43 protein-coding genes and 2 tRNA genes (1 of these 45 only partly in view) are annotated in these 51,092 nt (G+C 61.6%); 23 read left to right on the top strand and 22 right to left on the bottom strand.

Annotated elements, in window-relative coordinates; genetic code table 11:
• The 4 genes from PQU94_RS14905 to PQU94_RS14890 form a co-directional block, all read right to left on the bottom strand.
• On the bottom strand, positions 1-116 hold a 116-nt coding region (locus PQU94_RS14905; protein WP_303651482.1), incomplete at its 3' end, for a CoA-transferase.
• 85 nt (positions 117-201) lie between these two features.
• Positions 202-1,431: an NAD(P)/FAD-dependent oxidoreductase gene (locus PQU94_RS14900; protein ID WP_272742226.1), complete on the bottom strand. Its 1,230-nt coding sequence runs from the start codon at positions 1,429-1,431 to the stop codon at positions 202-204.
• Between the two features lie 3 nt (positions 1,432-1,434).
• The gene (gene folD, locus PQU94_RS14895; protein WP_272742225.1) at positions 1,435-2,340 is read right to left on the bottom strand and encodes a bifunctional methylenetetrahydrofolate dehydrogenase/methenyltetrahydrofolate cyclohydrolase FolD; all 906 of its coding nucleotides are present in this window, start codon (positions 2,338-2,340) and stop codon (positions 1,435-1,437) included.
• Positions 2,341-2,373: 33 nt separating this feature from the next.
• Positions 2,374-3,189, bottom strand: a complete 816-nt coding sequence (locus PQU94_RS14890) for an N-formylglutamate amidohydrolase (RefSeq protein ID WP_272742224.1) — start codon at positions 3,187-3,189, stop codon at positions 2,374-2,376.
• A 129-nt stretch (positions 3,190-3,318) separates the two neighbouring features.
• Between PQU94_RS14890 and PQU94_RS14885 the strand changes: the two genes are divergently transcribed.
• Positions 3,319-5,163 carry a monovalent cation:proton antiporter-2 (CPA2) family protein gene (locus tag PQU94_RS14885; protein WP_272742223.1) on the top strand — a complete coding sequence of 615 codons (1,845 nt, stop codon included), beginning with the start codon at positions 3,319-3,321 and terminating at the stop codon, positions 5,161-5,163.
• A 172-nt stretch (positions 5,164-5,335) separates the two neighbouring features.
• Here the strand turns inward: PQU94_RS14885 and PQU94_RS14880 are convergent.
• Positions 5,336-5,410, bottom strand: a tRNA-Val gene (locus PQU94_RS14880).
• Between the two features lie 55 nt (positions 5,411-5,465).
• A complete protein-coding gene (locus tag PQU94_RS14875; protein WP_272742222.1) occupies positions 5,466-6,152 on the bottom strand; it encodes an HAD-IA family hydrolase in 687 nt (228 codons plus the stop codon).
• Between the two features lie 91 nt (positions 6,153-6,243).
• Here PQU94_RS14875 and glmU point away from each other — a divergent pair, with 91 nt between their 5' ends.
• The 6 genes from glmU (at position 6,244) to PQU94_RS14845 (ending at position 14,088) form a co-directional block, all read left to right on the top strand.
• Positions 6,244-7,608 (top strand): bifunctional UDP-N-acetylglucosamine diphosphorylase/glucosamine-1-phosphate N-acetyltransferase GlmU, encoded by a 1,365-nt coding sequence (gene glmU / locus PQU94_RS14870; protein ID WP_272742221.1) that lies wholly within the window; start codon positions 6,244-6,246, stop codon positions 7,606-7,608.
• 3 nt (positions 7,609-7,611) lie between these two features.
• Positions 7,612-8,304, top strand: a complete 693-nt coding sequence (gene rpiA, locus PQU94_RS14865) for a ribose-5-phosphate isomerase RpiA (protein WP_272742220.1) — start codon at positions 7,612-7,614, stop codon at positions 8,302-8,304.
• 11 nt (positions 8,305-8,315) lie between these two features.
• Positions 8,316-9,692 (top strand): glutathione-disulfide reductase, encoded by a 1,377-nt coding sequence (gor, locus tag PQU94_RS14860; protein WP_272742219.1) that lies wholly within the window; start codon positions 8,316-8,318, stop codon positions 9,690-9,692.
• 119 nt (positions 9,693-9,811) lie between these two features.
• Entirely contained in the window at positions 9,812-11,092 is a 1,281-nt protein-coding gene (locus PQU94_RS14855; RefSeq protein WP_272742218.1) for an O-antigen ligase family protein, read from the top strand.
• Positions 11,093-11,206: 114 nt separating this feature from the next.
• Positions 11,207-12,580 (top strand): class II 3-deoxy-7-phosphoheptulonate synthase, encoded by a 1,374-nt coding sequence (locus PQU94_RS14850; RefSeq protein ID WP_272742217.1) that lies wholly within the window; start codon positions 11,207-11,209, stop codon positions 12,578-12,580.
• A gap of 134 nt (positions 12,581-12,714) precedes the next feature.
• A complete protein-coding gene (locus PQU94_RS14845; protein WP_272742216.1) occupies positions 12,715-14,088 on the top strand; it encodes an MATE family efflux transporter in 1,374 nt (457 codons plus the stop codon).
• Here PQU94_RS14845 and PQU94_RS14840 read toward each other — a convergent pair.
• Together PQU94_RS14840 and PQU94_RS14835 are read right to left on the bottom strand one after the other, a co-directional pair.
• Positions 14,063-14,386 carry a YnfA family protein gene (locus PQU94_RS14840; RefSeq protein ID WP_272742215.1) on the bottom strand — a complete coding sequence of 108 codons (324 nt, stop codon included), beginning with the start codon at positions 14,384-14,386 and terminating at the stop codon, positions 14,063-14,065. The two genes, PQU94_RS14845 and PQU94_RS14840, sit on opposite strands and share 26 nt — an antisense overlap.
• A gap of 17 nt (positions 14,387-14,403) precedes the next feature.
• On the bottom strand, positions 14,404-15,303 hold the full coding sequence (locus PQU94_RS14835) for a cobalamin biosynthesis protein CbiG (RefSeq protein ID WP_272742214.1): 900 nt from the start codon (positions 15,301-15,303) through the stop codon (positions 14,404-14,406).
• A 171-nt stretch (positions 15,304-15,474) separates the two neighbouring features.
• Between PQU94_RS14835 and PQU94_RS14830 the strand changes: the two genes are divergently transcribed.
• Positions 15,475-16,431 carry a Gfo/Idh/MocA family protein gene (locus PQU94_RS14830; protein WP_272742213.1) on the top strand — a complete coding sequence of 319 codons (957 nt, stop codon included), beginning with the start codon at positions 15,475-15,477 and terminating at the stop codon, positions 16,429-16,431.
• An 8-nt stretch (positions 16,432-16,439) separates the two neighbouring features.
• On the opposite strand, the gene PQU94_RS14825 is transcribed toward PQU94_RS14830, so the two are convergent.
• From PQU94_RS14825 to PQU94_RS14800, 6 genes are all read right to left on the bottom strand, one after another.
• Positions 16,440-16,625: a hypothetical protein gene (locus PQU94_RS14825; protein WP_272742212.1), complete on the bottom strand. Its 186-nt coding sequence runs from the start codon at positions 16,623-16,625 to the stop codon at positions 16,440-16,442.
• A gap of 169 nt (positions 16,626-16,794) precedes the next feature.
• Positions 16,795-17,481 carry an NnrU family protein gene (locus tag PQU94_RS14820; protein WP_272742211.1) on the bottom strand — a complete coding sequence of 229 codons (687 nt, stop codon included), beginning with the start codon at positions 17,479-17,481 and terminating at the stop codon, positions 16,795-16,797.
• 13 nt (positions 17,482-17,494) lie between these two features.
• The gene (locus PQU94_RS14815) at positions 17,495-18,211 is read right to left on the bottom strand and encodes a hypothetical protein (RefSeq protein ID WP_272742210.1); all 717 of its coding nucleotides are present in this window, start codon (positions 18,209-18,211) and stop codon (positions 17,495-17,497) included.
• A 94-nt stretch (positions 18,212-18,305) separates the two neighbouring features.
• The gene (locus PQU94_RS14810; RefSeq protein WP_272742209.1) at positions 18,306-18,896 is read right to left on the bottom strand and encodes a hypothetical protein; all 591 of its coding nucleotides are present in this window, start codon (positions 18,894-18,896) and stop codon (positions 18,306-18,308) included.
• Between the two features lie 74 nt (positions 18,897-18,970).
• A complete protein-coding gene (xth, locus tag PQU94_RS14805; RefSeq protein WP_272742208.1) occupies positions 18,971-19,762 on the bottom strand; it encodes an exodeoxyribonuclease III in 792 nt (263 codons plus the stop codon).
• Between the two features lie 179 nt (positions 19,763-19,941).
• Positions 19,942-21,879: a patatin-like phospholipase family protein gene (locus PQU94_RS14800; RefSeq protein ID WP_272742207.1), complete on the bottom strand. Its 1,938-nt coding sequence runs from the start codon at positions 21,877-21,879 to the stop codon at positions 19,942-19,944.
• A 145-nt stretch (positions 21,880-22,024) separates the two neighbouring features.
• Here PQU94_RS14800 and PQU94_RS14795 point away from each other — a divergent pair, with 145 nt between their 5' ends.
• Entirely contained in the window at positions 22,025-22,423 is a 399-nt protein-coding gene (locus tag PQU94_RS14795; RefSeq protein WP_272742206.1) for a DUF1489 domain-containing protein, read from the top strand.
• 12 nt (positions 22,424-22,435) lie between these two features.
• Here the strand turns inward: PQU94_RS14795 and panC are convergent, their stop codons facing one another.
• Complete coding sequence (panC, locus tag PQU94_RS14790) at positions 22,436-23,296, bottom strand: pantoate--beta-alanine ligase (protein WP_272742205.1); 861 nt, start codon at positions 23,294-23,296, stop codon at positions 22,436-22,438.
• Positions 23,297-23,353: 57 nt separating this feature from the next.
• Here panC and PQU94_RS14785 point away from each other — a divergent pair, with 57 nt between their 5' ends.
• Entirely contained in the window at positions 23,354-24,094 is a 741-nt protein-coding gene (locus PQU94_RS14785; protein WP_272742204.1) for an SPOR domain-containing protein, read from the top strand.
• Between the two features lie 62 nt (positions 24,095-24,156).
• Positions 24,157-25,791 (top strand): phosphatidylglycerol lysyltransferase domain-containing protein, encoded by a 1,635-nt coding sequence (locus PQU94_RS14780; RefSeq protein WP_272742203.1) that lies wholly within the window; start codon positions 24,157-24,159, stop codon positions 25,789-25,791.
• On the opposite strand, the gene sfsA is transcribed toward PQU94_RS14780, so the two are convergent.
• Entirely contained in the window at positions 25,788-26,492 is a 705-nt protein-coding gene (sfsA, locus tag PQU94_RS14775; protein ID WP_272742202.1) for a DNA/RNA nuclease SfsA, read from the bottom strand. The two genes, PQU94_RS14780 and sfsA, sit on opposite strands and share 4 nt — an antisense overlap.
• A gap of 151 nt (positions 26,493-26,643) precedes the next feature.
• Here sfsA and PQU94_RS14770 point away from each other — a divergent pair, with 151 nt between their 5' ends.
• The 3 genes from PQU94_RS14770 (at position 26,644) to PQU94_RS14760 (ending at position 29,060) form a co-directional block, all read left to right on the top strand.
• Entirely contained in the window at positions 26,644-27,447 is an 804-nt protein-coding gene (locus PQU94_RS14770; protein ID WP_272742201.1) for a competence/damage-inducible protein A, read from the top strand.
• Positions 27,448-27,449: 2 nt separating this feature from the next.
• Positions 27,450-28,895, top strand: coding sequence for a M20/M25/M40 family metallo-hydrolase (locus PQU94_RS14765; RefSeq protein WP_272742200.1), 1,446 nt, complete (start codon positions 27,450-27,452; stop codon positions 28,893-28,895).
• 80 nt (positions 28,896-28,975) lie between these two features.
• Positions 28,976-29,060 (top strand) — tRNA-Leu (locus tag PQU94_RS14760).
• A gap of 54 nt (positions 29,061-29,114) precedes the next feature.
• Here the strand turns inward: PQU94_RS14760 and PQU94_RS14755 are convergent.
• Entirely contained in the window at positions 29,115-29,654 is a 540-nt protein-coding gene (locus tag PQU94_RS14755) for a phasin family protein (RefSeq protein WP_272742199.1), read from the bottom strand.
• Between the two features lie 154 nt (positions 29,655-29,808).
• Complete coding sequence (locus PQU94_RS14750; RefSeq protein ID WP_272742198.1) at positions 29,809-30,432, bottom strand: TetR/AcrR family transcriptional regulator; 624 nt, start codon at positions 30,430-30,432, stop codon at positions 29,809-29,811.
• Between the two features lie 209 nt (positions 30,433-30,641).
• Between PQU94_RS14750 and PQU94_RS14745 the strand changes: the two genes are divergently transcribed.
• From PQU94_RS14745 to PQU94_RS14735, 3 genes are all read left to right on the top strand, one after another.
• Positions 30,642-31,997 (top strand): efflux transporter outer membrane subunit, encoded by a 1,356-nt coding sequence (locus PQU94_RS14745; RefSeq protein ID WP_272742197.1) that lies wholly within the window; start codon positions 30,642-30,644, stop codon positions 31,995-31,997.
• Positions 31,998-32,026: 29 nt separating this feature from the next.
• Positions 32,027-33,172, top strand: coding sequence for an HlyD family secretion protein (locus tag PQU94_RS14740; protein WP_272742196.1), 1,146 nt, complete (start codon positions 32,027-32,029; stop codon positions 33,170-33,172).
• Between the two features lie 235 nt (positions 33,173-33,407).
• Positions 33,408-34,982, top strand: a complete 1,575-nt coding sequence (locus tag PQU94_RS14735; protein ID WP_272742195.1) for a DHA2 family efflux MFS transporter permease subunit — start codon at positions 33,408-33,410, stop codon at positions 34,980-34,982.
• Positions 34,983-35,671: 689 nt separating this feature from the next.
• On the opposite strand, the gene PQU94_RS14730 is transcribed toward PQU94_RS14735, so the two are convergent.
• Positions 35,672-39,454 carry a TonB-dependent receptor domain-containing protein gene (locus PQU94_RS14730; RefSeq protein WP_272742194.1) on the bottom strand — a complete coding sequence of 1,261 codons (3,783 nt, stop codon included), beginning with the start codon at positions 39,452-39,454 and terminating at the stop codon, positions 35,672-35,674.
• A gap of 441 nt (positions 39,455-39,895) precedes the next feature.
• Between PQU94_RS14730 and PQU94_RS14725 the strand changes: the two genes are divergently transcribed.
• Positions 39,896-43,222 (top strand): hybrid sensor histidine kinase/response regulator, encoded by a 3,327-nt coding sequence (locus PQU94_RS14725; protein WP_272742193.1) that lies wholly within the window; start codon positions 39,896-39,898, stop codon positions 43,220-43,222.
• Here PQU94_RS14725 and PQU94_RS14720 read toward each other — a convergent pair.
• Positions 43,219-43,866 (bottom strand): response regulator transcription factor, encoded by a 648-nt coding sequence (locus tag PQU94_RS14720; RefSeq protein WP_272742192.1) that lies wholly within the window; start codon positions 43,864-43,866, stop codon positions 43,219-43,221. The two genes, PQU94_RS14725 and PQU94_RS14720, sit on opposite strands and share 4 nt — an antisense overlap.
• Positions 43,867-44,126: 260 nt before the next feature.
• On the opposite strand from PQU94_RS14720, the gene PQU94_RS14715 reads away from it, so the two are divergent.
• Positions 44,127-45,455, top strand: coding sequence for a DcaP family trimeric outer membrane transporter (locus PQU94_RS14715; RefSeq protein ID WP_272742191.1), 1,329 nt, complete (start codon positions 44,127-44,129; stop codon positions 45,453-45,455).
• Between the two features lie 71 nt (positions 45,456-45,526).
• Entirely contained in the window at positions 45,527-46,819 is a 1,293-nt protein-coding gene (locus tag PQU94_RS14710) for a NupC/NupG family nucleoside CNT transporter (protein WP_272742190.1), read from the top strand.
• On the opposite strand, the gene PQU94_RS14705 is transcribed toward PQU94_RS14710, so the two are convergent.
• Positions 46,816-48,099, bottom strand: coding sequence for an FAD-dependent oxidoreductase (locus PQU94_RS14705; protein WP_272742189.1), 1,284 nt, complete (start codon positions 48,097-48,099; stop codon positions 46,816-46,818). The genes PQU94_RS14710 and PQU94_RS14705 overlap by 4 nt on opposite strands.
• 80 nt (positions 48,100-48,179) lie before the next feature.
• Between PQU94_RS14705 and PQU94_RS14700 the strand changes: the two genes are divergently transcribed.
• From PQU94_RS14700 to PQU94_RS14690, 3 genes are all read left to right on the top strand, one after another.
• Complete coding sequence (locus PQU94_RS14700) at positions 48,180-48,599, top strand: hypothetical protein (protein ID WP_272742188.1); 420 nt, start codon at positions 48,180-48,182, stop codon at positions 48,597-48,599.
• A gap of 73 nt (positions 48,600-48,672) precedes the next feature.
• Positions 48,673-48,903, top strand: a complete 231-nt coding sequence (locus PQU94_RS14695; RefSeq protein WP_013478955.1) for an alkylphosphonate utilization protein — start codon at positions 48,673-48,675, stop codon at positions 48,901-48,903.
• Positions 48,904-48,986: 83 nt separating this feature from the next.
• Positions 48,987-49,763: a TspO-related membrane protein gene (locus PQU94_RS14690; RefSeq protein ID WP_272742187.1), complete on the top strand. Its 777-nt coding sequence runs from the start codon at positions 48,987-48,989 to the stop codon at positions 49,761-49,763.
• Between the two features lie 43 nt (positions 49,764-49,806).
• Here the strand turns inward: PQU94_RS14690 and PQU94_RS14685 are convergent, their stop codons facing one another.
• A protein-coding gene (locus tag PQU94_RS14685; RefSeq protein ID WP_272742186.1) for a catalase crosses the window boundary here: on the bottom strand, positions 49,807-51,092 show its 3' portion. It continues 181 nt past the right edge of the window; only the last 1,286 of its 1,467 coding nucleotides appear in the window; its start codon lies off the right edge, out of view; the stop codon is at positions 49,807-49,809.

The following is a 51,092-nucleotide window of genomic DNA, read 5'->3' as shown; positions in this document are numbered from 1 at the left end:
GCGATCAGGTTCTCCGGGATACCGCACAGGCCAAAGCCCCCGGCCATCACCGTCATCCCGTCAAACGTCAGCCCCTCCAGCGCACTCTTCGCGTCCGCATATATCTTCGACGGCATCGGCCTCTCCCGTTCGCGTATCTGATGAAGGCTAGACCGAAACGCTACCCCCTGTCATGCGTAAATTGCCGCAATGCAGCAGGTTTTAGCGGGTGGTCTGCAAATAGGGTTTCAGCGAGGCGTCGGCATCAGCAATGACGCTGTCTTCCACCGCCACGGCCTTATGAATCAATTGCTTGCCTGCCATAAAATCTGCCGGGCGATTGACGCTTTCGACGCAGATGACCTGCTGGCTATCGTTCAGGTGAAAGACGCTGAACGCCCCTGTCGCCGGATCACCGCGCGTGATCAGTTTGGCACCGGCGCGCGTTAGGCCCGCGATCTGGAGCTTGTAGTCGTACTGATCGGACCAGAACCACGGCACTTCGGGCGGCGGGGCCTTGAAGCCGGTGATGGCGGCGGCGGCCTGCTTGGCCTGCTCCAGCGCGCTCGGCACGCTTTCCAGCCGATAGCGGCCCTCGTACCACGGTTTGACCTCGCGCGAGGTGACGTCGCCGATGGCAAACACATCTGCGGCCGAGGTGCGGGCTTGGTGATCGACGACGATGCCGTTTGCACACGTGATACCGGCGGCTTGCGCCAGATCATCGGCGGGCAGGGCCCCGATCCCGACCAGCAGCACATCATATTCATGCACCGCGCCATCGGCCATATGCACGCGGCGCAGATCACCGTCGGCACTGACGCGCACCACTTCGGCTCCGGTGATCAGATTGACGCCGTTATCGCGGTGGATGCGCGTAAAGGCCTCCGACAGGACAGGTGAGGCGACGCGCGCCAGAATGCGGCTTTCGCGCTCAAACACCGTCACCGCGCTGCCCAGCTTGCGCGCGGAGGCGGCGACTTCCAGCCCCACATAGCCCGCACCGATCAGGCCGATGCGTTGCCCGGCCCTCAAGTGCGGCTTGAGCCATTCGGCATCGGCAATGGTGCGCAGCAGGTGATAGGGCGTCGCCTCGGCACCGGGGCAACCAAAAGGCCGCGCCTTTGAGCCGCTAGCGATAATCAGGTGCTCATAGCCGACGGGTTCGCCATCAATGGTGACGGTCTTGTCCTTCGTGTCGATGGCCTCGACGCGGCGCTCAAGCCAGACGGCAATATTCGCTTCGTCGTAGAAGTCCTGCGGCCGCAGATAGAGGTCGTCGCCCGACGCCTCGCCTTTCAGCCAGGCCTTCGATAGGGGCGGGCGCTGATAGGGCAGGTGCGGTTCATCTCCGATCAGGGTGATCGGACCTTCGTAGCCGTACTGGCGCAGGAAGGCCGCCGCCGATCCGCCGGCATGGCCCGCCCCGATGATGACGACGCCCGCGCTCATGTTTTACAGGTCGCCGGGGACGGGCAGGCCGTGCTGCACGCAGGCCGCTTGCAGGGTATTGTTGAGCAGGCAGGCAATGGTCATCGGACCCACGCCCTTCGGCACCGGCGTGATGGCCGTGGCCCGCGGCAGGGCGGCGTCGAAATCGACATCGCCCACGATCTTGCTTTTGCCCTCGACCTCGATGCGGTTGATGCCGACGTCGATCACATAGGCCCCGTCCTTCACCCAGTCGCCCTGAATAAATTTCGGGCGCCCGACGGCGGCGACCAGCACATCGGCGGTGCGGCACAACTCCGGCAGGTTGGTGGTGCGTGAATGGGCGATGGTCACGGTGCAGTTTTCATTGAGCAGAAGCTGGGCCATGGGCTTGCCCACGATGTTGGAGCGCCCGACGATCACGGCATTAAGGCCCAACAGATTGCCGTCACCGTGCGTTTTCAGCGCGTCCTTCAGCAGCATCAGCGAGCCCAGCGGCGTGCAGGGGACAATGGCATCGAGGCCCACCGCCAGACGCCCGGCATTCTGCACATGGAAGCCGTCCACGTCCTTCAGCGGGTCGATGGCGTCGATGACCTTTAGTGACGACATATGCGCCGGCAGGGGCAGTTGCACCAGTATGCCGTTGACGCTGCTGTCGGCATTCAGTTCGCCGATCAGTTTAAGCAGATCGGGCTCGGTGGTGTCCGCCGGCAGGACGATGGTGCGGCTTTCCATGCCGACGGCCTTCGTCGTCTCGCCCTTGTTCTTCACATAGATCTGGCTGGCCGGGTCTTCGCCGACAATCACCACCACCAGACAGGGCGTCAGGCCGTGTTCGGACTTCAAGGTCGCCACGCGCCCGGCGATGCGTTCGCGCAAACCTTTGGCGTAGCCGAAGCCGTCGATAGTATTGCCGCGCGTGCTCATGGGAACCCTCTGGAGCCGTTGGAATTTCGCGGCTCAATTGGCCTGTTTTGCTGCCGAAATCAAGGTCTCCAGCAACGGTTTCAGCGTTTGCGACAAAGGCCGGGCGCGTTGCGGGTCGAAACGGGTGGGATCGTTCATGTCGAGATAGCAGCTTTGCACGATCTCGATTTGCAGCGCGTAGATGTGGTCTTCGGGTCGCCCGTGGCCGCGCGTGGTGAAGCCGCCCTTGAAACGCCCGTCGAGCACGCTGGTCCAGTCGGTCGTGCGCTGCATCCAGCCTTGCAAGGCCTCGATCACCATGGGTGGCAGGGTACGCCCGCTGTCGGCCCCGAAGCTGAGGTCGGGAAGCGCGCCGTCAAACAGCAGCGGGATGGACGGGCGGATCGAATGGGCGTCGATCAGCAGCGCAAAGCCGTGGCGCTGGCGCGTCGCCTCCAGAACCTCTTCCAGTCGGGCGTGATAGGGAAACCAATACTGAAAACGCCGTTGTTCGGTCTCGGCGAGGCTCGGTTCCTGCCCTTCGAGGTAGATGGGGTTGCGGTCGAAATCGCTCAACGGGCACAGGCCAGTTTCAAACATCCCCGGATAGAGGGGCGAAGAGTGCGGATCGCGGTTGAGATCGACCACATAGCGCGAATGGGTGGCAAACAGGGTTGTCGCCTCAAGCTCTGCCGCAAAATCGTACAGGCGATGGACGTGGAAGTCCGTCTCCATGACCGATAAACCAACGGGATTGAGTCGGGCCGCAATATCCGGCGGCAAATAGGTTCCGACGTGCGGCGCGGCGATGACCAGCGATCCGTGGCGTTCGGTCAGGGTGAAGAGGTCCGGAGACGGGGGCGCACTCATGATCACAGTTGAAACGAGGTGTGCCCGCCTGTCAACCGCAGCGACGGTCGGCAGGCTTTTTACGACCCTGCCTATTGTGAAAGGGTACCGAACGCCCCTATCTTTTGACGACGATTGCGGAGACGGCGCGTGGATACGGGATTACTGCTGAATGTGTTTGTGTTTCTGGCGGCGGCCTGTCTGGTCGTGCCGCTGGCGGCGCGATTCAAGCTGGGGGCGGTGCTGGGCTATCTGATCGCCGGTATCCTGATCGGGCCGTCGGGTCTGGGCTTTATCGACCGCGTCACCTCGACCATGCACTTTGCCGAATTCGGCGTGGTGATGATGATGTTCCTTATCGGCCTTGAGCTTGAGCCCGCGCTTTTGTGGCGGCTGCGGCGCACCATTGTCGGCATGGGCGGGCTTCAGGTGGTGTTGTGCTCGCTGGCGCTGATGGGGGCCATTCTGGCGCTCGGCCGGTTCGGCTTTAATCTGAGCTGGGAGACGGCACTGGCCATCGGCATGGCGCTGTCCATGTCGTCCACGGCGCTGGTGCTTCAGATGCTGGAAGAAAAGCATCTGATGCAGACCCAGGTTGGCGAAACCACCTTCTCCGTCCTGCTGTTTCAGGACATTGCCGTCATCCCCATCCTGATCATCATTCCGCTTCTGGCAGCCGGCGGCGGGCAAGCCCCGGCCGCGCATGGGGCCAGTCTGGTGGAAAACCTGCCGGTGTGGGCGCAGGCGCTGGCAGGTCTCTCCACCATCGCTATGGTCATTGCGGGCGGGCAGCTTCTGTCGCGCTACTTTCTGCCGCGTATCGCGCGTACCAATCTGCGCGAAGTGTTCACGGCCACCTCTCTGGCGCTGGTGGTCGGGGTGACGCTTCTGATGCAACTGGTCGGCGTATCCCCGGCGCTGGGGGCGTTCCTGGGGGGCGTGGTTCTGGCCAACTCTCCTTATAAGACGACGATTGAAACCGACATCCAGCCGTTCAAGGGGCTGTTGCTTGGCCTGTTTTTCATCTCCGTCGGCATGGGCATGGACGTCGATCGCCTGATGACCCAGCCGGTGCAGCTTATGCTGGCGGTCTTGGGGCTGATGGCTATCAAGGGTCTGATTCTGTACGGTCTGGCGCGGCGGTTCGGCATGGACAATATCGCCGGGTCGGGGCTGGCCCTGTCTCTGGCGCAGGGTGGCGAGTTCGCCTTTGTCCTCTTTCAGTTGTCGGGGCAGTTAGGGCTTCTGATGCCCGATCTTCGCCGCTTCCTGACGCTGGTGGTAGCTATTTCCATCGGCATCACCCCCATCTGTCTTGAGCTGTTTACGCGCTATGTCGTGCCGCGTTTCCTCACGCTCCTGCCCGAACGCGCGCCGGACGCCATCGAAGAACGCAACAGCGTCATCATCGCCGGGTTTGGCCGCTTCGGTCAGATCATCGGGCGCTTCCTGCGCTCGCAGGGGGTGACCGTGACCATTCTGGAGAACAATCCGGACCAGATCGAGCTTCTGCAACGCTTCGGTATCAACCGCGCCTATTTCGGTGACGCCACGCGGCTGGACGTGCTGCGCAGCGCCGGGGCCGATCAGGCGCGGATGCTGATCGTCGCTATCGACGATGCCGAAGGCGCGGTGAAGATTGTGCAACTGGCCAAGGAAAACTTCCCGCACCTCAAGGTGTTCGCGCGGGCGCGCAACCGTCGCCACGCCTATGAGCTGGACCGGGCGGGGGTGGACTACTACCACCGTGAGACGCTGGATTCGTCGATGGCGGTGGCGCGCGAGGCCCTGATCAGCATGGGCGCGCCCAAGGCCCAGGTCGAACGCCGCGCACAGGCCTTCCTGCAGCACGATATCGTGACGCTGCGAAAATCCTTCGCGTTCTTCGATTCCGAGCCTGACCTGGTCAACTTCACGCGCCTGAGCCAGAAGGAACTGGAGCGCATCCTGACCGACGACGAGTCCGACAGCGCCGAAGCGTCCAAGACGGCTTAAGTGGAGCAAATCCAATAAGAAAAATCACAGCACCCTGCCATAAGCGGGGTGAGAGGATTGGAGCGAAGCGACTAGCGACCAAGCGGGAGCGCAGCCTGCGCGGCGCCAAGAGGCGAAGCCTCTGAGCGCAAACTCAAAGATCATTTTCGAGTTTTAAGAGAAAACGAGGAAATGGTGGACGCGACAGGGATTGAACCTGTGACCCTTCGCGTGTGAAGCGAATGCTCTCCCGCTGAGCTACGCGTCCATCCAAAGCAGGGAGCGCGCTTATTAGTCGCTGCGCGCCGCCCTGACAAGAGCTTTTATCGCAGGATAGAGGCGATGGCTGTGGGCAGTTCGTCGAAATGGTCGATCAGGGCGGCCGGTGACATCGCCTCCATCGGCGTATCGCAATAGCCAAAGCTGACCAGCACACAGGGGACGCCTGCGTTTTGCGCCGTCAGATAGTCGGTTTCGGAATCGCCGATCAGCAGCATCTTTTCCAGCGGCAGATTGAGATCGTCGGCGCAGGCCCTCAGGTGACCGGCATCAGGCTTTTTGAGCGGCACACTATCTGCCCCGCGTACCGAGCCGAAGCGCCCGATCAGGCCGAGCCTGGTCAGCAGCAGTTCCGACAGGGCCGTCGGCTTGTTGGTGCAGACGGCCAGCGTCGCCCCGGCTGCGCTCAGTTGATCCAGAGCGGCCTCAAGCCCCGGAAAGGCGTGGCTTTCCTGATCAATGCGCTCGCGATAGAGGTCGAGAAAGCGGCCGACCATGGGCAGTTCGGCCTCTTCGCTTAAGGGGACATTGGCCGCCGCAAAGCCGCGCTGGATTAATGAGCGCGCCCCGCGCCCGACCAGACTGCGCGCCGCTTCGTAAGGGAAGGGTGGCACGTCGTATTCGGCCAGAATGGCGTTCAGCGTGCCGATAATGTCCGGCGCGGTTTCCACCAGCGTGCCATCGAGATCGAAGGCGATACCGAATCCGCTGAGGTCGGGAAGGGTCGTCATGGGCAAAATCGCTCCGGCGGGTGTTTTTCGCGTTCAATTCGCCCGTGCTTTGGTCTAAATCGGGCCAAACGGCAACAGGTGAATCACGACAATGAGCCAAAACCGCAAACGCGCCGCCATTATTCTGGCGGCTGGGCAGGGCACGCGCATGAAATCGACGCTGCCCAAGGTGCTGCACCGGGTGGCCGGTCGGGCCATTATGGACCTGGCGATCGACGCGGCCGAAGGGCTGAACTGTGAGCGCATTATCGTCGTGGTCGGGGCCCATTCGCCGCAGGTGGGCGACAGCGCGCGTCAGCGTGTGGGGGCCGACAGCGTAGTGGTGCAGGACCCGCCGCTGGGGACGGGTCATGCGGTGCTGGCGGCCAAGGCGGCGCTCAGCGATTTCGATGGTCAGGTGGTGGTCTCCTATGCCGATTGTCCGCTGATCGACACGCATACGCTTAAGACCGTTTTCGATCTGGCCGAGGCCGCCGATCTGGCGGTGCTGGGCTTTGAGGCCGCCGATCCGGGCGCCTATGGCCGTCTGGTCATCGAAGGCGCGGACGACCTCAGCGCCATTGTCGAGGCCAAGGAGGCGACGGCAGAACAACTGGCTATCTGCGCCTGTAATTCCGGCGTGCTGGCGGCGGATCGCGCCACCCTGTTCGCCCTGCTCGATGAGGTGAATAACGACAATGCCAAGGGCGAATATTACCTGACCGACGTGATAGGCATCGCTAGGGCGCGCGGGCTGAAACCCAAGGTCTGCTTCGTGGCTGAAGAGGATGTCACGGGCGTCAATTCTCAGGTCGAACTGGCGGCCGCTGAAGCCATCTGGCAATCGCGCCGCCGCAAGGCCCTGATGCTGAACGGCGTAACCATGCCCGCGCCGGAGACAGTCTTCCTGTCGTGGGACACGCACATCGCGCCGGGCGTGGTGGTCGAACCCAATGTCGTCTTTGCCCAAGGGGTGAGCATCGCCTCAGGGGCGGTGATCCGCGCCTTTTCGCACCTTGAGGGGGCTAGCGTCGCCGAAGGGGCGCTGATCGGTCCCTATGCCCGTCTGCGTCCGGGGGCCGATATCGGCAAGGATGCGCATATCGGCAATTTCGTCGAGGTGAAGAACGTCAGGATCGGTGAGGGGGCCAAGGCCAATCACCTCAGCTATCTGGGCGACGGTGAGGTCGGCGCGCAGGCCAATATCGGCGCGGGCACCATCTTCTGTAATTATGATGGATATTTCAAACACCGCACGGTGATCGGCGAAGGGGCCTTTGTCGGCTCTAACGCCTCGCTGGTCGCGCCGGTGACGGTAGGGGCCGGGGCCATTACCGGGTCGGGTTCGGTGATCACAGAGGATGTGCCGGCCGACGCCCTGGCCTTCGAGCGTTCGCGCCAGACCGAAAAGGCCGGATGGGCCAAGGCCTTCCGTGAACGCAAGGCGGCGGAAAAAGCCGCCCAAAAGAAAGGTTAAGTCATGTCCGCCGATACGCAGAAACAGGCCGCCGGGCTGGCCGCCATTGACCATATCGAAAACGGCATGAAGGTCGGGCTCGGCACCGGCTCAACGGCCGCCTGGTTCGTCAAGGCGGTGGCCGATGCGGTGCAGGGCGGCCTGAAGCTGACGCTCGTTTCCACCTCGAACCAGACGACGCATCTGGCGCAGTCTCTGGGGCTGGAGATCAAGGATATCAACGATGTGGGCAAGCTGGATGTCTGCGTCGATGGCGCGGACGAAATCGGGGCCGGGCTGGCCCTCATCAAGGGCGGCGGCGGGGCGCTTTTGCGGGAAAAGCTGATCTGGGAAATGGCCGACCGCTGCATCGTCATCGCCGATGCGGCCAAGCATGTGGGCACGCTGGGGGCCTTTGCCCTGCCGATCGAAGTCGAACCCTTTGCCTATAAGGGCACGATCAACCGCATCTGCGACGTGCTGAGCGAGTTTGACATCGCCAAATTGCCGGTTTTGCGGAAAAAAGGCGGTGAGCCCTTTGTGACCGACGGCGGCAATCTTATCTTTGACGTGCCGTGCGGGGCGATCCCTGATCCTACCGGACTGGCCAGCGCGCTGAAAGCCACCACGGGGGTCGTCGATCACGGACTGTTCCTCGATCTGGCTGACATTGCGCTGATCGGCACCGATAGCGGCGTCGATATCCTCCATCCGTAAGAAAGCGCGACATGTCCACATTCGACTATGATCTTTTTGTGCTGGGGGCTGGCTCCGGTGGGGTGCGCGCGGCGCGTCTGAGCGCGCAACTGGGCCTCAAGGTCGGTGTGGCCGAAGGCGACAAGCCGGGCGGCACCTGCGTGGTGCGCGGCTGCGTCCCCAAAAAGTTCATGGTCTATGCCTCCGAAGTGCCGGAGCAGGTGGCCTATGCGCGCGGCTTTGGCTGGGAGGCGCAGACGGGCCGCTTTGACTGGACCAAATTCCGCAATGCCAATCTGGCTGAGGTGTCGCGCCTGTCGGACATCTATGCCGCCAATCTGGTCAAGGCCGGGGCGGACCTGATCCCCGCCTGGGCGAAACTCACCGGGCCGCATACGGTGCACCTGACGCCGACCAATGGCGACGCCCCCTATGAGGTGACGGCGAAGACCATCTTAATCGCCGTCGGGGGGCAGCCCTTCGTGCCGGAAGCGGTGGAGGGGCATGAACTGGCCATTACCTCCAACGAGATGTTCCTGCTGGATAAGCTGCCGAAATCCATCGCCATTGTCGGTGGCGGTTACATCGCCGTCGAATTTGCGGGCGTCATGAACGGCTTTGGCGTCGATACGCATATCCTCTATCGCGGCGATCAGATCCTGCGCGCCTTCGATCAGGAGGTGCGCGAGCACCTGACTCAGGAGATCGGCAAGAAGGGCATCAAGGTCATGTGCCACGCCGATCCTAAAAAGCTGGAAAAAACCGATAAGGGTATAAAAATTACCCTGACCGACGACACCGAATTGACGGTCGATCAGGTGCTCTATGCCACCGGTCGCCGCCCACACACGGAAGGGCTGGGCCTGACCGATGTCGGGGTCGAACTGGACGGCGACGGGGCCGTGGTGGTTGACGCCTATTCGCGCACCGCGGTTGAGCATATCTTTGCCGTAGGCGACGTCACCAATCGCTGCAACCTGACGCCCGTCGCCATTCGCGAGGCCGTGGCCTTTGTCGAGACGGCCTTCAAAGACAATCCGACGGCCTATGACTACGCCAATATTCCGACGGCGGTCTTTTCGCAGCCGCAAATCGGCACGGTGGGCCTGACCGAACAGGACGCCGTGGCACGTGGTATCCGGGTCGATATCTACACGGCGCGCTTTAAACCGATGAAAACGGCCTTCGTGGCCGGTGAAAGCCGCACCCTGATGAAGCTGATCGTCGATCACAAGACCGATGTGGTGCTGGGAGCGCACATGGTGGGGCCGGACTCGGCGGAAATCATCCAGATGGCCGGCATCGCCGTGAAGGCCGGCCTGACCAAGGCCCAGTGGGACGTGACCTGTGCCGTCCACCCAACAGCGGCGGAAGAGTTCGTCACCTTACGCGATAAGCGGATGGCGTAACTGCTTCTATACCTTCCCGGTTTATCGGAGAGGTATAGTTTTAGTTGATTGCGCGTCTGTCTTATTTTTGCACCAAATCGGGTGTACCGGCGGCTGTCCACGACAAAAGATTGCAAAATATGGCTCCGGCTGACACCTCCAAATTCCAGTTGCCGTCCTATACCGGTGTGATCATGGGGATCACGCTGGTGTTTCTGGCCCTCTTCACCTACGCCGGGCCTCTGGGCTATGCCCTGACGGCGACCTTCGGGGGCCTGCTGCTGCTCGGTTACTGGCGGCAGGTGCGCTGGTTCGGGTGGGTGGGCCTCACGCTCGGCCTGCTTCTGATCTGGCTGGTGTCGCGCTCGACCCTGCTCTACGACCTCCACAGCGGGGCGGATTTCAGCCGTTACAAGACCTGGGAAGATCAGGAATGGCTGAAAATCATTCTGGAGCCCCTGTGGTACGGGGCGTTTATTCTGGCCGCGTGGGCGATGAAACCCAGGACGGCGTCCGGCCTGATGACGGGCCTGCTCTATGCCTATATCGGCCTGTGCGCCCTGATCATCGTCGATGCCCTGTCGGGAGCACGCCTTTATCAGGTCCTGTCGGCCGCCCTCTATAAGCCCATCCGGCCCGACCTCGCCATGGTCAAGGTGTCGCTGGCCACCTATGCCTTCGTGCTGCTCTACTGGCCGCTGATGCTGGCCGGGAGGGATAAGCCCACTTTTTTCAAGGCCGTGGCGCTGGCCGCCTGCGTGCTGGCCCCGCTGGTGACCGATGCCAATGCCCCGACTCTGGCGCTCATCGTGTCGTTCGCCGTCTTCTGGATCGTGCGGCGTTTCCCGGTGGTCGGCGGTCTCAGCATCTATAAAATCATGGCGACCCTAGTGGGGTTCAAAATCCTGTTTACGCCGTTGATTATCGACACGATCCGCCGTCTGGGGCTGGGGGACGATGTCCGGCGGATTCTGCCCGCCTCATGGGACGCCCGCCTCGATATCTGGGAATTCGCCGCACAGAAAATCCTGCAAAAGCCGTTTCTGGGTTGGGGTTTCGATTCCAGCCGCCACTTCGGCAAGCCCATCCCCCTGCACCCGCACAATATGTCGATTCAGGTCGGGCTTGAGCTCGGCTATATCGGCCTGTTCCTGCTGGCGGCCGTGTGGGTGCTGCTGATCCTGCGCATCGGGCGCGGGGCACCTGAGGTACGCGAAGGTGGTTTCACCGAACTGCGCGATCTGACGGAGGCTGGCGAAGCGTTACAAACCGATCCGCGCCCCTATGCGCTGGCGGCCCTGTCGGCGGTATTTGTCATCGCGCAACTCAGCTTTGGCATCTGGCAGGAATGGTGGCTGGCCCTGATGGCGCTGGTGACGGCGATCTATCTGATGGCGCGTACCGCCTCACAAAAAGACTAAAAAACGGCGTGTAGTTGCGGAATATACTATAAAATACTGTGTTCTCAGCGGTTTTGGCAGATTTCGACGATTGTTGATATTGAGTTTGCTTCGGCCTCCGCTTAAATAGCGCCCATGAATAAGTCCTGGTCTCCCCATAGCTGGCGCGCGCGCCCCGCGCTCCACATTCCTGACGATTACCCCGATGCGGCGGCGTTACGTGCCGCTGAGGCCGAAATCGCCACGCTGCCGCCGCTGGTCTTCGCCGGTGAAGCCCGCCGCCTGACCTCTGCGCTGGGTAAGGTCGCCAATGGCGAAGCCTTCCTGTTGCAGGGCGGCGACTGCGCCGAAAGCTTCAAGGAGTTTTCGGCCGACAATATCCGCGACACCTTCCGCCTGATCCTTCAGATGGCCGTGGTGCTGACCTTTGCCGGCGGCAAGCCGGTGGTCAAGCTGGGCCGCATCGCCGGTCAGTTCGGCAAGCCGCGCTCCTCGCCAGTGGAAACCATCGGCGATGTGACCCTGCCCAGCTATCGTGGCGACAATATCAACGGCATGGAATTCACGCCGGAAGCGCGCATTCCGGACCCGCAGCGTCTGGTCAAGGCCTACCATCAGTCGTCCTCGACCCTGAACCTGCTGCGCGCCTTCGCTAATGGCGGCTATGCGGACCTCTACAACATCCACAAGTGGACGCTGGGCTTCGTGTCCGGTTCGCCGCAGGGTGAGCGTTACCGCGAACTGGCCGAAAAGATTTCCGAGACGCTGAACTTCATGTCGGCCATCGGTATCACTTCGGACAAGGCGCAGGAAATCCGTCAGGTCGATTTCTTCACCTCGCATGAAGCGCTGCTGCTCAATTACGAGCAGGCCCTGACGCGCGTCGATTCGACTTCCGGCGACTGGTACGACACCTCGGCCCACTTCCTGTGGATCGGTGAGCGCACCCGTCAGCTCGATGGCGCACACGTCCACTTCATGCAGGGGATCAAGAACCCCATCGGCGTCAAGTGCGGTCCGACGCTGGAACCCGACGATCTGAAGCGTCTGATCGACGCGCTCAATCCGGAAGGCATTCCGGGCCGCCTGACCCTGATCGGGCGCTTCGGTTCGGACAAGGTGGCTGAGCGCCTGCCGCGTCTAATGAAGGCGTCGCGCGAACACGGTGTGCCGGTGGTGTGGTCGATCGACCCCATGCACGGCAATGTCATCAAGGCGGCCAATGGCTACAAGACGCGCCCCTTCGACCGCATCCTGTCGGAAGTGCGTTCCTTCATCGACATCGCGGCGTCAGAGAACGTTCATCCGGGCGGCTTGCATCTTGAGATGACCGGTCAGAACGTCACCGAATGTCTGGGTGGCGCGCACGCTCTGAGCGAGGACGAACTGAGCCACCGCTACCACACGCACTGCGATCCGCGTCTCAATGCCGATCAGGCGCTGGAACTGAGCTTCCTCGTGGCCGAGCGTCTGCAAGGCCTGAAAGACAAGGTGACCAAGGCCGCTTAAGCCTGACGTTGCGTGGACTATGAAAAGGACCGCTTTTGCGGTCCTTTTTTTGTGCTGGCCCGCTGACGTGTCTTGTCAGCAGATACGGGATCACAGCGTTGATGCGGTAAGCGAAACCGGCTACAGGCGGGGGCATGACCAGAGCCCTCTACACCGCCGCCTTCAAGGAACTGATTCATCTGTCGTGGCCGGTGGTGGGGTCGCGTCTCGGCTTCATGCTGATGGGGCTGATGGACACGCTGATCGTCGGGCACTACAGCGCGGCGGAACTGGGCTATCATTCGCTGGCCTGGGCCCCGACCTCGATCTTCCTCGTCACCTCGATTGGCCTGCTGGTCGGGATTCAGGTCAAGACGGCCCACTTTATCGGGGCGGATGAGCCGCACCGCATCGGGCCGGTGTTTCAGCGCGGCATGGTCTATGCCATCATCCTTGGTCTTTTCGCGGCGTTGGTACTGTTCCTCGCCGGGCCGGGACTGCTGCATCTGGCCGTTAAGCCGGACATGGCTGATGGCGCGTCCGGCCCTCTGCTGGTCTTCGCCCTGTCCATGCCGTTTTACATGATCGCCGTGGCGGGATCGGAATTTCTCGAAGGCCTGGGGCGGACGCGTCCGGGCCTTATCTTCACCTGGGCGGGCAATGTCATCAATGGTGTACTGTTGCTGCTGCTGGTGCCGGGCGTCGTCACCCTTCCGGGCATCGACAGCGACGGGGCGATGGGGGCGGCGCTTTCCACCCTGATCGCGCGCGCCTGCGTCATGGTGGCGCTGATCGTCTATGTCCTAACGCTGCCGGGCATTGCGCAATATGGCCTATTGAAGCGGCACACACCTGACCTGCAAGGCGGGCGGGAACAGCGTCAGATCGGCTATGCGGCCGGGGCATCCTACTTCATCGAGGTGGCGGCCTTTGCCGGCATGACCCTGTTTGCCGGGCGCATTTCGCAAGAGGCGGTCGCCGTTTGGGCCATTGTGCTCAACTTTGCCTCCATCGTCTTCATGGTGCCGATGGGGCTGGCTATCGGCTGTTCGGTGCTGGTCGGGCGCGCCTATGGGGCCGGGGACATGCCGGGGCTGGCGCGTATGGGCCGGGTCAGTTTTTCGGCGGCGGCGGCCTTCATGATGGGCGTCTGTCTGGTGGTGCTGATCGGGTCGCAGTGGATCGCGGCGGGCTATACGTCGGACGACGCCCTGCGCAGCGGAGTGCAGGCCGCGCTTTTGCTGTCCTGCCTGTTCTTTGTGCCCGATGGTGTGCAGGTGGTGACGGCCCAGGCACTGCGCGCTCGTCAGGACGTCGTGGTGGCACCGGTGCTGCACTATATTGCCTACGGGCTGGTCATGCTGCCGGTGGGGTATCTACTGGCCTTGCACGCAGGGCAGGGGGTGCCGGGTCTGATCTATGCGGCGGCTTTGGCCAGTTGGGTGTCGGCTACCTTGCTTCAGGCGCGCTTTATGTGGCTGGACAGGAAGGCGCTGGCGAGCCTCAAGCCCGCGGGCCCCACAGAATAAGTCCGGCCCCGATCAGGCAGACCAGCAAGCCCGACCCGTCCCACAGGTCGGGTTTTTGCTTTTCGATCAGCCACATCCAGCCGAACGAGGCGGCGATGTAGATGGCCCCATAGGCGGCGTAGGTGCGTCCGGCGGCCCCGTTTTCGGGCAGGGTCAGGAGCCACGCGAAGGCCATCAGGCACATCAGGCCGGGCACCAGCCACAAAGGCGACTTGTGCAGACGCAGCACCGCATAGAGGCTGAAACAGCCGCCGATTTCGCACAGGGCGGCCAGCGCATAGATGAGCAGGGTCTTCATACCCTGAGCCTGCCCGATCAGACCCCCAAAATCCACCCTTCTTCGCCCAGCGCGATGGCGGCTTCGTCGGCGTTGAGGTGGGCCGGGGCGGCGAATTTGGCCGCCAGCGCATCCTTGTCGTCCAGTTCCGCCAGAGCCGTGGCGGTCAGGCGCACCTGCGTCGCGTCCTTGACTTCGCCGGGTTCCGCAATGCCCGGATAGAGGGACGGATAGATTTCGGCCAGCACGGTGTTCACGCCGTCCAGCGTGTCTTCGTTCAGCGCGCCAAAGCCGGTGTCAAACGGCCAGATGACCGCCTTGCCGTCGAGGGCCGTCTTCACCGCGCGCACCGCCGGGATCCCCAGCAGGGTCTGACCGCCAACCACGCCCGCACCGTGCATCTGCCACACGCTCTTGGCCTGAGACGATTTGCCGAGCTTGCGTGCCGCCTCTTCGGTCAGGCGAAACTCCGGGAAGTCGCCGTAAGAGGCCGGTTTCAGCGTCGAAAGCCACTTTTGCGCCGCGCTCTTGGGGCACCCCCAGAAGGGATAGGCCTCATCGGTCATCAGCCGGTTCATCTTGGCGGCGACGGCAAAGCGGTTATTGGTGTTGTCGGGCTTGTCGACGACGTTTTTGACGACGAAGTCCCACATCTGGGCCCAGCCCTCAAGGCCGAGCCTGGCCGTCGTGCCGCGCGGGAAGCCGAAATTGAAGTCGAAACCCACGAAAACCCGGTCGCCGCGCTTGTGCAGATCGGCGAGGAGGGTCTTCAGAAGCGCTACGGCTTCGGCGCGGGTCGCTGGATTATACCCTTCGTAGGACAGACGAAAACGCACGTCGCGCTTCATCACGCCGATCCATACCGAAGACTCGCCGGTCTTCTTGCCCTCGGCGGCGCTCCAGTCAACGATCACATAGGCTCCGAATAGACGCGCCATAGGGCTACTCCGATGCGGGGTAAACAATCGGGCGCTTTTAGCCCAAGGTGGCGGCGCGGCCAAACCCTAAACTGTGCATTGTCGCCGCGAATACCGCTTTTATGGTTACACTCAGACGGAAATCCTGTGTACAACGAAGGCTGTATATTGGCTTGCAAGGGTGTGAAGCTCATGACCGTCCTACGCGCAGGGGTCGCCGGTGCCGGCGTTTTCGGGGGGTATCACGCCAACAAGTACAAGGAGGCCGAAGCGGCCGGTCGTGTACGCTTTGTCGGCATCTACGATCTCGATAAAGCGCGCGCGGAAGCCGCGGCCGAAAAGCTGGGGGTCAAGGCCTTTGGCGGCGATGAGTTCGAGGCCTTTCTGGCAGAACTGGATGTCATTACCGTGGCCGTTCCGGCGTTCGCTCACGCGGAGGTCGCCCTGAAGGCGCTGGCGGCGGGGGTGCACACCTATGTCGAAAAGCCGCTGGCCATCACGGTTGAAAGCGGTGAAGCCATGGTCGCCATGGCCGCCGAAAAGGGCGTGGTGCTGGCCTGCGGGCATCAGGAGCGCGCCGTGTTTGAAGCCATGGGGCTTTACGCCGTGCCGGAACGCCCGCTGCGTCTGGAATCTGTGCGCAATGGCACGGTTTCGACGCGCAATCTCGACGTGTCGGTGGTGCTCGACCTGATGATCCATGACCTCGATCTGGGCCTGACGCTGGCAGCCGGTGAGGCGGGCGGTATGGAGGTTTCGGCGCGGTTTCGTGAAGCCCCCGGCTATCGGGCCGTGGGGGCGGATGAGGCCGCGGCGGAGATCAAGTTCGACGATGGTTTCGTGGCGACCTTTGCGGCATCGCGCATGTCCGAGGCGCGCGAACGCACCATGCGGCTGGTTTATCCGTCGGGTGAGGTGTTTATCGACCTGCTGAACCGCAAGTTTGAGAACGGCACGCCGTTCGACCTTAACCCGGACTTTGCGCAGGCCGATATTGCGCGTGACCCGCTGGGCACCAGCGTGTTTCGCTTCCTCGATACGGTGGCCGGGCAGCGCGACCGCCCTCTGGCCTCGGGCGAAGAGGCGCTGAAGGCCTTGTGTCTGGCGCTGGCGATTGATGATGCGGTGTCGGGTAAGGACGCGGCTTAGGCTGAATTTTACCGGCTTTTGAAAATTACGGCAAAGGCCAGCACGGCATAGCCTGCGCCCATCAGCACATATTTGTACTGGGTCATGAACTCGACGCCTTCGCCCTCGAACGGGCGGAAATAGCCGATCAGACTGGCGAACACGAGGCTCACCGAGATCAGGAACAGCAAGATTGTCGTTGCCGTCAGTTTCATGAAATACCCGCGCGTTTACCCCGGTTCCGCATTCTATCCGCAGTTATTCAAACATTTGTGATGAGATCAATGGGGCATTAAGGATTTTTTTGCGGCGTTGCACCGAAGTCGGGAAGTGGCGCGCATCCGTTCCCGTGTCGGGCGAAAAATGCAACCGTCGGCGCCGTCTTTACAACGCCGGACGCAGGAACAGCAGTTCGTGCAGCACTACCAGACAGGTAAAGACCGAGGTGGCCACCATGACGCGGAGTACCCCCAGTTCCGACGGTTCGAAGCGTACCCGCTTCTGGGCGATGGCGACGAAGGGCAGGATGGAGGTGGTGCGGATAATCGCGCGATAGGCTTCGCCGTACTGCGTTTCCCGCTTTCGGTCGATACTGTTGGCCCCCAGGAGGCTTAACGCCAGAAGCGTACCGAAAAAGACCCAGGCCGCCAGAGTGCCGGTGGTGATCAGGTGCGTGGCCGACAGCAGCGCGATTCCCGCCAGCACAGGATGACGGCTGATGCGGATGATGCCGCTGACCGGACGGTCGGGCATCCGGCGCAACGAGCCCAACGCCGTCGGGCTGGGGCTCAGAGTGCCTACCACAATCAGCATAAGGCTGACGAAATTGACCCCAAAGGCAAGAATTTTCAGAACAAAAGGCGCCGACCACAGGTGCAGGTTGGCCGGGTCGCCGCGCGAGTCGTAATAGGCGGCGATCATCCAGAAGAACCCCATCGCCGACAACAGGCTGAACAGGATGAAATAGGTGCGGGCACCGATGGCACCGATCATCTGCTGACGCAGATCGGAGCCGGATACCAGAATATGAATCAGGATGAAGAAGGCGCAGGCCAGAGCCAGGGTCCACATAGGTAAATTCGCCTTACAGGTACTGAATCAGCGGGGAATTGAGCACATCACCGTCCTTCGGGGCGGGCTTGGGGGCCGGCGGCGGAGTGTCGTCTTCGTCTTTGGTGTCAGGACGGTGATCGTGCAAAGGCGGCTTTGGTGCAGGCTCCGGTGGAGGTGGCGGGGCCGGCGGCGTCAGTTCTTTTTCGATTTCGGCCAGGGGTTTACGGATAATGGCCTCGACATGATAGAACCAGCGGCGCGCGGTTTCCATGGCGGCTCGCGGACCTTCGGCGCGCGCCGTCAGGGCGTCATTCGGGTCCCACAGGACCAGCTCGAAATCGGGCTTTGACGGGTCGTTGAACATCAGGCGGATGGTGACGCGATCGACCTGCGGTGCAATATCGTCGAACATCTTGTGCGCGCCGCCCCGAATGATGCGGGCGGAGACCTTGTTGTTGACGAACACCTCCATGCCGATCATTTCGGCCATGGTGTATATACGGGTCGGCAGCTTACCAAATTCACGCACGATGACGCAGCGATTGCCGAGATAGGAGAGGGCGGCGGCGGCTTTGCGCGCCGGCTCGATGGACACGACGTCGGCCTTGCCGCCATTCAGGGCCTCGGCCACCTCGTCTTCAAGTTTCCTGGGGGCTTCGACGCGCGAATCCCATATCCGGTACAGGATAAGCAGGATGGCCAGGGCGGCTGCCGTCAGGATGATAATGGTCGGCAGATACTGGTTCACGGCGCTTGCGTTCAACCCCCAAATACGAACTGTCAGCGCATATTAACCACGAATTGGCGCAGCCGTTAAGAGCCCGCACGCCACAGGTGTGGATTTAATCGTGGGCAGGCGGGGGCATGTGTGGCTCAGATTGTGCCGGGCGGGCCGGTGGCGCCTTTGGGCCCCCACGTTTGATGACGGAGTCGATGTGCGACAGCCATTTGCGCCCCAGTTGCACCGCTTCGCTGGCGGTTTTGGGGTAGGCGGAGTGGGTCGTCAGGTCGCCGAACAGGGTGATCTCGAACTCCGGCGTTTCCAGATCGTTGAAGATCAGTCGCAACACCACACGCGAGGCCCCCGGATAGGTTTCTTCGAGGACGCGGCGCGGTTCACCTTTTTGCGTGCGGGCGACGACGCGCTCATCGACGATCAGTTCGGCCCCTTCGATCTCATCGAAACTGAAGACCAGACCGTGCCGCCCCAGATTCCACAGTATGGCCAGATCGCCGTGTGTGAAATCGAGGCCCGCTGCCTTTTTCGTACCGGTGTCGAACAGGATGGCGTCCGGGGCCTTGCCGATAGCCGCAGTCAGGCCGCGCGTCAGGCGACGCGTGCTCTCATACCACCACAGGGCCACTGACGCGACGAGGGTCAGGAGCAGGCCCGCAAAGGCAAACCACAAGATGACGCGGAAGGCTTCTTCCATCACACCGTTTCATGACCGATCATATGCTTAATCAGTCCTTACCGGTATCGGGTTAAGAATAGGTATAGTGCCTGCTAAACGTCCAGTTCCACGCCTACCGGGACGTGGTCCGACGGTTTGGCCTCATTGTGGGTGCGACCGCGGGCGTGCTTGTGGATTTCAAAGCCTTTGAGGCGGTCGGCGGCCTGCGGCGACAGCAGGTGGTGGTCGATGCGGATGCCCTCATTTTTCTGCCACGCCCCGGCCTGATAGTCCCAGAAGGTGTAGCGGTTGCCTTCAGGCGGCAGCAGGTCGCAGGCATCGCTGTAGCCGAGATTTTTCAATGATTGATAGGCGGCGCGCGTCTCCGGCTGATAAAGCGCGTCATCCAGCCATGCCGATTCGCGGTAAAGGTCAGCCTTGGTCGGGATCGTGTTGAAATCGCCCGATAAAATACTGATCTCTTCAAAGGCCAGTATTTCTTTCGCGCGCGCCTGCAAGCGCTTGTACCAGCGGTGTTTATAGGGGTATTTGTCGGTGCCGATCGGGTTGCCATTGGGCAGGTAGATCGAGGTGACGCGCACCGGCACCGGGCCATCGACCACGGCTTCGATATAGCGCGACTGCTCGTCCTCTGGCTCGCCCGGCAGGCCGCGCACCACATCTATCAAGGGGTGCTTGGACAGCAGGGCCACCCCGTTCCACGTCTTTTGCCCATGCACAGCGGCATTGTAGCCCAGCCGTTCAAAGGCCTCATAAGGGAACTTTTCATCGAGGCATTTCAGTTCCTGAAGGGCACAGACATCGGGCTGCGTCTCCTCGAACCACTCCAGGATCAGGGGCAGGCGCGCATTGACCGAATTGACGTTGTAGGTGAAGATTTTCATGCCGGACCCTGATGGTACCAACGGCCGAAGATGCTGAGCGCATCCGGCCGTTGAAGAAGCGATAATTTCCCATATGTATCAGCAATATGAGAAATTCTCGAATGGAATACCAAGAGTCATTTTCAATGACTCTTGGTATGAGTTATTGAACGCTTCCTACCCCGCTTTGCCGCGCGCCGCTACAGTTTGGGCTGTGGTTTTTTCGGCCCCTTGAGGAAACGCGGCAGGGTCACGCCCTGCGGTTTCAGAGTGTATTTCAGCTTATCGGGCCTTGGCGGGGTCAGAAAGCTGTCGTCCGGCGTGAAGGCCGGAATATTGGGGTGCAGGCTGATGCCCAGCTTGCGAAGCTGTGTCACCGGGTGCTCAAGCTGGGCCAGGCTTTGCACGCTGGTCTGATAGCCGGACTCCACCGCCAGATCATAGGCGTGCCATTCGCGGATTTCGACGCCTTCGGGTTCGGGAATGATCAAAAGGTCGCAGGCCAGACGGCTCTGTTCCAGATCGGCCGCCGTGGTGATGGTGGCCGAACGCATCAGGATGGAGACGATCGGCGGCCCTTTGCGCCAGTCGCCTTTGAGGAACCAGGTCGGCAGGCTTTTGGGGACGTGGACGCTCTTGGGGTCGATGCCCTTGGCGCGCGTCACATCGACGCCGATGACCGTCCCCAGATGCGAATTGCGCATCATCAGGGCCGGGAAGGAGCGCATCACCGCCCCATCGACCAGCACCTGATCGTCTTCGACCACGGGCGGCATGACGCCCGGCAGGGAGATGGAGGCGCGCAGGGCCTGACGCAGGCGACCGGTCTTGTGCACCTTGATGGTACCGGAGGTCAGATTGGACGACAGGCAGAAGAAGGGCAGGGGCAGGTCTTCGATCAGCACATCGCCAAAATGCTGCTCCAGCCGCTGATCGACCTTGCGCCCGCCGGTCAGGGCGACAAACGGGAAGGTGACGTCATCCAGTGGCGAGGAGACGACAAAGGCCTCACGGATGTGGGCGTCGATTTCGGCGTCGGACCAGTCGAGCGCCACGCAACCGCCGATGATCGCCCCCATGGACGAGCCGCAGATAAAGTCGATGGGGATATGGGCTTCGCGCAGGGCCTGCACCGCGCCGATGTGCGAAAAGGCGCGCGCCCCGCCGCCGGAAAACACCACGCCGATGGAATGGCCGGTGACGATGCGGGCGATGCGCGCCGCGTCGGGCAGCGAGTGTTCGCCGACGTGGAACCAGCGCGCCGGTTTGAAGGCGTCGAGCCAGTCGCGCGTATGGGCTATCACCTTACGCCCGTCTGCCTCCTGCGCCTGAATGAGGATCAGATCGGGCGCGCGTTGCAGGCCCAGCGGATCGAGCAGTTGCGAGTCTTCGAGGTTCAGCGTGCTGGCCGGCAGGCGCGCCGGGTCGCTGTGGTGGCGCTGCGAATGGTGGCGGGCGTCGGCGATCCAGAAGGTGTGATCGACCTGACGCGAACTGAGCAGCCGCCAGTGGCTTTCCGGCTTTTCGGCAACGTGCAGCACGTAGTCGTTGTGCGCCTCGGCCTCGGCAAAAATATCGGCCCCGGTGCCGTGGTGATCCTTGTCGAGCACGGCGACGCGATAACCCAACGCGCGTACCTGTTCGGCGATGCATTCGACCAGCGGGCGGATGACAATGTCATTGAGCGCAAAAAAGGCGAAGACATTCGGGGTGTTGTGGCGGCGGCCTTCGCGCGGCGTGCCGGAGCGGGCGCGTTCGATCATCTGCTTCGACAGGGCCAGCAGGACGTCCGGCGCGGCTTCGATGGCCTCGAGGAAGTCGGCCTTGGGCAGGACCATCAGCTCGCAGTCGCGCAGGGCAATGACGGTCGAGGTGTGCGGCGTGTCGGCGATCAGCGACATTTCGCCCACCGGCTCGCCCGGCTTGATCACCCCGATCAGGTGCAGCCCCTGATGATCGTCGTCGTGGCGAAACACGCCCATGCGGCCGCTGCGCAGCAGGTAGAGGTGATCGGACTCGTCCCCGGCGCTGAACAGGCGTGTGCCGCCGGTCAGGGTGATCCAGCTGGCGGCCTTCAATCCTGTCGGTGTGTTGAACAGTCGGGCGAGGGCGGCTTCGAGAGAGGTGTCTTCCGCCATGCGGGTGGCCTTGAATTATGAGTCTCTTGCCCATAGATAGCCCCGGCGGGCGCTGTTGCCAATGTGGTTAAAAAGCTGAGCGCATTCCAAAAAGTGTGCAGCGGTTTTTGGACTCAAATGCGCGATCAATAATGAGGCCAAGCCTATGAGCGTTAATCTGGTCAAGCTGTGTGTAGGGGCCGATACGGTTGATGATTTGCGGCGCTGGGAGCAGGGGCACAGGACCCGCACTATCCACACGCGCCAGACGCCCAAACGCGCCGAAGAACTGCTCGATGGCGGGTCGCTCTACTGGGTGATCAAGGGCGTCATTCTGGTGCGGCGGCCGATCGTGGCCATCGACACGGTTGAGGGGGACCTGCCGCAATGCCTGATCACGGTTTCGACCGAACACATTCTGACCGAGCCGCAGCCGCGCCGTCCGTTTCAGGGCTGGCGCTATCTGGAGGTCAAGGATACGCCGCGCGACCTGCCGCAGGGGGCGGGAGGTGAGGCGCTTCCGGCGGACCTGATCGCCGCCCTTCGCGACGCCGGGGCGTGGTAGGTTCTTAAACCCTTATACCGCGATATTGTCGATCAGGCGGGTCTTGCCCAGCCACGCCGCCGCCAGAAGGCGCAGGTTTGGCGTCTGTGCGTCGGCCATAGCCAGCGTATCGGCGTCGCGCAGTTCCACATAGTCCACCGGGCCGAAACCGGCGGCCAGCAGGTTGGCCTTCGCCGCATCGAGCGCCTTTTCACGGTCGCCACCTGAACGCACCGCTTCAGCCACGGCGTTCAGTTCGACGATCAGGCGCGCCGCCGTCTGGCGCTCATCGGTGCTGAGATAGGCGTTGCGCGACGACAGGGCCAGACCGTCGGCTTCGCGCACGGTTGGCATCCCGACGACATTCACCGGCAGATCGAGATCGCGCACAAAGGTCTTTACGACCTGAAGCTGCTGGTAATCTTTTTCGCCAAAGACGGCGACGTCGGGTTGCACCTGATTGAACAGTTTCATGACCACGGTGGCCACGCCGTCGAAAAACTGCGGGCGGAAGGTGCCTTCCAGTTCGCGCGCCGGGCCTTCGACGTGCACGCTTGAGGCAAAGACGGCGGGGTACATCAGATCAACGCTCGGCAGATAGAGCAGGTCCGCCCCGACGCTTTCCAGAAGCTGCGCGTCCTTGTCCTCGGTGCGCGGATAGCGGTCGAAATCCTCATGCGGCGCAAACTGTTTGGGGTTTACGAAGACCGACACCACCACCACGTCGCTCAAGGTTTTGGCGTGCCGCACCAGCGCCAGATGCCCTTCGTGCAGGGCGCCCATGGTCGGCACAAAGCCGATACGCAGCCCCTTGTGGCGAAAGCCGGAAACCGCGGCGCGCAGGGCGCTCAGGTCGCGGACGCGGAGCAGGGGGGAGGCAACGGAAGCGGGCATGGGGCATTAACCAAAATTACTAACGACGATTTAAACGGCTTGTGAGAGGATGGTTCTATGTGCTCTCTCTTTTCCGTTTCAAGACTGGCTCTGCTGACCGTCGTCTGCCTGGCGGCCGGGCTGTCGGGGTGCGATAGGCCTAAGGGCGACGGCAAGTATTTCCAGCGGATGGCCGCGCGTTTAGCGGAAATCGACATCGAAGGAAAGGGTGACCAAGCGTCATCCGCTTCGGAGTCGGCTTCTTCGGCCAAGCGGGACGAACCGATTCAACTGGCTTTTGAGACGGCCAAGGAACTGACCACGGGCAAGGACGGCTTGCTGGCCGCCGTGCCGAAGGACGCCGCCGGTAATCTGATCCGTGTGGTCAATCCGCTGGATATGGACCGCCCGGACGCCGCCACGCCGCTTGATACGGGCGTTACGGCTTCTGCGACCACGACATTGGCCCAGACGCAGACCCCGACAGAGCTGCCGGTAAAGACGGTGCCTGAAAAAGGCGCGAAAGCCCTGGTGCTCAAAACCGCGGCTAAGCCCGCCGATAACGGTATCGGGCAAATGGTCCGCAGCGTTCAGGTGGGGTCGTTCAGCTCGCGCGCTGTGGCCGAAGCGGCGTGGCACGACCTGCGCGCCAAACATCCCGGTCTTGATAATTTCAAGCCGATCCTGCAACCGGTCACCGCCGCTAACGGGCAGGCGCTGGTGCGCCTGCGCATCGGACCTGTGAACTCGCCCGAACAGGCCGAGCGTCTGTGCAGCCAGCTCGACATACAGGATGCCTGGTGTCGTAAGGCGGGATAGCGGCGTTCGCAATAACGCGAAAACGATTTTAGCGAATCCCCGCGCCGTGTAAGGTTAGGCGCATGAAGCATCCCAAAGACATCAAAGCCCTCGTGCTTGACATGGCCGTGGTTGCCGTACCGAAGCTGATGGGCGTCCTGATGATGCTGGCTGGCGCCTTTTTGCTGGCCTCTGTTCTTTCCCCCATCGACCCGGAAGCCATGCCGTTCGTCCGTCAGTGGCTGCCGCTTGAGGTGGTGGAATTGTCGCACGTCGCCGGTGTGGCGACCGGCGTGTTGCTGCTGTTTGCGGCGCGCGGCCTGTGGGAGCGTCTGGATTCGGCGTGGTACATGGCGCTGGGTCTGCTGATCGCCGGGGCTATCCTGTCGATGACGCGGGAACTGGCCTTCGGTGTGGCGGAGGTGATGATCCTCTGTGCCCTGTTGCTGTTGCCGTGCAAGCGGGCCTTTACGCGGCGGTCGCGCCTGATGAGCCTTACGCTCAAGCCGATCTGGCTGCTGGTGACCGCCACCGTGCTGATCCTTGTGGCCACGGCGGGATTCTACTTCTATGAGCGCACCCCCTATGCGCACGAGCTGTGGCAGCGCTTTGCCTATGAGGCCAGCGTCTCGCGCTTCCTGCGCGGTCTGGTGGTCATTGCCGTGACCGTGGCGCTGTTCGCCCTTTATCGTCTGTTCGGCTTGGCCCACGCCACGCCGGACCTGCCCGATGACGAGGATCTAGAAGACCTGCGCAGTGTGGTCGGACTGGCGCAGGACCCGCAGGCGTGGCTGGCCCTTACCGGCGACAAGCATATCCTGTGGAATGAGGAGCGCACCGCCTTTGCCATGTATGGCGTATCCGGCCGCAACTGGGTGGTGTTGTCGGCGCCGGTCGGCCCTGCCGAAGAGGTGGAAAAGCTGGGCTGGCGGCTGAAAGAGATGGCGGCCCTGGCCAATGCCAAGCTGTCCATCTATCGCGTGACGACGGAGTTCCTGCCTCTGGCCATTGATCTGGGCTTAAGGCCCTTCAAGATCGGCGAAGAGGCGCTGGTGCCCGTGCAGAGCTTCGATCTGGCCGGCAAGAAGGGCTATGGCTTCCGGCAGGTGTGGCGCAAGTTCGAACAGGCCGAGGCACAGTTCGAAGTGCTGCACCCGGAGGCGGTCGAAACCCATCTGCCGCGGCTGAAAGCCATTTCTGACGCCTGGCTGGAGGAAAAGAAGGGGAAGGAAAAGGGCTATTCTCTGGGCTATTTCGATCCCGACTATATCCGCCTGACGCCCATTGCGGTCATTCGTATCGGGGGCGAGATCATGGCCTTTGCCAATCTGTGGGCCGGTGAGGGGCGCACGGCCCTCAGTATCGACCTGATGCGTTATACGCCGGAAGCGCCTCCCAATATTATGGAGTATCTGTTCCTGCGGCTGATCTTTTACGCCCGCGACGAAGGCTATCAATGGTTCAGTCTGGGTATGGCCCCGCTGGGCGGGCTGGAGGCACGGCCTTTGAGCCCCATGTGGAACAAGATCGCCGCCCTGATCTACGCCTATGGCGGCGAGATGTACAATTTCGACGGTTTGCGGGCCTATAAGGAAAAATTCAAGCCCGTGTGGAAGCCGATCTACTTCGCCGTTTCCGGCAATGAAACGGCCCTGATGCCGGCGCTTCTGGCGGTGGTGCAACTGGGTGGGCGCGTCGATAAGGGCAAAGAGGCCTAAGCCTCTATCTCCAGCGCATGGCTGTGGGTAATGCCCTCGGGCGTGACGCGAAAGGCGTGGGCCAGAAATTCGACCCCGGCCTCACGCGCGGCCGCGTAGGCCCGGCCGAACGCCGGGTCGAGATCGCGCGCCACATCAAAACGAAACACATCGTCGCGCTGTACGCAAAAGACCACAACGGCGCGTTCGCCTGCCGCCACGCGCCCGATCAGTTCCATCAGATGCCTGGTCCCGCGTTCGGTCACGCTGTCGGGAAATTCCGCCAGTCCGGGGGTGCGGCTATAGTGGACGTTCTTGATTTCAACCCAGGCATCCGGTTGCTGCGCGTGCCCCTGCAACAGCCAGTCGATGCGCGAATTCTGCCCGTAGCGGACCTCCGGGCGCTGGCAGGCATAGCCGCGCAGTTCCGGCACTTTTGCGTCCCGGATCAACGCCCCGATCAGGCGGTTGGGCCATTGGGTATTCACCCCGACCCAGGTCTTGCCTTCACGCAGGGCCTCCAGCCGCCAGCGCAGTGTCTTTGCGGGGTCGGTTATCTCGCTCAAAAGCGCAGGCGTGCCGGGTGTCAGCAGCCCCAGCATCTTGCCGGGATTGGGACAATGGCTTACGACAGTTGCACCGGTATCCAGTTCGACATCGGCGAAGAATCGTTTGTATCTCGTTACCAGACGGCCTTGGTTTAGTCTGTGCGCGAATGGCATGAGCGGTTCCGGGGGCTAGAGCGAAATGACTTAAGGTGGAAACGCCATTTCGCTCTATATTTTTGTTTTGTCGCGATGTTTTTGCGGAGAACCGCTCACACTTTTCCGCACATCGCTCTAATGTTCAGGGTCGTGATAAGGAGCCTGCGTCATGACGGTCAATACAGAAAATCCCACCGCCGCTGTGGTCATCATCGGTGATGAAATCCTGTCGGGCCGTACGCAGGACACCAATGTCAATACGCTGGCCAAATTCCTCGGTTCGCTGGGCATCGACCTGATCGAGGTGCGCATGATCCACGACGATGCGCCGCAGATCGTGCGCACGCTTAACGAACTGCGCAGCGCCGTCGATTACGTCTTTACTACCGGCGGCATCGGGCCGACGCATGACGACATCACTGCCGACTGTGTGGCACAGGCTTTTGGCGTAACGATTGCCGAGCGCGAGGACGCGCTGAAAATCCTGCTGGACCGCTATGGGGGCGACGCGCGCCTGCTCAATCCCAACAGCCGCCGCATGGCGCGTATTCCGGAGGGAGCGTCGCTGATCCTTAATCCGGTGTCCGGTGCGCCGGGCTTTCAGATCGAAAACGTCTTCGTCATGGCGGGCGTACCGCGCATCATGGCCGGAATGCTCAATGACGTGGCTCCGCGCCTGCGTCAGGGGCAGCAGGTCAAGGCGCGCACGGTGAAGGCGACCTTTGTACCCGAAAGTCTGGCGGCCGACATTCTGACGGCGCTGGACAAGAAATATGCCGATCTGTCGCTGGGCTCCTATCCCTTCGGCATCTTCCCGGAAGAGTTCGGTACACAGCTCGTCATCCGCGGACGCAACCGCGAAGCCCTCGATGAGGCGTTTCAGGCCTTGCTCGACGGCCTGCCCGCCGTGGTCGAAAAAGCCCGCGAACGCTTCCCCGACGCCCGTTTTGAAGAAATCGTCACTCAGGATTGATCATGAAACTCAAGGCCATTCTCCTTATATCCGCCGCATTGGGCTGTGTTGCCGTGCCCGCGCTGGCCAAACCGAAGGCCGCTCCGGTCAAGACGGTTGCCGCGCCTGAGGCCGTCGAAGTCACGGCCGCGCGCCTGCGTGACGCGGCGCTGAAGTCGGACGTAGCCTATGGCTTTGTCTCTGACCTGACCACGCGCGTCGGCGCGCGTCCGGCGGGGTCCGAGGCGGAAAAGCGCGCGGCCTACTGGGCGGCCGAGGAATTGAAACGCCTGGGCTTTGCCAATGTGAAGGTCGAAAGTTTCCCGCTCAGCCTGTGGGTGCGCGGCCCCGAAAGCATCGAGATCACCGCCCCGTTCCCGCAGGCGCTGGTCGGTACTGCACTGGGACAATCGGCCGCCGGTGAGGCGGAGGCGGAGGCCGTGCTGTTCGACACCTGGCAGGAGTTTCTCGACTCCAAGGCCGACGTGACCGGCAAGATCGTCGTTCTGCTTCAGCCGATGGCGCGGGCCTCGAACGGATCGGGCTATGGCCGTCTGTCGGGCACCATTCGCGGGCGCGGGCCTCTGGAGGCTAAAAAGCGCGGCGCGGTCGGTTTCGTCATGCGTTCGGTCGGCACCGATACCCACCGCTTCCCGCATACCGGCACCACGGCGTGGCAAGGGGAGGGCGGCCTCCCGTCGATTGCGCTCAGCGTGCCGGATGCCGAGGCGATCAGCCGCATCAAGCGCTTGCAGGCCGAAGGCAAGGCAGGTCCGCTGCGTCTGAAGATGAAGACGGGTGGCAGCTTTCCCGGTGTGGGGGAGTCGCACAATGTGGTCGCTGATCTGATCGGCAGTGAGCATCCGGAAGAGGTCATCGTCGTGGGCGGCCACCTCGATAGCTGGGATCTGGGCACCGGGGCCATCGACGACGGTGCGGGCATGGCGATCACTATGGGCGCCGTCAAGGCGATGGTGGATCAGGGGCTCAAACCCAAGCGCACGATCCGCGTGGTGTTCTGGGGCTCCGAAGAGGTCAATCAGCCCGGCGGCAACCACTCGGCAGGCGGCGCGGCCTTTGCCAAGACGCGGGAAGGCGAACTGTCTAAATATGTGGTGGCGGGCGAGTCCGATTTTGGTGCGGATAAGGTCTATGCCATCTCGCTGCCGGAGACGGAGGACAAAACCTTTGCCGTTAAGGTCGCCAATGCGCTGGCCCCGCTGAGCATCTATGTCGATGCGACGGCCAAACCCGGCGGCGGGGCGGATACGGCACCGCTCCACGAAGCCGGCGTGCCGGCTATCGACCTGAAGCAGGACGGTTATGATTATTTCGATGTCCACCACACGGCGGACGATGTGCTGGATCGCATTGACCCGGCGCAAATGCAGCAGAATGTGGCGGCCTGGGCGGCGACCCTGTGGCTGATCGCCAATACGGATGTTACGTTTAAGGCCCCGGCAAAATAGCCAGAGCCTGACAGCGGTCATAAAACGGGCGGAAAACCGTTTACAGTTTTCCGCCCGTTGCTATAAGGGCCGACCGGTTTGCGGGCATGGCGGAATCGGTAGACGCAACGGACTTAAAATCCGTCGGAGCAATCCATGCCGGTTCGAGTCCGGCTGCCCGTACCATTTTTCCACGCACATTCACGCTCGCCGCTCAGCGGAGCGGCTAAGGCTGAAATATCAGGCGGCGACCATGCCGCGTTGCGACTTCACCGCCTGTTCGGCGATAGGCTGCAGGATGCGACCCAGGCCATCGACGTAGAGGCCATAAAGGCGCGCAAAGCCGCCCATATGATCCTGAAGCGTCTCAACCGTAGCGGTCTGAAGATTGACCATATCCTGTACGGTACGCACGCCCATGGCCTGACGCGACAGGCGGTCATAGTGCGAAATCGACTGATTGCCGAGTTCAGTCATGGCCTGATTGAGTTCTGACATCAGGTCGGCCGTCTGATGACCGGCGGTGACGCAGGCCTTCAAGGCTTCGCTGCCCATTTCGACGCTGCGCTGGCTGAGGCGCTGGGTTTCGGCCTGCGTGCGGTTCAGGGCGTCCTGACCGATCGCCATGCCGCGTTCCGTGGACTCCTTCACGGCGTCGTGTGTGCGGTGCAAGGCCTCGGAGGCCGCAGAGGTGGCGGTCTGCGCCGCACCGCTCAGGGTGTCGGCAGCCTTTTCGACGGGTTTTTCAGGCCAGTTTTGCGGCGTTTTCAGCGGGTCCATAGTCGCATCCTTTCAGTCGGCTACGTGCAGGCATAGCCAGAGGGGAGAAGGGCAGGGTGAGGCCGGGGAGGCGGCCTCTGTATAGCCCTTTGTCCGTAAGGATGTTGCGGTGCTTCCCGCAAAGCCGGGTAAGGATTGCCTAAGGCGTATCCGGTCAGGCGCGTCGGCCGTAGGCGGCATAGAAGGCAGCGAGGGCGGCTTCGACTTCAGCTTCGATTTCGACCTCGTCCGGTTCGGGGAGGTAGTTGAGGAAACGCGCCTTTTGATAGCGGCTCTGACACAGGGCGATAAACTGATGCGCCGCACGCAGGCTGTCTTCGATGACGAATTCGCCGGCGGCAGCGGCCTGAGCCAGGAAGTTGGCGACATTGCGCGCCCCGCGCAGCGGGCCGTTCTCATAAAAGGCCCTGCCAATGTCCGGCCAGCGTTCCGATACGGCCATGATGACCCGGTAATTGCGCATGGTCGAGTCGGACGTCACGATGCGCAGATACTGACGGGCCCAGCGGCGCAGGGCTTCGCGATACCCCCCGCCATCCACCTCAAACGAGTCGATCAGGCGCGCATGGATGGCACAGTGGCGATCCACAAAGGCTTCGAACAGTTCTTCCTTGTTTTTAAAGTAGTTATAAAGGGTGCCCTTCGATCCGCCCACACGGGCGGCAATCGCCGACATGGAAGCCGCGTCAAACCCTTCTTCGAGGAAAATCCGACTGGCCACATCCAGTATGGCTTCGCGACGGGCGTCCTTGTCGGGACGGGATTTTAACTCTTGCATCTTACCCTCGGTGTGAGGCCCGTCCTGATTTCAATACGATCGGGCGCGTCACGTTTTTAATATGTGTCGCCGGTACATCAGCTTTTCGCAGTGCGGAAAAAATTGCTGACCGTACCGTACGGTTCGATTGACAATATAGCGATCGCATCGTATATGCGCAACCTATAAATGACCGTACCGTACGGTTCGAAAAACTGAGGGCGTACCTGATGTTTGTATTGAAACGATCTTCGACGGTGTTGCTTCTTGGCGTTTCCGCTCTGGCGCTCAGCGCCTGTGCGGCCTTGCCGAAAAGCGAGCCCGTCTCTCCCGTGCCGACTGCCGCCGCTGTGCCTCAGGACATGCTGATCGGTCGCTGGTGGGAGACCTATAAGGACGCGCAACTGACCGATCTGGTCGAAACGGCTTTGCGCGACTCTCCCAATCTGACCGCTGCCGCCGGGCGGCTTCTGAAGGCCCGCGCGCTCGAAGATACCCAGAAGGCGACGCTTTATCCCACGGCGACGGCCCTTGGGGCCTCCCTGCAGATGGGCGGCAAAAATCCTGCAATCGATTCACTGACGCTCGGCGGGATCAATTTCGGCTGGGAGCTGGATTTCTGGGGCAAGAACCGCGCCGGGGTAAAGGCGGCGGTGTCGGCCGCCGAGGCCGCCCGCGCTGACGGACAGCAGGCCGTGCTGGTCCTTTCGACCTCTCTGGTCAGTGCCTGGTTTGAGCTGGGCCACATGTACAAAGACCTGGATGTTGCCGAACGCAATCTGGCCATCCGCACGGACACGCAGTCTCTGGTGTCGCAAAAGGTCGAGGGCGGTCTGCGCCCGCGCGCTGAGCTGGAACAGGCCCGCGCCAATGTCGCCAACAGCAAGGGCGAAGTGGCAGCGCTGAACGAACGCATCCTCATCCAGCGTCATCTGATTGCGGCTCTGGCCGGTCAGGCCCCGGCCTTCGGGGAGACCCTGCCGAGACCCGTCCTGCCCGATACGCACGATTTCAAAGCGCCGGCGCGTATTGATCTGGAGCTGGTTGCCCGTCGTCCGGACGTGGCGGCGGCGCGGGCGCGGGCGGAACAGGCCGTGCACGGCACGCAGCGCGCCAAGGCGTCCTTCTATCCCAATGTCAACCTGATGGCCTTTGCGGGCAAGGTGTTCCTCAACGACCTGTCCGGGTCAGGCATGGACGCCATCAATGCCGGCCCGGTGATCAGCCTGCCCCTGCTCGAAGGCGGCAAGCTGCGCGCCAATCTGCGCGGCGCCGAAGCGGATCAGTCGGTGGCCCTGGCCAGCTATAATCAGGCCGTCATCAACGCCATGCAGGAGGTCGCCGATACCGGTGCCAGCCAGACCGCGCTGAGCGAGCGACTGAGCCTGTCCAACGAAGCCCTCGCCGCCAGCGAGGAGGCCTATCGCATGGCCCGTCTGCGCTACGAGGCGGGCTTGAGCGACTATGCCAGCCTGCTGGTCATCGAACAAAATCTCCTGTCGCAGCGGACCGCCAATACGGCCCTGCAAAGCCGCGCTCTGACCCTCGAAGTCGCCATGGTCAAGGCGCTTGGCGGTTCCTACTGATTTCCACGCTGAAGAAAAAGTGACGCACCATGTCCGATACTGAAAACACCCCGCCCGTTACGCCGGCTCAGACGTCCCCCGCCAAATCCAATGATCGCCGCCGTCAGCTTCTGACCGGTCTGGCCGCCGTTGTGGCCGTGGGCGTGCTGGGCTACGGCGCCTATTACATGTTTGTCGGCTCGCACTATGTTTCGACCGACAATGCCTATGTCGGGGCCGAAACGGCGCAGGTCAACGCGCTGGTCGCCGGGCCGGTGGCCCGCATCCTCGTCAAGGAAACCCAGACGGTGAAGGCCGGTGACGTGCTGCTGGTCATTGACGATGCCGATGCCAAGATCGCCGTGGAGTCCGCGCGTGCGGCTCTGGCCTCCGCCGAACGCCGCGTGATGGGCTACTACGCCAACGACAAGGCGCTGGGGGGTCAGATGGGGGCCCGCGAAGCCGACATCGTGCGCGCCGATGCCGGAATCAAGGCCGCTGAGGCCGAGGTGAACCGCACCAAATTCGAGTTCGAGCGTCGCAAGAACCTCGCCACCAGCGGCGCCGTGTCTCAGGAAGAAGTCGTGGCGACCGAAAGCGCCTATGCCGCGGCCATCGCCAACCTCAATGCCGCCCGCGCCGCCCGTATTCAGGCGCAGGCTGCGCTGGCTTCGGCCGAAGGCAACCGTCAGACCAACGCCACCCTGATCGCGGGCGTCAAGCCGGACGAAAACCCGGAGATCATGGCGGCCCGTGCGCGTCTGGCTTCGGCGCAACTGGCGCTGGAACGCACCGTCGTGCGAGCCCCGATGGCCGGGGTTGTTACCCGCAAGTCGGTTCAGGTCGGCCAGCAGGTGCAGATGGGCTCGCCTCTGATGTCGGTGGTGCCGATTTCGCAGGCCTATGTCGATGCCAACTTCAAGGAAGTTCAGCTTAAAAAAGTCCAGCCGGGTCAGGAGGTTGAGCTGACCTCCGATCTTTATGGCGAGGGCGTCAAATACAAGGGCAAGGTCGTCGGCGTCTCCGGCGGTACGGGCTCGGCCTTTTCGCTGATCCCGGCGCAGAACGCTTCGGGCAACTGGATCAAGGTCGTGCAGCGTCTGCCGGTGCGCATCCAGATCGACGAAAAGGACCTTAAAGAGCATCCGCTGCGCGTTGGCCTGTCGATGAAGGCCAAAATCGACGTGTCGAAGTAATGGCTGAATAATACCAACGGCCGAAGATACTGACCGCATCCGGCCGTTGGTATAAGGCCCCCTCCCACGGCTTTGCCGCCACCGCCCCTGTGCGCAGGGGCGTGTAAACGAGAGGGCATCACATCATACCTCCCCATTTTGGCTGCCGCCGAGGCTGGGGAGGGGGACCTCGGCCGCGTTAGCGGTCGGGGTGGTGGGAGCCTGGCTTCCACCACCCGTTCATGGAGCGCGCCTTATGGCCTCATCTTCTTCCTCTGCCGGACCCGCACCGCTGACCGGCGTGTCGCTGGCTCTGGCCGCCGTGGCGCTGGCGCTCGGTACCTTTATGCAGGTACTCGACTCGACTATCGCCAATGTCGCCTTGCCGACCATCGCCGGTAATCTCGGCGTCGCCTCCGATCAGGGGACGTGGGTTATCACCTCCTTCGCCGTCGCCAACGGTATCTCGGTGCCACTGACCGGCTGGCTGATGATGCGCTTTGGCGTGGTGCGCACCTTTGTCGTCTCGGTGGCCTTGTTTACGCTGGCCTCGTTCCTGTGCGGTATCGCGTGGAACCTGCCGTCGCTGATCCTGTTCCGCATCCTGCAAGGGGCGGTGTCCGGCCCGATGATTCCGGGCTCTCAGGCCCTGCTGATCATGATCTTCCCGCCCGATAAACGCTCCACCGCGCTGGGGGTGTGGTCGATGACCACCCTGGTCGCCCCGGTGCTAGGGCCCATTCTGGGCGGCTGGATCTCGGATAATTTCGCATGGGAATGGATATTCCTGATCAATGTGCCGGTAGGAATCGCCTGTACTTGGATCTGCTGGCGCTTCATGCATAACCGCGAAACCCCAAGCGTGGCGCGTAAGCTAAATATGGTGTCCTTCTCGCTGCTGGTCTTCTGGGTCGGGACTCTGCAACTGGTGCTCGACACCGGTAAGGACGCCGACTGGTTCAACTCGGTCCATATCGTCATCCTGTCGCTGCTGGCCCTGATCGGGTTTTTGGCCTGGCTGATCTGGGAACTGAACGAAAAGAACCCGGTGGTCGATCTGTCGCTGTTCAAAAGCCGCAACTTCGCCTTTGGCGTAATCGCGCTCTGTGCGGCCTATGCCGTCTTCTTCGGCAATAACCTGCTGATGCCGCTGTGGCTGCAAACCAACATGGGTTATGTGGCGACGTGGGCGGGTCTGGCCGCCGCGCCATCGGGTGTGGTTGCCGTCTTCCTGACGCCGTTCGTCGCCAAGATTTCCAACCGTATCGACGCGCGCATCATGGCGACGATCTCACTGCTGTTGTTTGCCCTGTCCTTCTATATGCGCTCGCTCTATGCACCTGATATCGACTTTGGCCACCTGATCCTGCCGATGTTCGTGATGGGGGCGGCGATGAGCGCCTTCTTCACCTCGATGATCACCGTGTCGTTCCGCGATGTCGCCCCGCACCAGATGCCGGCCGCGTCGGGGTTGTCGAACTTTGCCCGCATCACGGCGGGCTCATTCGCCGCCTCTTTGACCACCACCTTGTGGGACAACTACGAAACCCACGCCCTGAATAACATCTCAGGGGCCATGACGGGTGGTTCGGGCGGTGGTAATTCCGGCGGTGCCGGTGGCGTCGATCAGGTCATTAATCAGATGATGCAGATGGGCATGTCACAGGCGCAGGCCGTGGCCGCCATCACACGGCAAGTCAGTCAGCAGGCCTATCTGCTGGCGACGGTCGACATCTTCCGCATCTCGTCTATCATTATTCTGTGCCTTATCCCCCTGATCTGGCTCAGCCGAAAGGCCATGGCCAATGGGCAGGTCCACGCAGCGGACTGATCTTCATATAGGCTGAAAAAAAATAGAGCCGCCGGAAAGATTCGTCTGGCGGCTCATTTTTTTTTTGGGTTCACACAGCATGAGTTTTCTTCGGTGGGTGGAACTTCCATCGTATTTTGATCACGTCGAACGAAGCGAAGTGAAACTGAGGGCGCGCAGGGGGGAGGCCGCGTGGCTTGAAACTGCGGGCCGATGAACAAGAACAAGCTACGAGGCATTACAGCCCATGGCGAGCCGTCCCGAAACCACAAATATATTGTGATCTTGGGGACCCGGCTAAAATTTTTCCGTTATGCGTTGAAGGGGCCTCCTAATTGGGAAGGTCCCGCCTAGTGCTCGCCGACGAGCGCGTCTTTTTCTCGATTAACTAGAGAATGAGACGGTGGTCGAGTCATGTCCCATGGAATCAGAACCCGATCCAATGCGCCCTCTTGAACTGACGGTTATGTGTTAAATCAAATTACCGGTTAGATTTCCTAGAAGTGTCGTGACAGGTAACCTCCAGATATTGACCAGTTGAGCCCGCTAACGTGAGACGCTAATGCGTTCAGATCAATTGCATCCAGATCGAAATACTTACGAGATGGACTCTAGAATTGAGGTGCGTATACAGAGGATGACTTTCTGGAATAAAGAAACCCCCCACCGGTAACCCGATGGGGGGCTTGTTTTTATTGTCTCGAAAGTTCTTAGAACTTCGCGAACAACGAAACCTGGAAGGTACGGCCAATCGAGCTATAGATCGAGCCGACGCGCTCGTCGACGAAGCGAGTATTGGCCACATTGTTAACGTTCAGCCTGACCTCCGCCTTGTCCGTGATGTCGTACCCGAGGAACAGGTTGTAGATCGCGTAGCCATCACGGTTGAGGTACGGATAGGCCTCAAGCGTCCAATCCACGCCACCGTTCTTATATACCGTAGAACTCACGGTGTTGATGTTCAGGCTTGTCGAGAACTTGTCACGGCTATAACCAATCGTGGAGTTGGTCTGCCATTCCGGATAGTCCCAGCCGCCCACATAGTCCTGCAGGTCAGCGGGCTGACCGGATGACGTATAGCTGTATTCCAGTGTGCGATAGGCGTTGCTGTTCAAGCTAACACGGCCCCAGTTACCTTTCAGCCCGAATGTGTCCGCAATATCGAAGCGATATTGAACCACAATATTAACCGAGCGGACATTTTGCTTGGCCAGGTTTAGATATGTCGACTGCCAACCATCTCTGATTGTAAAATCAAGGCTGGAGTTCGGTGCGGGGTCGCTCAACTTGTTGTAACGTACGAATGAACCGCAGGTGTTCGTACCGTACGTTGCACTATTGTCAGGGTAAGACGGCGAGTCATAGCAGAAGTTTGCGAGATCAGTGAGAGACACGCGGGTCAGCATGTCCTGAACCTGAATATCGACGTAGTCTGCTGATATGCACAAGTTCTTCACCCAGCGCGGCGCAAGGATAAACCCAGCTGTCCAGCTTTTTGCCGTCTCCGGACGCAGGCCGGTGTTACCAAAGCGAGCGCCAAGGAGGCTGAGTGACGCCGGAGCGTAGGTGTTTAGGAACCCATTAGCATCTGCCTCGTTTGTCGCATAACCATATTTGATTAGGTCATTGACGCAGTTAGCCTTACGGATTGTTGGGTTAGACGAGCTATTGATGTTGGTCAGGGTACAGGGATCAGTAGGCGTGGTGAATGCCGGCTGTCCACCGAGGAACAGCTCAACACCATCCGGCTGGCGGATCGACCTCGTGACGTTTCCGCGGAACGAGATGTCCTTGACAGGCGAGAAGGTACCGGCCAGCGAGAAAATCTGGGCCGTGTCCCCTTGATAACTTGGGGTAGTAAGCGCACCTACACGACCTTCGGTTGCGCTTTGACGATAGTACTCCGGCGCACTACCCTTCTGACGCGACCAGCGCACCGAGGGGTTGATTTCCAGAGAACGCACAAAAGGAAGCGTGAAATCACCGCCAAACACAGGTATGTTTAGCTCCAATCCGAGTTCCGTTGCCTCAGTTTCATAGTCGGTCCTGGCGATTGAAGCCGAACGCGTGCGACCGAACTGCGAGATCTCATCCACACGGTATTTATTTTCCGTGGTGCGATGTTCTGCGGCCAGAGCGAAACCTACAGGACCGCCAGGCGCCTGGAATATGTCCGTGGTTGCCGAGCCTTGCAGGAAGGTCTGGACATTCTCGAACGCATACGTCTGATTGGCAGTTACATAGGCCTTTGCGGCATCGGACATTTTGCCATAGCCAAATGGATTCAATGGCTGACACTGGTCAATCATATCTTGAGTGACCGTCGGCTGGAACACGATTTTTGCTACGCGACCATCCGGCTGGATAACGTCTACGAGGTTTTTCGCCGTACCAGAAAGCGGCCGACCAAGATAAGAGCTCGGCGTCGTTTTGGCTCGACATACGATGTCATTACCAACTTTAACGACGTCAAGAGCCAACTGATACTCGAGGTCTTTGATTCCCTTGAACTTCACATCGCCTTCGGACTTTCCGTAGGTGTAAGATGCATCAAACTTCCATGGATGGCCGGCCACTTCGAAATTGCCTTTGAGCCCTTGGGTAAAGTTTGAAGTATTGGTTTTACCAAAAAGCGGGTTATCACCCAGGATATCCTGATTGGTGCGACCGAAGATGAAGCTGCCGTTCGTGGCGACCGCATTGGAGGCTGTCAACAGTGCTTTCGAGGCATCAGACAGGTATGGGTTGCTTATATTCATAACCAGGCTGGACGTCTCAGTACCCGTCGAAGTGACCGAGTTAGCTGAAGCTGTATTTCGCGGCAGAACTGTTTCCGTGCGCGAAAGGATGTTCTGTGTGTAGAATGTTAGATCATCATTGATCTTGTAGGTCGCAAATAGTGACACGATGTTACGAGTCTGCTCGTTTTGAAGCAGATTGTAGTAGCTGCTATCAAACCCGTTCTGAGCCGCGCCAAAAACCCCCTGCTGGGTTGGGGACAGGTTGGAAAATGAATAGTTTTCGGCCTCACCGTTCGCGTTGAACCGGACCGGCTTTGCAATGAACGGGAACAGATTCCTGGTCGCTGGATCCGTGTTGGCCACACGCGGAACGTTCGGGTACAGCGTTCCGAGGATCAGATTTATATCAGTGTTCGGGTTAGCTGCGAGATATTCGCGAAGCGTAGGTAATTTGCTCTGAAGGACGTTCACCGCCAACGCGTTCAACTGACCGGACGTAAGGCCCGCTGGAGGTGTGATGCCGTATTTTGTGAATACAGCGGCTGGAGTTACACCGGACGGCAGAGTTGTTGGTGCGAAATTCGGAAAAGTTCCCGACGCAAATGTTCCGTAAAGCCCATTCCCAGTCGGAGTTCCCGGCACGAGCTGTGAAGCTGCCGAGAAGCCAAGCGGCGTTGTCCCCCAAATACAAGTTGTGGCATTAAATGCCCCTGTGAAAGTTACATTCGGTGTACCTGGAGCAAAGGTGCTACCTGGGCAGGTCAAGCCCGCGGCGGCTGTGGGGGTGAAGACAATACCGGACGGCCAGACGGTTGACGAGCGGCTGTTATAGGCATAGGCGTTTGAATTGATGCCGTCATCTTGCGACCTAAGGAAAGCACCATTATTCTGTCCTGGTACGTCGATAATCGCGTTCGGAACGAAATTTGGATTGCGCTTGGAGCCATTGGCAAAGTTTGTAACGCCGACGGCAGTGTCAATAATCCACGGACGCGCATCTGCATACAATGCGTCTGTCTTATTGTACTCATATGCGATGGCGATGTTACCCTTGCCATCTGCGAAATTGCGCCCATGCAAGACGTTGAAGCTGTAACGACCTGCGTCGCCCTTTTCGGAGGCACGGTAGCTGACGCGGGCTTCAGTTCCCACGTATTTGTCTTTGATAATGTAGTTGATGACGCCGGCGATTGCGTCTGAACCGTACGCGGCAGCCCCGCCCACGGTCAGCGTATCGACGCGGTCAATCATCTGGGTTGGGATGCCGCTAAGATCGACTTGCGAACCCGCGTAGTTGCCAGAAACGAAGAGCGTGGCCGCATTAGAAGAGACGACGCGGCGACCGTTGACAAGGGTCAAGGTGCGTTGTGGCCCAAGCGCCAAAAGGTCAGCGAAGGCCATCCCGAGGCTCGAGGTTTGACCGCCGTTGTTGCCGTAGGGGCTAGCACCGGAAGAGACCATCGGCTGGCTGAGGACGACATCGTACGCATTTGTAAAGCCGCGCTGAACGATTTCTTCCTTAGTGACTTGGATCCCTGGCACTGTGCCGTCAAATTGCGGGCGCTTGATGCGCGTCCCGGTAACGACGACTTCCTGAATGTCCTTGCTTGGTTCAGATGCGGTCGTCTTGGGGGCGGTGTCTTGGGCGTGAGCTACGCCACCGGTCAGGGCCGTAGCCAGAACGCCCGTCAGCACTGCACTGCAAAACGAGGTCGTACCCAACAGGCCAAGTCGCTTGGTTTCTTTTTTCACACTCTATCTCCGGGTTATCGGCTTTTTACTGCGCTGATGCCAGCCTTGACGGCTGTTGAAAGGGTATAACGCATCGGTGTCGCCCGGCCGTCAATCTCTTGCCACAAAATTGTCAATTACGAATGAAACCTGTTTCAATAAGGTCACACAGGCAACTATGACATTCAAAGTGGGTTGTTAGAACCTTCGGCAAAGCCTTTGTCTTTCACCCTTTCCCTGTCTTTACAGGGGTATTAGTTAAAAAAAGCCTCTGCACAGCTTAAGTTCGCTTCGCGCGAAATGTGGCGCAAAGGTGGTTAAAAGGCGGCATTGCTACTCAATGTGGTGTGAATTATATCGTTGATATGTGTTTTGCGGCGCACAATAAGCAGACCGTGCGTGAGGTGTTTGCCCTGTATCGCAAGCTGGTTTAGCGTGGTGGCGGTGTAATGGCGGTCGCGGATGAACGGCTATATTCTTTTACTGGCAGCTGCGGCCTATGTGGCGGTATTGTTTGCCATCGGGGCCTGGGCCGAAGGGCGGGCGCGGCGTGAGGGCGGGCGTTCGCCGCTGAGACTCCCGGCCTACGCCCTGTCGCTCGGTGTCTATTGTACCAGCTGGACCTTCTTCGGGGCGGTTGGTTCGGCGGCCGGGGAGGGGTGGAGCTTCGTGCCCATCTATCTGGGGCCGATCCTGTTGTGGGTGTTTGCCGCCCCCTTTCTGACGCGCCTCATTGCCGCCGTGCGCGCCGAAGGGGCGACGTCGATTTCGGACTTTATCGGGGCGCGATTCGGCAAGAGCCGCGGCGTGCCGGCGCTGGTGACGCTGCTGGCCCTGTTCGGCACCATTCCCTACGTCGCTCTGCAATTGCGGTCTGTAGGCACCAGCTTTGCGGCGGTGGCGGGAGGTGAGCGTTTATGGCCCATGACCCTGACGGCGCTGGCTCTGGCTCTGTTTGCCATGCTGTTTGGCACGCGGCACTATGTGGCCTCCAGCCGGAATGAAGGCATATTCTACGTCATCGCCACCGAATCTCTGGTCAAGCTGGTGGCGCTGGTCGCCGTGGCCGGGTTTGCCATCCTCGCGATTATGAGCGCGCCGTCTGAGTTTCGTACCGCCGGCTGGGCCAGTTTTTCCGCCCGCTTTGCGCCGTCTCAGATCAATCTGGACTTTGGGGTCATGACACTTCTGTCGATGGCCGCTGTGGTGTGCCTGCCCCGTCAGTTTTACACCGCGGTCATCGGGGCCGACCGGCCGGAGGACGCGAAGAAGGCGCGCTGGCCGTTTGTGGGCTATCTGCTGGCGACGCTGGTCGTGGTGCCGCCCATTACGCTGGCCGGACTGACCCTGCTGGGGCCGCAGGTGCCGCACGACCTGTTCGTGCTCAACCTGCCCTATGCGGCCGGACTGGCCGGCCTGACCCTGCTGGCCTTTATCGGGGGCTTTGCGGCGGCGACGGGCATGGTTCTGGTTGAGACCATCGCCCTTTCGACCATGATTTCCAACGACCTGATCGCGCCCTTCCTGCTGCGTCACCGCAGCGCCTCGGCGGCGGCGGATTTCGGCAAGCTGATGCTGTGGGTGCGCCGCGCCTCGATCGCGGCGGTGATGGGGGCGGCCCTGACCTACGCCCTGTGGGTGCCGCCGGGGCAGCAACTGGCGGTCATTGGACAGATCGCCTTCGCCGCCATCGCGCAGTTTACGCCGGCCCTGCTTCTGGCCGTCAATGGCAAGGCGCGAGATGCCGCCGCCATTCAGGCCGGCTTGCTGGCCGGGCTGATCGTGTGGACCTATAGCCTGTTCTGGCCGACCATAGCCTCGCCGCAGTGGCTTGAAGGGGCGGCCCTGACGCTGTTCGATCCGCAGGGCCTGTTCGGCGTAAAGGCCCTGTGGCCGGACCTCAATCCGCTGGTGCACGGGGTGGTGGCCTCGCTGGGGGCCAATGCCGCCGCCTGGGGTCTGGCCTCGGCTTTCGGGCGCACCCGCCCGGGCTTTGGTCTGCGCCTGACGCCCAGTGTGCGACAAGGCGCGGTCCACAGTCTGGGGCAGTTGACCACGCTCACGGCGCGATTTGCCGGGCCCGAAGCGGTCGCCGAAGCCTTTGGCCGCATACAGGACCACGCCCCCATCGACCGTGCCGCCGTGCGCCGGGCCGAGCGGCTGATCGCCGGGGTGGTCGGCGCGCCTTCGGCTCACGCCATCGTGTCGTCCGCTCTGTCCGGCACGGCGATCAGCGTCGATGAGGTGGCGCGTCTGCTCGACCGCTCGGGCCAGAGTTTGCAATTTTCACGCGGCCTTCTGGCGGCGACGCTGGAAAACATCGACCCCGGCGTCAGCGTGGTCGATCAGAACCTGCGGCTGGTGGCGTGGAACACGCGCTATCTGGAGCTGTTTCAGTACCCCCCTGAGCTTGTGCGTGTCGGCACGCCGGTGGCCGAGCTGATCCGCTTCAATGCCGAACGCGGCGAATGCGGGCCGGGCGAGGTCGAAAGCCACGTCGCCCGCCGACTGGACCACATGCGGCGCGGCACCCACCATGCCTTTCAGCGGCGGCGCAATGACGGGCGGGTGATCCGCACGGTCGGCGGCCCCATGCCCGGCGGCGGCTATGTCATGTGCTTTACCGATGTGACGGGCGAGGCCGACGCCCTGTCAGCGCTGGAAACGGCGCGCGCCGAGCTGGAAAGCCGCGTGGAGCGGCGCACGGCTGAGTTACGTCTGGCCAATTCGGCTCTGGCGCGGGCGACCGAGGAAAAGACGCGCTTTCTGGCGGCGGCCAGCCATGATCTGCTGCAACCGCTGCACGCCGCGCGCCTGTTTACGGCGGCTCTGGCTGAGGAGACGCAAGGCGAGGCGCGGGCGCTGGTCGAAAATGTCGAACGCTCGATTGAGGCGGCGGATGCCCTGCTGAAATCCTTGCTCGATATCTCCAAGCTCGATGCCGGGGGCGTCACGCCGCGCCCGGTGCGCTTCGACTTGTCGGTTCTGGCGCGGGATCTGAGCCTGATCTTCACGCCCCTGGCGGCGGAAAAGGGGCTGAGCCTGCGCCTGATCGCGCCGTCGGTCTGGGTGGAGACCGACCGCACTCTGCTACGCTCGATCCTGCAAAACTTCCTCTCTAATGCCGTGCGCTACACGAAAACCGGCGGCGTGTTTTTGGTGCTGCGACCGCGCGCTGAGCAGGTGCGGATCGAGGTCTATGATACCGGCGTCGGCATAGCCGAGGCCGATCAGGACCGTATTTTCCGTGAATTTGAGCGGCTGGGCGTATCGGGTGAGGCCGGGGTCGGGCTGGGGCTGGCCATTGTCGAGCGCACGGCGCGCCTTCTGGGGCTGCGCGTCGAGGTGCGTTCGCGCCTGGGGCGCGGCAGCCGTTTTGCCGTGACCCTGCCGCGCGTTGCGGCCGTTGAGACCACGACGGCGGCACCGGTGCTGATTAACGCCCCGGCGCGGCGCGTGCTGATCGTCGATGATGAGCCGGCGGTGCGTGAAGCCATGTCGGCGCTGCTGACGCAGTGGGGGTGCGAGGTGCGAGCGGTGGATGACACGCAGGTGGCCCTCAGTCAGGCCGAAACCGCCGACTGCGCCCTGATCGACTATAATCTGAACGAGGGTCAGGACGGTCTGTCGCTGATCCGGCGCTTGCGCGGGCGTAATCCAGACCTGCGCGTCGCTCTGATTACCGCGGACCGCGACCCGGCGACCGAGGCGGCCGCCGAGGCGGCGGGCGTGCCGGTGTTTGCCAAACCCGCGGAGCCCAAAATCCTGCGGCAGTGGTTAGGGGTTTAACCCTCTATCCCGATGCCCAGAGCGCGGGCGGCCAGTACGGCCTGAGTACGGTTTTGCACATCCAGCTTGCGCATGATGGCGGTCATGTGCGCCTTCACCGTGGCCTCAGAAATACTGAGGTCGTAGGCGATCTGCTTGTTGAGGCGTCCCGCCAGCACGCCCAGCAGGACGCGCAACTGCGTCGGGGTCAAGTCGGCGACCTTGGCGGCGACCGTATCGACCTCCGGGTCGGCGGGCGGCGTGTCGCTGATGCGCCCTTCCAGAGCGTCGCTGATGGCCTCCTGCATGCGCGGCAGGGGCTGATCCTTGCCGATAAACCCCACGGCTCCAAAGCGCCGGGCTTCGCGCGCCGCCTTTTCGGCTTCGGCGGCGGAGACGACCAGCACGGGCACATGCGGCACCTCGGCGTGCAACAGGGCCACGCCGGAAAAGCCCTCGGCACCCGGCATACGCAGATCGAGCAGGACCAGTTTGAGGTTGGTGGCCTGACGCACGGCTTCCAGCGCCGCGTCCAGCGTACCGGCTTCGAGGATATGGGCGTCCGGGCGGACCTTGCGCGCCGCCAGTATCAGAGCCTGACGAAAGAGCGGGTGATCATCGGCGACCAGAATGGAGGGTGCCGAAGCGGGAAGGGGGATACTCAAGACGAAACCTCCGGCCGCATTCTTTTTATTATTGAAAATGCTGGCGCACCCAATCTGTACCCTTGCCACTTACATGTCCAGACCCAAGTGCGGCTATGGGACGCATTCCGTACCTTCATTCGACCAAGGTCTTAACGACCAAGGTCGGGGGCCGTCTCGACCAAGGTCGCCCTTCAATTCCGGCCCCTTCGGTCTGATCCTCTGTCTCACCGCTGCCCATGCAAAACACAATAAGGGCAAACAAAAGCGGGGAGGTTCACATGCGATATACCCTGATCGGCCTGACCTCTGCGGTCGGGCTGGCGCTGGCGGCTGGCTCCGTCAGCGCGCAACAGACCGCGCCGTCTGAGGCGGCGGCGCTCGAACAGAGGCTGGCGGCGATGGAGGGCGAGATGAGCCGCCTGCGCGCCGAACTGGCCGGGCTGAAGGCGGAAAAGGCCACGCCGCCCAGCCCAACCCAACAGACCGCTCCCGTCCAGACCCAATCCTTCCAAGCTACCGGGCCTGCCGTGTGTTTCGGCGGTTTTATCAAGACCAATGCTTTGTTCAGCCGATACGATTCCGGCGATCTGGCTACCGGATCGCTGGGGCGCGACTTCTACCTGCCGTCGCAGATTCCGGTAGGCGGCGTCCGCGAACACATCGACGCCGATTTCATCGCCAAGCAGACCCGACTGACGGTGTCGATGGACAGCGGTTCGGGCTTAAGCGGCTATGTCGAGGCTGATTTCCAGACCACGCCCGGCGGCGGCAGCGAACGCACCACCAATGGCTATAACCTGGCGCTGCGTCGCGCCTATATCACCTATGGCCGCTGGCTGTTCGGGCAGGACTGGACGACGTTTCAGAACGTCGCCGCCCTGCCGGAAAGCACGGACTTTGTCGGCCCCACGGAAGGCACGGTCTTCGTGCGTCAGCCGCAGGTGCGTTACACGCTGCCGCTGGGGGCGGGGTATAGCCTGGCCGTAGCGCTGGAAAACCCCGAAACGGCGTCGATTACGCCCACCGCCGCGACCCTGATCGAAAACGACGACGACCGCCTGCCCGATGTGACGGCGCGTCTCAGCCTTAAAAAGCCCTATGGCGATTTCGCGGTGGCCGTTCTGGCGCGACAACTGGCCGTCGATAATGGCGCGGTGGGGGCCACCGCGTCGGGCTACGGGCTCAGCCTGTCGGGCAAGGTGCCGTTCGGTACGAAGTCGCGTCATGATCTGCGCTTTATGCTGACCGGCGGGGAAGGGATCGGGCGCTATGTCGGGCTCAACTTCGCGCCTGATGTCGTCTATGCCGGGACGCAGGGCGCGAAGATGGAGGCAGTCGGCATCACCTCTGGCTTTGCGGCGGTGAAACTGGGCTGGACGCCGCGCCTGCGTTCGACCTTCGCGGCGTCGTTCCTGAGCGCCGACTATCCGGCAGGCAGCCCGGCTCTGGCGTCGAAATCGGCACAAAGTCTGGCCGCCAACCTGTTTTTCACGCCGGTTAGAGGGCTCGATCTCGGTATCGAACTGCGCACGGGTAAACGCGAACTGTTGAATGGCCAGAGCGGACGGCTGGACCGCCTCGAACTGGCGGCGAAATACGCCTATTGAGTTGGGGTGCATTGACCCCGGCCCGCTGCGGTGCTTAGGCTCAGCCCTTCGTTTTTGCCCTGAGTATCCGCATGGCCGCTTCTGCCTCCGCCTCCCTGTCCCTGCCGTCCGCCACGGATCTGTCGTCCAATTTGACCAGTAACCACTGGCTGATCGGCATAGGCGGCATTGTCACCCTGCTGCTGATCGCGTTTCTGGTGTCGGCGGATCGCAAGGCCATTCGGCTGCGCATGGTGGTGTGCGCCTTTGCGCTTCAGGTGCTGATCGGCGTGCTGGTCCTGCACACAAGCTGGGGCAAGGCGGGGGTGCAGGCCATCGCGCACGGCGTCGAAGCCCTGATGGGCTATTCCAAAGGCGCCATTGACATGCTGTTCGGCGGGCTGGTCACTGTGCCGGGCGGGGCGGGCTTTGCCATCAATGTGCTGCCGGTGATCGTCTTTTTCGCCGCGCTCGCCTCGGTGCTTTATTACCTGAAAATCATGCAGTTGATCATCAAGGTGATCGGCGGGGGCCTAGGCTTTATCATCGGCATCAGCCGCGTTGAAGCGCTGGCGGCGGCGGCCAATGTGCTGGTCGGGCAAAGCGAATCGCCGCTGGTCGTGCGGCCCTATCTGGCGGGCCTGAGCAAGGCGCAGTTGTTTGCCATCATGGCCTCGGGCATGGCCGGTGTGGCGGGCACCATTCTGGCCGCCTATGCGCAGATCGGCATCAAGATCGACTACCTGCTGGCCGCCAGCTTCATGTCGGCCCCCGGCGGGTTGCTGATGGCCAAGATCATCATTCCCGATCCCAAAGGGGCGGTGATCCATTCGCCTGAACCGATCATGGAAGACGCCGACCACCACCCCAAAAGCCTGCTGGCGGCGATTTCCGACGGCGTTCAGGACGGCCTGAAGATCGCCATTTCGGTGGGCGGCATGGTACTGGCCTTTGTGGCCCTGATCGCGCTGGTCAACGGCATTCTGGGCGGCATAGGCGGCCTGTTTGGTTATCCGGACCTGACGCTTCAGGGGATGCTGGGCTTTGTCTTCGCGCCGGTCATGTTCCTGATCAATATTCCGTGGAATGAGGCCGTGGCCGCGGGCGGCCTGTTCGGCGAAAAGCTGATCATGAACGAATTTGTCGCTTATCTGCACCTGATGGGTGAAGGCGAGCAGTTGTCAGCGCGTTCGACCGCCATTATGAGCTTTGCCCTGTGCGGCTTCGCCAATCTGTCGTCGATCGCTATCCAACTGGCGGTGATCGGTGGTCTGGCCCCCAGTCAGCGCGATATGATCGTCAAGCTGGGGCCAAGGGCGCTTCTCGCGGCCACTCTGGCCAATCTGATGAACGCGGCGATTGCCGGGCTTTTGTTGTTCAACTAAGTTCTATCAATTATTGATCCGGATGGGGATGCGCCCGGTCTGAGGCGATACGGGGCGTGCCAGTCGCCGGGATCGAGGTGACTGAAGAGGCCCGTCTTGATGCCGGACAGGGTGCGCAGCATCTCCTGCTTCATCCACGGCATTCGACACATCAGCCCGAAGGTGCGGTCACGCACCCACGGGGCCAGCGTCTGATCCGACTGAAAGAAGGGGGTCATCCAGCGACTGGCGATCTGATAAAAGGTCAGGTGCGCCTTGCGTGCCCGGCTATAGTCCGCAATGGCGTCTTCAGGGGTCGCGCTGCGCGACAGGGCCTCGCTAAGGATCAGGGCGTCGCACAGGCCCAGATTGGCCCCTTGCCCCAGTTGCGGGCTGATCGGATGGGCCGCGTCGCCGGTAAAGACCAGACGTCCGTCATGCCAGCGCTTCATCACCCGGTGCCCGTATTCAGCAAAGGTCAGTTGATCGAAGTCCGCGAACTGCGCCACAAAAGGCGCCATCTGGGGCCAGTAGCGGGTCACACCTTCCTGCCAGGTCGCAAGCCCGGCGGCGTGCACCTTTGTCCGGTCACGGGCGGGGAGGCTCCAGAAAAAGGCCATGTGCGGACGCGGGTCGGTCGGGGTCTGCCCCAGAGGCAGGGTGCCGATCATGACCCGCGCGGCGTCATAACGTTGCAGCAGGTGGTCTTTGCTAAAGCCCTCCAGATCGTGCACCACGCCCCACAGGGCGGCATAGGGACAGGGCGTGTCGTGGGCGATGGCCCCGTGACGCAGAGCCAGTTTCGAATGGCGTCCACTGGCGTCGATAATCAGATCGAACGGCCCGGCGTCGCGGCCCCCCGCAAGACGCAGCGACATCTGGCCATCGGCTTGGGTGTGCGTCTCCACGGCATCGCATCCGGTATGGATGGGAACGCCGAGCGAAACGACGTGATCGTAGAGAACCTGAAACAGGCTGGCGCGATGGGTGCCCAGACCAAACAGATGGGGCGCCAGACTGCGGTAGTCCAGATCGAAGATCACCGTCCCGCGCTGGGTCTCCCCATAGAGGTGGTGCACCGGAGCGCTCAGAGTGATCAGCTTGTCATCAAGCCCCAGACGCGCCAGAACCGCCAGTCCGGACGGTTGCAGTAGCAGGCCCGCCCCGAGCGGACGCGGCGTTTCGAACCGTTCGAAAAGCTCAACCGCATGGCCGTCGGCCTTGAGAAACCCGGCAAGAGCCAGACCCGTGGTGCCTGCCCCGACTATGGCGGTTTTATAAATGGAGCGTAAGAGCGGCATCACACCAGAAGTTTATCTGTATTATCATCCCCGTCAGGTCTCATATCACGAAGACCGCTGATGTGCATAACGGTACGATAATGATGCGCCCTGTTTTAAGTCTGATCCCGGTTCTGGCCTCGCTGTCGCTGGTGGCCTGTTCCCCCAAGGCCGAAACCCCGGCCCCCACGGCCGCCGAAACCGCGGCCTCCAGCGCCGCCTCGACCAGCGCGTCGAGGGCCGCCGATGTTGCCGCTGGCTATGTCGGGCGCTGGACCGGTCCCGAAGGCACCTCTCTTGAGGTCGTGGCGCGTCAGCACGATTACGAAGTGACGCTCAGCGGTACGGCCACACCGGGCGTCTTTACCGGCACGGTCAATGGCGATGCCATACAGATCGCGCGCAACGGCGAAACCCAGCTCATCCGCCATACGACGGGGGCCAAAACCGGCGTCAAATATCTGGCTGGCAAGCTGGATTGCGTCTCGGTTTCCAACGGCGAAGGCTATTGCCGGGATTAATTTCCATACCTGTATTGTGGAAATGAGGGCGATCGGTTAGGCAGGGCGCCACTGAAGTTACAGGAGCCCCGCCATGTCCGATGAAGAATTGATCGTAAAGGATGCCAATGGCGCGCGTCTGGCGGATGGCGACAACGTCACCCTGATCAAGGACCTTAAGGTCAAGGGGTCGGGCGGTGTGACGCTTAAGCGCGGCACGCTGATCAAGAATATCCGCCTGACCTATGACGAAGACGAAATCGAGTGCAACCACGAGAAGGTGCGCGGCCTTGTCCTGCGCACCGAGTTCGTCAAAAAGGCCTGATCTCCCTTTCGTGATAGCAAGGGCGTGAACGTAATCTCTCTGGCCAGCGTATAAACAGCGTATCCACCAAGAGAGAGAGTCATATGGCCCGCACCGTCACCTCTACAGACTCCGTGAGTACCGGTCGTGTGCCAGCGGCCGGTTGCCTGCTGTTGCTGCTCGGTCTGGCGCAGATTTTCAGCGGTCAGGTGCCGGAGTGGCTGGGCATCGGCCGCAGCGTTGCCGAACAGTCGGCCCTGACCTCGCATCCTCTGGTGCCGCTGGGGCCGGCCTTTGCCATCTGGGGCGTCATCTATCTGTGGGCGCTGGTCGGCGCGGTGTGGGCCATCCGTCACGCCGATAATGGCGCGCTGAAAGTCGCCTGGCCGCATACGGCGGTGATCTGGGCGCTAAATACGGTGTGGTCGATCTGGGTCCCCATCCACGGCATCGACTGGGTGAGCTTTGCCATTATCACCGTGTCGCTCACCTCAGGTCTCACCGGGCTGATGCGCCTGAAACGGCTGAGCCTCAGCAAGAGCGAAACGGGCTTTGTCGTCGCCCCGCTGGCTCTGGTCACTGGCTGGATTTCGGCCGCGACGGTGGTCAACTTCACCTCGGCACTGGTGGCGGGAGGCCTTACGCCCGATCCCCGTCAGGTCATGGTGTCACTGGGCTTCCTGCTGGGCCTGATTGCTTTTGCGGGCATCATGCTGCGCCTGACGCGTTCGCGCATTTATGCCATGCCGCTGGTCTGGGCGCTGGGCTGGATCGCGGCGGCCAATGTGCAGCGTCAGGATGAGCCGCTGATGGCCTTTACGGCGGTCATCGGCATCGGCCTGTTGCTGGCTCTGGCTCTGACGGTCAGGCGTCGTGCGTAAAAAACAGCCCCGTCAGGCGAACTGACGGGGCTGTGGGCGCTGGTCATTTTTGGGTTTTCAGCGCCGCCCGGACGCCCTCGGCGTAGTCCGGGTGGATGCGTTCGAAGTGGGTGAGGGCGCGCTCGACGATGACGTCGGGTACGCCGGTCATGGAGGCGGCGATGTTGGCAAACAGCCGCGCTTTCTGAGCGTCGTCGAACAGGTTGAACAGGGCGCGCGGCTGGCTATAGTCGTCATTGCCGTCGCGGTGGTCGTACCGGTCGGCTTCGCCTGAGATGCGCAAAGGCGGTTCGCGGTACTGCGGGGCTTCGCTGGGCCCGCCAAAGCTGTTGGGCTCGTAATAGGCGTCCGGGTTCGACTGGAAATTGTCGAAAAAGCGCATCGAGCCGTCGCGGTGATAGTGGTTCACCGGGCATTTCGGTGCATTGACCGGCAGGGCCTCATAGTGCGTCCCCAGACGGTAGCGGTGGGCGTCGGCATAGGCAAACAACCGCGCCTGCAACACCTTGTCCGGCGAAAAGCCGATGCCGGGCACGATGTTGGATGGCGAGAAGGCCGCCTGCTCTATTTCAGCGAAGTAGTTGGAGGCGTTGCGGTTCAGCTCGATGACACCAACCTCGATCAGCGGATAATCGCTGTGCGGCCATACCTTGGTCAGGTCGAACGGGTTGTAGGGCGTGGTGTCGGCCTCCAGTTCCGGCATGATCTGCACCTTGACGTCCCATTTCGGGTACTGATGCGCCTCAATGGACCCGAACAAAGCCTCCTGATAGGTTTCGCGCGATTGCCCGATCACATCGGCAGCCTGGGCATTGGTGTAGTGGGCGTGGCCCTGACGGGTCTTGAAGTGGAACTTGACCCAGAAGCGCTCGCCATCCGCATTGAGGAAGCTGTAGGTGTGAGAGCCAAAGCCGTCCATGTGCATGGGATCGGTGGGGATGCCGCGATCAGACATCAGTATGGTCACCTGATGCAGGGCTTCGGGCGACAGGGACCAGAAGTCCCAGGCGGCGGTCGAGGAACGCAGGTTGGTGCGCGGGTGGCGCTTCTGCGTATGGATGAAGTCGGGGAATTTCAGCGGGTCACGGATGAAGAAGACCGGCGTATTGTTGCCGACGAGGTCCCAGTTACCTTCTGAGGTGTAGAATTTGAGCGCAAAGCCGCGCACATCGCGCTCGGCATCGGCGGCGCCCAGCTCCCCGGCCACGGTCGAAAAGCGCGCCAGCAGCGGCGTTGTGGCCCCCAGCGCGAAGACCTTGGCGCGGGTGTATTTTGAGATGTCGTGCGTGACGGTGAAGGTGCCGAACGCGCCCCAGCCCTTGGCGTGGA

This window comes from Asticcacaulis currens (assembly GCF_028550395.1).
In the GTDB taxonomy this organism is placed as follows: domain Bacteria; phylum Pseudomonadota; class Alphaproteobacteria; order Caulobacterales; family Caulobacteraceae; genus Asticcacaulis; species Asticcacaulis currens.
Note: the sequence above shows the minus strand (reverse complement) of the source record. Positions and strands in the feature narration are given on the sequence as shown.

Excerpts from the sequence above, each read along its gene's own strand:
- PQU94_RS14755 (WP_272742199.1), bottom strand. The coding sequence starts at position 29,654 with ATGGACCCGCTGAAAACGCCGCAAAACTGGCCTGAAAAACCCGTCGAA.
- PQU94_RS14695 (WP_013478955.1), top strand. The coding sequence starts at position 48,673 with ATGTCCGATGAAGAATTGATCGTAAAGGATGCCAATGGCGCGCGTCTG.
- PQU94_RS14855 (WP_272742218.1), top strand. The coding sequence starts at position 9,812 with ATGGCTCCGGCTGACACCTCCAAATTCCAGTTGCCGTCCTATACCGGT.
- PQU94_RS14725 (WP_272742193.1), top strand. The coding sequence starts at position 39,896 with ATGAACGGCTATATTCTTTTACTGGCAGCTGCGGCCTATGTGGCGGTA.
- PQU94_RS14875 (WP_272742222.1), bottom strand. The coding sequence starts at position 6,152 with ATGACGACCCTTCCCGACCTCAGCGGATTCGGTATCGCCTTCGATCTC.
- PQU94_RS14800 (WP_272742207.1), bottom strand. The coding sequence starts at position 21,879 with ATGGCGGAAGACACCTCTCTCGAAGCCGCCCTCGCCCGACTGTTCAAC.
- PQU94_RS14820 (WP_272742211.1), bottom strand. The coding sequence starts at position 17,481 with ATGTGGACCCTGGCTCTGGCCTGCGCCTTCTTCATCCTGATTCATATT.
- PQU94_RS14715 (WP_272742191.1), top strand. The coding sequence starts at position 44,127 with ATGCGATATACCCTGATCGGCCTGACCTCTGCGGTCGGGCTGGCGCTG.
- PQU94_RS14835 (WP_272742214.1), bottom strand. The coding sequence starts at position 15,303 with ATGGCGCGTCTATTCGGAGCCTATGTGATCGTTGACTGGAGCGCCGCC.
- panC (WP_272742205.1), bottom strand. The coding sequence starts at position 23,296 with ATGCCCGCTTCCGTTGCCTCCCCCCTGCTCCGCGTCCGCGACCTGAGC.
- rpiA (WP_272742220.1), top strand. The coding sequence starts at position 7,612 with ATGTCCGCCGATACGCAGAAACAGGCCGCCGGGCTGGCCGCCATTGAC.
- PQU94_RS14765 (WP_272742200.1), top strand. The coding sequence starts at position 27,450 with ATGAAACTCAAGGCCATTCTCCTTATATCCGCCGCATTGGGCTGTGTT.
- PQU94_RS14900 (WP_272742226.1), bottom strand. The coding sequence starts at position 1,431 with ATGAGCGCGGGCGTCGTCATCATCGGGGCGGGCCATGCCGGCGGATCG.
- sfsA (WP_272742202.1), bottom strand. The coding sequence starts at position 26,492 with ATGCCATTCGCGCACAGACTAAACCAAGGCCGTCTGGTAACGAGATAC.
- folD (WP_272742225.1), bottom strand. The coding sequence starts at position 2,340 with ATGAGCACGCGCGGCAATACTATCGACGGCTTCGGCTACGCCAAAGGT.
- PQU94_RS14785 (WP_272742204.1), top strand. The coding sequence starts at position 23,354 with ATGTGCTCTCTCTTTTCCGTTTCAAGACTGGCTCTGCTGACCGTCGTC.
- glmU (WP_272742221.1), top strand. The coding sequence starts at position 6,244 with ATGAGCCAAAACCGCAAACGCGCCGCCATTATTCTGGCGGCTGGGCAG.
- PQU94_RS14750 (WP_272742198.1), bottom strand. The coding sequence starts at position 30,432 with ATGCAAGAGTTAAAATCCCGTCCCGACAAGGACGCCCGTCGCGAAGCC.
- xth (WP_272742208.1), bottom strand. The coding sequence starts at position 19,762 with ATGAAAATCTTCACCTACAACGTCAATTCGGTCAATGCGCGCCTGCCC.
- PQU94_RS14770 (WP_272742201.1), top strand. The coding sequence starts at position 26,644 with ATGACGGTCAATACAGAAAATCCCACCGCCGCTGTGGTCATCATCGGT.
- PQU94_RS14840 (WP_272742215.1), bottom strand. The coding sequence starts at position 14,386 with ATGAAGACCCTGCTCATCTATGCGCTGGCCGCCCTGTGCGAAATCGGC.
- PQU94_RS14740 (WP_272742196.1), top strand. The coding sequence starts at position 32,027 with ATGTCCGATACTGAAAACACCCCGCCCGTTACGCCGGCTCAGACGTCC.
- PQU94_RS14735 (WP_272742195.1), top strand. The coding sequence starts at position 33,408 with ATGGCCTCATCTTCTTCCTCTGCCGGACCCGCACCGCTGACCGGCGTG.
- PQU94_RS14710 (WP_272742190.1), top strand. The coding sequence starts at position 45,527 with ATGGCCGCTTCTGCCTCCGCCTCCCTGTCCCTGCCGTCCGCCACGGAT.
- PQU94_RS14795 (WP_272742206.1), top strand. The coding sequence starts at position 22,025 with ATGAGCGTTAATCTGGTCAAGCTGTGTGTAGGGGCCGATACGGTTGAT.
- gor (WP_272742219.1), top strand. The coding sequence starts at position 8,316 with ATGTCCACATTCGACTATGATCTTTTTGTGCTGGGGGCTGGCTCCGGT.
- PQU94_RS14850 (WP_272742217.1), top strand. The coding sequence starts at position 11,207 with ATGAATAAGTCCTGGTCTCCCCATAGCTGGCGCGCGCGCCCCGCGCTC.
- PQU94_RS14700 (WP_272742188.1), top strand. The coding sequence starts at position 48,180 with ATGATGCGCCCTGTTTTAAGTCTGATCCCGGTTCTGGCCTCGCTGTCG.
- PQU94_RS14690 (WP_272742187.1), top strand. The coding sequence starts at position 48,987 with ATGGCCCGCACCGTCACCTCTACAGACTCCGTGAGTACCGGTCGTGTG.
- PQU94_RS14845 (WP_272742216.1), top strand. The coding sequence starts at position 12,715 with ATGACCAGAGCCCTCTACACCGCCGCCTTCAAGGAACTGATTCATCTG.
- PQU94_RS14780 (WP_272742203.1), top strand. The coding sequence starts at position 24,157 with ATGAAGCATCCCAAAGACATCAAAGCCCTCGTGCTTGACATGGCCGTG.
- PQU94_RS14705 (WP_272742189.1), bottom strand. The coding sequence starts at position 48,099 with ATGCCGCTCTTACGCTCCATTTATAAAACCGCCATAGTCGGGGCAGGC.
- PQU94_RS14810 (WP_272742209.1), bottom strand. The coding sequence starts at position 18,896 with ATGGAAGAAGCCTTCCGCGTCATCTTGTGGTTTGCCTTTGCGGGCCTG.
- PQU94_RS14890 (WP_272742224.1), bottom strand. The coding sequence starts at position 3,189 with ATGAGTGCGCCCCCGTCTCCGGACCTCTTCACCCTGACCGAACGCCAC.
- PQU94_RS14830 (WP_272742213.1), top strand. The coding sequence starts at position 15,475 with ATGACCGTCCTACGCGCAGGGGTCGCCGGTGCCGGCGTTTTCGGGGGG.
- PQU94_RS14825 (WP_272742212.1), bottom strand. The coding sequence starts at position 16,625 with ATGAAACTGACGGCAACGACAATCTTGCTGTTCCTGATCTCGGTGAGC.
- PQU94_RS14745 (WP_272742197.1), top strand. The coding sequence starts at position 30,642 with ATGTTTGTATTGAAACGATCTTCGACGGTGTTGCTTCTTGGCGTTTCC.